Raw genomic sequence first — 57,174 nt, 5'->3', positions numbered from 1 at the left:
TTTTGTCGTTGATCAGGGCCTGGGCGCGGGCGGCGTCAAACTTGTCGCCGGCGACAAGCGCTTTCATTTCAGCGCGCGGGTCTTTGGTCTGGCCGATCAGGGCAGCACGTTGCTCGAACATCTTGTCCCCAACGACGGCCAGCAGTTTTTTCTGATCGGCGTTCAGGTCGAGTTTGCCGCCCACTTTGTCGACCATCTTGTCCCGCTGGGTGGCGTATTGCTCGGCGCTCATGTTCGCACCGAAATCATGCGGGCGATGGCCGCAGGCGGCTAGGCCACCGACCAGCACCAGGGCGGTCACAGCACCGATGAGCGTACGTTTGGCATGGCTGCGAAGGAAGAAGTTGGTCATCACGGTCTTTCTGAACCCTGTCGGGTAGTTGGAATATGACCGTGATGGTGCCGCCGCAGCCCTGACACAGGGTGTCAAGGCGGTTGCGGTTTGTTTCGGTTTATTTCAGGGAGCGCGCTACTTCTTTCCACCACCGCTAGTCCCACCATGGCTACTGCCATGGCCGGAGCCCGAAGCGTTCCGGCTGCTGTGCGCGCTGTCATCGTGCTTGGAGTCATGCTCGGGCCTGCCCACATGGTGTTCGGCGTGACCATTGTGGGAAGTCCCAGCCTTGGATTTGTCCGTTTTGCTGGCACTGACCACCGCACCCAGCTTGATGCCTAAGCTACGTGCAATCTCGCCCCAGCCGCTCCCGGATTGGCGTTGGGTCAACACCCCGGCCAGGCTGGTAGTGGAAGTGGATGAGGTCACCACCCCGCCATTCAAGGCCGCACTTAGCTGCGCGGGCGTGGGATTGGTAATACCCTGCTGGGCCAGAGATGCCTTGGCGAGCGACAGGGCAATGTTCACCTCGCCACTGCCAAGCTTTCCGGTGACGGGCGTAAAGCTGGTGAATGCAGTAGTGCCCGAGCCTGTCAGTGTCACCGTGCTGCCTGTTTGCAAGCTGGTAATCAACGCCGTGGCATTGGCCTTGGAGCCGGCCCAAGCACTGTATTCGGCAAGCAGCCTCGTATTTTCTGTGGAGGATTTAGTGGCGGTATTTGTGGACGCGGTTTGCGCGTGCACGCCGACCAAGGGGGCCATCACAGCCCAAGCGGTCACTCCTGCCAACAAGACGGCGCGCGTTGCTTTGAACTTGGAGACCATGAGAAACCTTCTTTCTTCGACAACATTTGTATCTCCAGTGTAGGCCTGTACCTGCTGACCTTGGGTCACCATGTTGTTACCCATTGTCAGCAGGATGCACGTCGTCAGCGAGAGAGCACTGCCTCCAACGCCTTGCCGGTGTGCGTACCCAGCTTGACCACGTCCTCCGGCGTGGTGGCGGCCACCACGCGGCCACCGCCGTTGCCGCCCTCAGGCCCAAGGTCCAGCACCCAGTCGGCTTCGGCGATCACATCAAGGTCATGCTCAATCACCACCACGCTGTGGCCGCCGTTGACCAGGCGGTGCAGTACATGGATGAGCTTTTCCACATCAGCCATGTGGAGGCCAACAGTAGGCTCGTCCAGCACGTAGAGCGTGTGCGGCACTTTGTTGCCGCGCTTGCCCACGTCGTCGCGCACCTTGCTGAGTTCGGTGACCAGCTTGATGCGCTGTGCCTCGCCGCCACTCAATGTGGGTGACGGCTGTCCCAGCGTGAGGTAGCCCAGGCCCACGTCTTTGAGCAGCTGCAGAGGGTGGGCAATGACTGGCATGGCCGCGAAGAAATCGACCGCTTCGTCCACTTCCATCTGCAGCACGTCGCCGATGTTTTTGCCGCGCCAGGTGACTGCCAGCGTTTCCGGGTTGAAGCGCGCACCCTTGCAGGTTTCGCACACCACTTTGACATCCGGCAGGAAGCTCATGCCGATGGTGCGCATGCCCTGCCCTTCGCAGCTCGGGCAGCGACCTTCGCCGGTGTTGAAGCTGAAGCGGTTGGCCGCATAGCCGCGCGCCTTGGCTTCCAGCGTGTCGGCAAACAGTTTGCGGATGGTGTCCCAGAAGCCGATATAGGTGGCCGGGCAGGAGCGTGGTGTTTTGCCGATGGGCGTTTGGTCCACTTCGAGCACGCGGTCTATGGACTCATAGCCGGTCACGCCTTCGCAGCCGAGCCAGTCGATTTTTTCACCGGCCTCCAAGGCATCGCGACCGGCTTTGGTGCTGCGCTTTTGCACGGCGGTTTGCACGTTGGCCAGCAACACGTCACGCGCCAGGGTGGATTTACCGGAACCGCTAACGCCGGTGATGGCCACCAGGCGTTTGAGTGGCACATGGGCGGTCACACCTTGCAGGTTGTGCATGGTGGCGTTGTGGACTGTGAGCCAGTCGATTTTTGGTTTGTACGTTGCGGCTGTAGTTGCTGAACCCGCCATTGGTAGCCCGGCACCGGGCTCCTCAACCACTCGCTTTGCGAGCTCCAAATCGTCACCCGCTGCCGGGCTACCCGCGGCTGCGACGGACATTTGGGCGGTACGACGGTCGGCTAATGCGGCGTATTCGGCGGCAACTTTGGTGCGTTCTGCTAGCTCCGTATTGGCGGCTGCGCTGTCGAGGATGCGCGCCGCCTCCACAGCGGCTTTCTGTGCTTTGGCACTGAGTTTTTTGGCTGGCTTACCCGCACTCGCGGTGGAGGTGCTTGCGCCGGAAGCCGATTTCGAGCTCGCATCGCGAGCGTATGAGGCGCCCGGCGTAAGCGCCTCCGCCGCGTCCAGCGCCAATGTCTCCGCAAACGACACCATGCCACGACGCAACGCCAAGGGGTGCTTCATCGCATGCAACAAATACCGCCCTGTCTGCGACTCAGGCGCCTTCTGCACATCCGCAATGGAGCCCTGCGCCACCAAGCGACCACCGCGTTTACCCGCGCTCGGCCCGATGTCGATGATGTGGTCCGCATGGCGGATGGTGTCTTCGTCGTGTTCCACCACGACCAGCGTGTTGCCCTTGTCGCTTAAAGACTGCAAGGCACCCAACAGGATTTTGTTGTCGCGTGCGTGCAAGCCAATGGTTGGCTCATCCAGCACGTAGCAAACACCTTGCAGGTTGCTACCCAGCTGCGCTGCGAGGCGGATGCGCTGTGCCTCACCGCCACTCAGTGTGGGCGCACCGCGATCCAGCGTGAGGTAGCCTAAGCCCACCTCTTCCAAGAACTCGAGGCGGCTGCGAATCTCCGGCACCAGATCGCGGGCGATATCGCCCTCGCGGGTCGTCATGCCGCCGGCCACTTGCAGGGTCTGCACCCACTGGCGCACATCGGTCACGCTGAGACGTGCAATGTCGGTGATGCCCACACCCGCAAATTTGACATTGCGCGCCGTGGCATTCAGGCGCGTGCCGTTGCAAGTGGAGCAGGCTTTGTCGTGCAGGTCTTCGATGTCGGCCTCGGCAAAGGTCTGCTCGCGGCCCTTGTTGTCATCGTCCTTGACCGAGTCGTCAAACACCTTGCGCTGCTCTTTGGTGAGCGCCACGCCGGTGCCTACGCAGTCCGGGCACCAGCCGTGTTTGCTGTTGTACGAGAACAAGCGCGGGTCCAGCTCGGCATACGAGGTCGCGCACACCGGGCAAGCGCGCTTGGTAGAAAACACCTGCACCTTGCCTACGCCTGCAGCCGACTCACCGGCAGCCATCACCTCCCGCAAGCTGCCAATGTCGCTCAGCACATAGACCACGCCCTTGCCGTGGGTGAGCGCGTCCGCCAGCGCGGTGCGCAGCGCGGACTCGTTGGCAGGGGTCACGTCCAGGCTGGCCACGGGCAGCTCAATGTTGTGTTCCTTGAAACGGTCAATCCGCGGGAAACCGCTGGTGGGCAAAAAGTTGCCGTCCACCCGCAGGTGCGTGAAACCCTTGGGTCGCGCCCAGTCGGCCAACTCGGTGTACACGCCCTTGCGCCCCTGCACCAGTGGTGCCAACAGGCCGATGTGCTGGCCGCGGTAGTTCTTGAGCAACTGGGCCGCAATGCTGTCTGCGGACTGCGGCTCCACGGCCGCACCGTCTTTGAAGCAATGCTGAGTGCCCAGCTTCACATAAAGCAAGCGCAGGAAGTGCCACACCTCGGTAGTGGTACCTACCGTGGATTTGCGCCCGCCGCGCGAGAGCCGCTGCTCAATCGCCACCGTGGGTGGAATGCCATACACCGCATCCACCTCAGGGCGACCTGCAGGTTGCACGATGGAACGTGCATAGGCATTCAAAGATTCGAGGTAACGCCGCTGCCCTTCGTTGAACAGGATGTCGAACGCCAGCGTCGATTTACCGGACCCGGACACGCCAGTGACCACGCTGAACTTGCCGCGCGGAATATCCACCGACAAAGACTTGAGGTTGTGCTCCTTCGCATTGACGATACGAATGGATTTCGACGTGTCGACCACGCCCGCCCCGGAGGCGGATGGGCTCGCGCCGGAAGCCGATTTCGAGCTCGCAGCGCGAGCGTATGAGGCGCCCGGCGTGAGCCCGTCCGCCGCAGCAACAGAAGTAAACGTAGCCGAAGACTCCGCCACCTCATGCACCACTCCCATCGAAGCCGCGTATTCCCGCAACGCCTTACCCGTGTGCGATGTGGCATGCAACAACAGGTCTTCCGGCGTGCCATACGCTACCACCTGGCCGCCCGCATCCCCGCCCTCGGGGCCGAGATCAATCAACCAGTCCGAGGCGCGAATCACATCCAGGTTGTGCTCAATCACCACCAGGGAATGCCCGGCGTCCAGCAACTTGCGCAAGGCGCGCATGAGCTTGGCAATGTCTTCAAAGTGCAGGCCGGTGGTCGGCTCGTCCAGCATGAAGAGCGAGCCCTTGCGCGCAAGGAACTGCTTGCTGGAGCTAGCGCTTTTGGCCGCTTCGGCCAGAAAGCCTGCGAGCTTGAGTCGTTGCGCCTCACCACCCGACAGCGTGGGCACAGGCTGGCCCAGCTTCACATATTCCAACCCCACATCCACAATGGGTTGCAGCACGCGGATGACTTCGCGGTCGGCGCTGAACAAGTCCGCGGCTTCGCTCACGGTGAGCCCCAGCACATCGGCCACATTGACATTACGGCCCTTGCGCTCAATCGTCACTTCCAGAATCTCGGGGCGGTAACGCTTGCCATCGCAATCCGGGCAACGCAAGTACACGTCGCTCAGGAACTGCATTTCAACGTGCTCAAAGCCCGAGCCGCCGCAGGTGGGGCAGCGGCCATCGCCGCTGTTGAAGCTGAACTTGGCGGCGGTATAGCTGCGCTCCTTGGACAAGGCAGCGCCCGCAAACAACTCGCGGATCGCGTCCCACGCGCCCACATAGCTCACCGGGTTGGAGCGTGCCGTTTTACCAATGGGCGACTGGTCCACAAACACCATGTCGCTGAGCTGCTCCGCACCCAGCAGGCTGGTGTGGGCGCCTGGTGTTTCGGTGGCTTTGCCGAAGTGGCGCAACAAAGCGGGAGCCAGCACGTCTTGAATCAGCGTGGATTTGCCGGAACCGGAGACCCCGGTGACGCACACGAGGCGCTGCAGCGGAATCTCCACCGACACATTTTTGAGGTTGTGCTCGGTGACACCTTCCAGAATCAGGCGCGGGTGGTTGGGTGCGACCATGCGCTTGAAGCCCATGCCCACCTGCTTGCGGCCGCCCAGGTAAGCGCCGGTCATGGTGTCTGCGCCCTTCAGCGCTTCGGTGGTGCCGTCAAACACGATCTGGCCGCCCTTTTCACCCGGGCCGGGGCCCATGTCGATCATGCGGTCTGCCGCCAGCATCACTGCAGGGTCATGCTCCACCACCACCAGCGTGTTGCCGGCATCGCGCAGGCGCTGCATGGCCACGATGATGCGGTTCATGTCTCGCGGGTGCAGTCCGATGCTGGGTTCATCCAACACGAATAGGGTGTTCACCAGCGAGGTGCCCAGCGCGGTGGTGAGGTTGATGCGCTGCACCTCGCCTCCACTCAGTGTGCGGCTCTGGCGGTCCAGCGTGAGGTAGCCGATGCCCACGTCGCACAGGTATTTGAGGCGGGTACCGACCTCTTCGAACAAGAGCTTGAGGGTTTTGTGCTCGGCCTCTGAGGCTGTGGGTGTATTGGAGGTTTGCTCCGAGGAGACCGCCCCACTGAAGATGCCCAGATCGGATTGCAGCGCATCAAAAAATCGCTTGAGCCGGTCCAGCGGCATCAACATAAAGTCGTGCAAGGACAAACCAGGCAGAGCCTCGAGTTGCTCACGCGACCACTTCACACCCTTGGGCATGAACCGCTTGGCCGGGTCCAGCGCCATGTCGGCTTGCTCTTTGGTGCCAATGCGCCAGAGCAGGCTCTCGGTTTTCAGGCGGGATCCATTGCAAGTCGGGCAGGTGGTGTAGCTGCGGTATTTGGACAAGAGCACCCGGATGTGCATCTTGTAGGCCTTGGTCTCCAGGTATTCAAAGAACCGGTCCACACCGAACCAGTGCTGGTTCCACTTGCCGTTCCAATTGGGCGAGCCCTTGAGCACCCAGTTTTTTTGCTCTTGCGTCAGCTTGTACCAAGGCGTGTCGCGCGGTATGCCGCTGGCTTCGGCGTGGCGCATCAGGTCGTCCTGGCACTCTTGCCATGCGGGCGTTTGCATCGGTTTGACCGCACCAGCACGCAGGGTGAGTTTGTCGTTAGGAATGACCAAGCCATAGTCCACCCCCACCACCCGCCCGAAGCCGCGGCATGCGTCGCAGGCGCCCACCGCTGAGTTGAAGCTGAACATCGACGCAATCGGGTCGGTATAGCGAATATCGCTTTGCGGACAATGCAGACCAGTCGAGAAGCGCCAGATTTCAGGGGCTGTATTTGCTATGATTTTAGGAGCAGCTTGCACACTATCCACCTGGGCTACAGACTCTTTTAATACATAAGCATTCAAACGCCCGCTGCCGCGCTTTAGTGAGGTCTCAATGGCTTCCAGCACACGCGCTTTTTCCACCCCATCGATGCGGAAGCGGTCTGCCACCACATCCAGCACTTTGCGCACGCCATTGACGGTCGACACCTCGCGCTCCGCCTGCACCCGCGTGAAGCCGCTGGCACTCAGCCACTGGGTTACTTCGTCAGGGGTGGCGTTGCCCGGTAGCTCTACAGGAAAGGTCAGCACCAGGCGCGGGTTGCCCTCGGCAGCAGCGCGCTGCAGTAGCGTGGTGTAAATCGTCTCGGGGGTGTCGTGCTGGACCGGCTGCGCAGTGTCTTTGTCAAACAGGCTGCCCGCGCGGGAAAACAAGAGCTTGAGGTGGTCGTTGAGCTCCGTCATCGTGCCCACGGTCGACCGGCTCGAGCGCACCGGGTTGGTCTGGTCAATCGCAATCGCAGGGGGCACACCCTCCACCTTGTCGACGGCCGGCTTGTCCATGCGGTCCAGAAACTGGCGCGCATAGGCGCTGAAGGTTTCCACGTAGCGGCGCTGGCCCTCGGCGTACAGCGTGTCAAACACCAGGCTGGATTTCCCCGACCCGCTGGGCCCGGTGACCACGGTCAGTTCACCTGTGCGGATGTCCAGATCAAGGTTCTTGAGATTGTGCTGTCGCGCTCCGCGAATGCGGATGGTGCCCTGGGTCATGATGAATGCTCTCTAGGTGGGGAGAGACATTCTAGGGAGCTTTCCCCGCCCTACGGGGGGCCTGTGGCTTTACCCTTTCAGGGCACGCTCCAGCTCGCGGCAGGCCTTTACACCCGCGGCGTTCTGGATCTTGGGCAGCAGGGCCAACAAGTCATCAAAACCGGCCGCCGATTCGACCGACAGGTTGAGCATGAAACCCCGCAGGCCCAGACTGGCAGTGATCTGGGTGGCAATGGGTTTGGCATCGCTGTAGCGCTCCTGCGGCGTCCGGTTACTCACGGGCACGACCGCCAGGGCCGCGTCTTCTGCCTGCTCTATCAATGGGGCAGAGGCAGCCACCGGCAAAGCCGTTGCTGGCGTCGCCTGAGTAGGCGCCAAAAAGCCTTGCGCCACCATGTAATCAATATCACCAGCCACCAGGCCCATGCCTGCAGTGGCCTGCAAGACTTGATCAGCCGTTTTTTGACCATCAAACAGAATGAAAGCAGATCGCTGCCGCGCAGAAAAAAGCGGCGACCTTTCTTTAAAAGCGGCTTGTCCAACGTCTGTTTTTGTGAATTTCATAGATCGGAATTCTAGGACTCCGCCCTTGAATTCCCATAAAAAAGGGGCCCACAGGCCCCCTCGTTTTCCCTAGCCAGGCGAAATTTACTTCGCTTCGCTTGCGGCAGGTGCTGCCGCAGAGGCCGCAGGTGCGGGAGCCTCGGAGTGCATCGCGTCTGCACCGTGCTTCTCGCCACCCATGTCGATGTCACCGCCGGTGCTGATCATGTACAGCCCTAGACCGGCAAACAATGCAAAACCTACCGCTAATTTCCACATACCATTTCTTTCAAAAAAAAAGCCCTCCGGAGCGGAGAGCTTGGAAATTGCCCCGGCTTCTCCCGCCGGGGCGCTCACTCACTACTTGAAGCCGATCAGTCGTCTGCGTAGATATCGACGTCTTTGGTTTCTTTCACAAACAATAAGCCAATGACGAAGGTCGCAGAGGCGATGATGATCGGATACCACAAACCGTTGTACATGTTACCGGTCTGGGCCACGATCGCAAAGGCGGTCGTAGGCATCAGGCCACCGAACCAGCCGTTACCGATGTGGTAAGGCAAGCTCATGGAGGTGTAACGGATACGGGTCGGGAACATTTCGACCAGCATCGCGGCAATGGGGCCGTACACCATGGTGACCAAAATCACCAGGTAGGTAAGGATCATCACGACCTTGACCTTGTCGAACTTGGCCATGTCAGCCTTGGCGGGGTAGCCAGCGGCCTTCAAAGCAGCAGCCAGGTTGGAGCTCAACAGAGTAGCACCAGCGGTCTTTTCGTTGCTCAGGTCAGCGACAGACTTCTTGGCAGCAGCCACCGCTTTTTCATCCGCTGGGCTAGCAGCAGACAACTCAGCCAGTTTGGCTTCGGCTTTGGCCTTGGCGGCAGCGACGTCTTCAGCGCTGTACTTGACGTTCACCACAGTCTCGCCCACCTTGATGATGGCAGGTGTACCGGCGGGAGCCACTACGTTTTCATACGACACAGAGGCGCTGGCCAAACGTTGCTTGGCAATGTCGCAAGTCGTTGTGAACTTTTTGGTACCTGTGGGGTTGAACTGGAAAGAACATTCCGCAGGGTCAGCAGTCACGGTCACTTGCGCATTGGCTTGTGCCTTGGCGAGGTCAGGGTTGGCCGCTTCGGTCAACATCTTGAACACGGGGAAGTACGACAGAGCACCCAACAAGCAACCTGCCAGGATGATCTTCTTGCGGCCGATCTTGTCAGACAAGGAACCGAACACAATGAAGAACGGGGTCGCAATGATCAAAGAGATCGCCACCATGATGTTGGCAGTCGGGCCGTCCACCTTCAGCGCTTGTGTCAAGAAGAACAGCGCATAGAACTGGCCTGTGTACCAGACCACGGCCTGACCCATGACCAAGCCGATCAGGGCCAAGATCACGATCTTCAGGTTTTTCCACTGGCCGAACGACTCAGAGAGAGGAGCCTTGGAGGTCTTGCCTTCAGACTTCATTTTCTGGAAGGCAGGCGACTCGTTCATGCTCAAACGGATGTAGACCGAAATACCGAGCATGATCACGGACACCAGGAACGGAACGCGCCAGCCCCAGTCTGCAAAGGCTTCTTCGCCGATGGCAGTGCGGGTACCCAAGATCACCATCAACGACAGGAACAGGCCCAGAGTCGCAGTGGTTTGGATCCAAGCGGTGTATTCACCACGCTTGCCGTGGGGTGCGTGCTCAGCAACGTAAGTCGCTGCGCCACCGTACTCACCACCCAAGGCCAGACCTTGCAGCAAGCGCAAGATGATCAGGATGACGGGAGCGGCTACACCGATGGCGGCGTAGTTAGGCAGCAAGCCCACGATGAAGGTGGACAAGCCCATGATCAGGATGGTCACCAGGAAGGTGTACTTGCGGCCGATCATGTCGCCCAAACGGCCGAATACCAGCGCGCCGAAAGGACGCACGATAAAGCCGGCGGCAAACGCCAACAGCGCAAAGATGAAAGCGGAGCCCTCGTCCAGTCCGCTGAAGAACTGTTTGGCAATGATGGCTGCCAAAGAACCGTACAGGTAAAAGTCGTACCACTCGAAAACGGTACCGAGCGACGAAGCGAAGATAACTTTCTTCTCTTCTGCCGACATCGGACGTGCGGCTGCGTTTGCCATGTTTGTCTCCAATCGTTATGTCCAGCCCCCGACATGAAGGCTTGGGCGTATTCTTGGAGTGCCCACTGACCCTGCTCTGACGCGAAACCAACGCTGGCTTGCGCCAAACTGACGCCCCTCTGACAGAATAGGGTTAAACCCTGCGGGGGCTTTTCACATCACGGCATATTGACGGGCTTCAAGGGTATACCCGCGAGGGGCTTGCTGACGAAATTACGGCCCGTGAAGTGTTCAGCGAGCCTTCAGGCTCCGCGAGCAGGCCCGTGCCTACAATTCCGACGCCCCGAACCATAAAGAGACCCACAAGGGCTCGACAGGAGACACAAACCATGAACCCGACAACCATGCAAGCCGTGGCCGCAGGCCTGTTTGCGCTGGCATTGATCCACACTTTTTCGACCAAGTTTTTTGAACACTTGGCCCACACACGCCCCGCCCATGCCGGGGTGTGGCATTTGTTGGCGGAGGTGGAAATTGTGTTTGGCGTGTGGGCGATGATTTTCATGACCCTGATGGGCATCATGGAAGGCTTTGCTGCGGCGATGCAGTACCTCGACAGCCGCAACTTCACCGAACCCCTGTTTGTGTTTGCCATCATGGTGGTGGCCGCCAGCAAACCCGTGTTGCAAGTGTCCTCGGCCGCGGTGCAGGCCATTGTGCGGATTCTCCCGATGAACCGGACCATGGCGTTTTTCTTCACAGCACTGGGCATCGTGCCTTTGCTGGGCTCCTTCATCACGGAGCCTGCGGCCATGACCCTGGCAGCGCTCTTGATGAAAGACACCGTCTTTGCCAAAGCCTCTCGGCGCCTGCAATACGCTGCACTCGGGGTGCTGTTTGTCAACATCTCCATCGGCGGCACCCTGACCCACTTTGCCGCCCCGCCGGTACTGATGGTCGCGGCCAAGTGGAACCTGGACATCGTGTACATGCTCACCCACGTGGGTTGGAAAGCAGCCATCGCGGTGTTTATCAACGCGGGGGTTCTCACCTTCCTGTATGCCAAAGAACTCAAGACCATGCCCTACTCCACCCAGTCCCCCTACACCGGGGTACCGGGATGGATGGTGAGCTTGCACCTGGCATTCCTGGTAGTGATTGTGATTTTTGCCCACCACCCTGCGGCCTTCATTGCCGTGTTTTTGCTGTTCATGGGCGTGGTGGCGGCCTACCCGGCTTACCAGCAAGAGCGCTTGATTTTGCGTGAGGGCTTGCTTGTGGCCTTCTTCCTCGGCGGCCTGGTGGTCCTGGGTGGTATGCAGCAATGGTGGCTGCAACCTTTGCTGCTGAGCATGAACGAGACCACGGTGTATTTCGGCGCGACGGCCCTGACGGCCATCACCGACAACGCGGCACTGACCTATCTCGGCTCACTCGTCGAGGGGCTGACCCCGGAATTCAAATACGCGTTGCTCACCGGCGCAGTAACCGGCGGTGGCTTGACCATCATTGCCAACGCACCCAACCCTGCAGGCGCCTCGATATTGAAATCCACCTTCAACGAAGGTGCCATCTCGCCCCTGGGCTTGCTGATGGGGGCGCTCCCCCCGACGATCGTCGCGATTTTGTGCTTCCGCCTGTTCCCGTATTGAAACAGGCCGCGCCGCACTACCCCCGCAAGGGGATGGCAGACGGGATGGCATTTACGCCATCCCAAGCTGCCGATGTGAACCAGCTATCACCCTCGAGGTAAGCGCGCAGCATCGGCAGGGCGTCCAGCCCCCAGAACACCCGCCCGTCCACCTCAAAACTCGGCACACCAAAAACCCGCGCGGCAATTGCGTCGTCGCTGTGCTGTTTGAGTTGGGCTTTCACACTCTCGTCCGCAGGCGCGCGGGCGGGGGCCAAAGCATCGGTCAGCGCCTGCAAGCGTGCAGGGTCTGCCGCATCAGCGCCGCCCTGCCAAACGTGTTTGAACAAGGTTTCGCACACATACCGGTTGGGCAAACCGTCATGCCCGGTGGCGATCGCCAAACGCAGCAGGCCCAAGGGGTTGAACGGGTGCTGGGCCGGAAAGTCGAGCGCCACACCCTGCTGCCGGGCCAGCCATTGCACATGCCGGTAAATCCACTCGCGCTTGGGCGGCACTTCGGCAGGCCCCAAAACGGCGTTGTGCTTCAGCAAGCCACCCAAAAACACCGGCTTGTAGTGCACGCTGTAGCTGAGCCCCATCAAGGCGCGCGGCAATTCCTCAAACGCCAAAAAGGCGTAAGGTGAAATGAAGTCCAGGTAAAACGTGATTTGCTTCATGAAGAGCCTCAGGCAAAGGCGGTGGGGTGGGTTTGCTGCAAGCGCTCGGTGATCTGCACCCACATGGCTTTTTTGGCGGCATCGTCGCTGCGGCCCCATTCACGGATGTCTTCAATCGTCCGGAAACACCCTTCACACAAACCGCTGCCCGTGTCCATGCGACACACATTCACACAAGGGCTTGGAATGTTTTCGGCCATAGCGCTCACCGATAGTGCGCGAGCAGCTAGCATTTTGATAGCATTTTCACGCGCTAGGGCATCGAGCACATTTTCTTCTTCCGGCGCTTCCACCACATCGGCCACGGGCGCGCCGGTCAGCGCCACCAGATCTTGCGGCTGCAACTGAAACACCCCGTGCGGGTGCCCCGCTGCCGCCCACACCTGCTCGAAGCGGAACAGCTCACGGTCGATCAGGGTGACACCCGGCATGGCGTGCGCCACAGGACTCACGCCGCCGATCGAAAAGCCTGTGCGCTCTTTGACGAAGGCCGCGTTGGCGCGCGCCAGCGGGCCCACCAAAGCGGCCACCTTGGCCTCATCGACCCGGCGATCGCCGGAGGTCACCACCAAAACGGCGGCGTCGTCTTCCACCCGCTTGAAGATGATGCTCTTGGCAATTTGCCCCACGGCAACGCCCAAGGCATCGGCCGCCTGCTGCGCGGTGCGGGCCGCACCATCGAGCATGAGCGGTCCATGGGGGTGGTTTTTGTCTTGTAATGCAGCCGCTACGCGCTGCACGCCTTCGGGTAATTCAGTCAATTCAGCTCCACACATGTTGTTGTTCAGCCCAAGCGCTTGGCCAGCAGGGCGTTGGCGGCGCGCGAATGTGGTTTGCGCCCCAAAAAGTCGCTGATGAACTGGCCTGCGTCGATCAGCTTGTCCAGGTCAATTCCGGTTTCAATGCCCATGCCGTGCAGCATGTACACCACGTCCTCAGAAGCCACATTGCCGGTCGCACCCTTGGCATAAGGGCAGCCCCCCAAGCCGGCGACCGAGGTGTCAAAGTGCCAGATACCCAACTCCAAAGTCGCCAAGGTATTGGCCAAAGCCATGCCATAGGTGTCGTGGAAATGGCCGGATACCTCGTCCACGCTGTAGTACTGCAAGGTGGCATCCAGGGCGCGCTGCACTTTGAGCGGGGTACCCACACCGATAGTGTCAGCCACGCCCACGTGCTCCACCCCGATGTCGCGCATCAGCCGGGCGACCAGGGCTACCCGCTCCGGGGCAATTTCGCCCTCGTAAGGGCAGCCTACCGCACACGAGATCGCGCCGCGCACCGCGATGCCTGCCGCTTTAGCGGCCTGCGCCACCGGGCGGAAGCGCTCAATGCTTTCCTCAATGGAGCAGTTGATGTTCTTTTGGCTGAACGCCTCGCTGGCAGCACCAAAAACCACGATCTCATCCGGGCGGCTGGAGACCGCAGCTTCATAGCCCTTCATATTGGGCGTGAGCACCGAATAGCGCACACCGGCCTGGCGCTGCACGCCCGCCATGACCTCCGCGTTGTCGCCCATTTGTGGCACCCATTTCGGGGACACAAAGCTGGTGACCTCAATCTCTTTCAGCCCGGCCGCCTGCAGGCGGTGCACCAATTCGACCTTGATGGCCGCCGGAACCGGTTGCTTTTCGTTTTGCAGGCCGTCACGCGGGCCTACATCAATGATCTTGACGCGGGAAGGTGTGTTCATAGCTCGTATTAAACCGCGAACCGCATGGCCCTCTGCGGGTGCATTGGTATATTCACAGACTCCCCCGAACCACCCCACCAGACTCCCAAGGCGCTCCTTTTGCTAAGCATCACCCAAGCCGGCCTGAAACGGGGCAACACCCTGGTTTTTGACGACCTGACCCTGAACCTGCACGAACCACGCATCGGCCTTATCGGCGACAACGGTGCGGGTAAAAGCAGCTTGTTCCGCTTGGCCTGCGGTTTGGAAGCCCCCCATACCGGCAGCGTCTCGGTGCAAGGGCTGCCGGCCTACCGCATCAATGCGCAGCGCCCCAACCTGGTGGGCATGATGTTTCAGAACCCGGACGACCAGATTGTTTTCCCCACCGTCCAGGAAGAACTCGCGCTGGGCTTGACAGCCACCGGCTTGCCCCGGCGCGAAGCCATCGCCCAAGCCCGCGCTTTTTTAGCGACACGCGGTTTGCCGGACTGGGCCGAGCGCGCCATCAGCAGCCTCAGCCAGGGGCAGCGGCAGCATGTGTGCTGGTTGGCCATTCTGCTGACCCAGCCCGCGCTGATCTTGCTAGACGAGCCTTTTGCCAGCCTGGACCTGCCCAGCCAGGCCTTGCTGCACAGCGATCTGGCCCGGGTCAGGCAACAAGTTATCGTGTCCACCCATGTGCTGGAACACCTGCAAGACTTTGACCGGGTGATCTGGCTCGAGCAGGGCCGGGTCCGGGCAGACGGCCACCCGGTAACGGTGTGCGCCGACTACCGGGCCGATGTCGCCGCGCGCATTGCAGCCCGCACCGCCAAGGTCACCTGAGCCATGGGCAGCCTGTACAGCGAACACCGCACCTGGCTGCACGCCGTGCCCGCCGGCTGGAAACTGGGGCTACTGGTGCTGCTCAGTACCGGGGTGTTCTGGCTAAGCACACCTGTCGCCCTCAGTCTGGCCTGCGCCGCATCGGTCGCCCTGTTTGTGTCGCTGGGTGCTGCCATGCGCCCAGCCGGACGGCTGCTCAAAGCCTTGGGGATTGCGGCTGCGCTGGTGCTGCTGTTTCACGCCGTTTTGCAACAGCCGCTGGTGGGCCTGGTGAGTGTGCTGCGCATGGTGGCCGCCTCTTTGCTCAGTATTGCGCTCACGCTCACCACCCGCAGCGGCGACTTGCAGGCCGTGCTGGAGCGCCTGCTCACGCCCCTGGCGCCTTTGGGCGTGCGTGCAGACCGCTTTGCCTTGCAGCTCGCGCTGATGCTGCGGTTTGTGGAACATTTCTTCGTGGTGTGGAAGCGTCTGGACGACGCGTACCGCCTGCGCACCGGCAAGGGCGGGGGCATCAAGCTGCTGGCGCCACTCACCATCCAGATGCTGCAAACCGCGCGCCGCGTGGCCGATACACTCGACGTCCGGCTGGGTGAGTAGCCCGGCACTTTTTGTGAGACCCCTACAGAATGCAACGCAACCAATCATTCGCCCTCGTCGCCCTCTTTGCCGCCCTGATGGCGGTCCTGGGCCTGATCCCGAAAATTGACCTCCCGCTGGGCGTTCCCATCACTCTGCAAACCCTGGGCGTGATGTTGGCGGGCTGCTTGCTGGGGCCCCGTCGTGCCTTTCAGGCGCTCTTTTTGTTCATGGTGGCGGTGGCTATCGGCCTGCCCTTGTTGTCAGGCGGACGGGGTGGCTTCGGTGTCTTCATGACACCGGCGGCCGGCTACCTGGTGGCATGGCCCATCGGTGCCTTCGTGACCGGTTTGGTCATGTACACCCTGCCCTCGGGCTCCCCACGCCAGATCGCGCTGAGCGCCTTTGTGGCGTCGGCCTTGGGCGGCCTGCTGGTGATCCACGCCAGCGGCGTGGTCGGGCTGATGGGCATTGCTGGCATGAGCCTGACCCAGGCCCTGATCGGCACCAGCGCCTTTGTGCCGGGTGACCTGATCAAGTGCGTCCTGACCGCCGTGGTGTGCCACACCGTGGCACGCGGGCTGCCTGACTGGCAATTCGGCAAACGCAATACCTGATGTCCACTACCGCCCCGGAGCTGGTGCACAGCCGGCTGGCCCGCTGGGCCACTGAGCGGGGTGCACACCCGGCCATCCGCAGCGAGGCGGGTGATATCAGTTTTGCGGAATTTGCAGCCCGGGTCGATGCCCACGCGGCAGCTCTGCGCACTGCAGGCGCTCCGGCCACGGTGCTGCAAGACGCCAGCCTTCCCTTGTTAGAGCGCTTGGTGGCTTTCATGGGCACGGTCGCCAGTGGCCGCTGCGCCGCGGTGAGCGACCCCGCGTGGCCCCCCGCTGTGTTGCAGGCGGTGCGCGAGCGCTTGCCTGTCACACCGCACGACAACAGCGCACCCACCCCTTGGAGCCCCTTCTACACCGGCTTTACTTCCGGCAGCACCGGCCTGCCCAAAGGCTTTAGACGCCACCACCAGTCATGGACTGAGAGTTTTGACGTCTGCCTGCGCACCTTCGGCCCGGCAGCGGGCGGCTGCATTCTGGCACCGGGGCGCGACTCCCACTCGCTGTTTTTGTTCGGCATGCTGCTCGGGCTGTGGACCGGTGGCGGTGTGGTGGTGCAAGAGCAGTTTTCCGCAGCCGCCGCACTGGCTACTTTGCGCTCGGGGCAGACACCGTGCCTCGTGGCCGTGCCCAGCCAGTTGCTCCTGATGCTGGAGTGGGCACAGCACCGCCAGCTCCCGCCGGTGCCTGACGTTCAGCTGATTTTGATCAGTGGCGCGCGCTGGCCCCGCGGGCACACACCAGCCCTGCAAGCCTTGTTTCCGCAGGCCCGGATTATTGAGTTTTATGGGGCCTCGGAAACCAGTTTCATTGCCTGGACCGAATCCCACGCCGACCTGCCGGACAACCTGGTGGGCCAGCCTTTTGACACGGTCGAGCTGGACGTGCGCGGAGCCACCCCAGACAGCCCGGACGGATTGATTTACGTGTGCAGCCCGATGCTGTTCATGGACTATGTGGCCACTGACGCCGATCACACCGCCGCTCTGCGCGATGGCGATTGGGTGTGTGTGCGCGACCTCGGCCACATTGACCCCCAGGGCCGCCTCCGGGTGGCAGGCCGCGAGAGCCGCATGCTGGTCACCATGGCCAAAAAGCTGTTCCCCGAAGAGCTGGAGACGGTGCTCGAATCGCACCCCGCCATCGCCCGCGCCTCGGTGCATGGCCTGCCGGATGCACAGCGGGGCGCCCAAGTGGTCGCCATCGTGCAATTTGCGGCACTTACAGCAGGCATGGCGCACCCTAGCCTGCAAGAAGTGCAGGCCTGGTGCCGGGCGCGGCTGGAAGCCTTCAAGGTCCCCCGCCGCTTGTGGGCGCACGCCGATTGGGCCTTTACCGCGAGCGGCAAAACCGACCATCTCGCCCTCGGGCGTTTGCTGGAAACGGCCCCCCACCACCCTGACAGCTCACCATGCCTGACCACCATCCTCTGATCGCCGGGTGGGCGCGCAGCGCCGTCGCGCCGCATGGCGGGGCGTTCAGAGCGCTCGCAGCCCATGACATTGGCGCCCCTGTGCTACAAGCGCTGCTGCAGCGCGCAGGCTTGGCAGCAGCCGATGTGGATGCGGTCATCCTTGGCAACGCCTTGGGTGCAGGCGGTAACCCCGCTCGCATGGTGGCGCTGGCAGCCGGCCTGCCGGACCGTTGTGCGGCGCTCACTATCGACACCCAGTGCTGCGCTGGACTGGATGCCATTGCCCTTGCCGCCGGAATGCTGGCCAGCGGTCAGGCCGAGGTCGTAGTGGCAGGTGGGGTCGAGGCATGGAGCCGCGCCCCGATCCGGCAACACCGCCCGCTTGATCCGGGCGAGACTCCGATAGCCTATGAACGCCCCGCGTTTGCCCCGGACCCGGCCCGTGACCCCGATCTGCTGCAGGCTGCTGCGGACTATGCCGAGGCCCACCGCATCGCCCGCAGCACCCAAGATAGCTACGCGGTGCAAAGCCACGCCCGCGCAGTGCACCACCAGACGGCCTTGGCTGCAGAAATTGTTCCGGTGGCCGGATTGACCCACGACACCTACCCTCGCCTAGTCAGCGCCCGCGCAGCACAGCGCCTGCCGGTGCAAGCGCGTGGCACAGGTAGCCTTGCGGAAACCGACTGTGCGGTGAGCACCCTTGCGATTTCCACCCGTGCCGATGGAGCTGCCATGGTGCTCTTGATGACGGCGGCGGCAGCTGCCCGTTTGCAGGTTACGCCACCCGCGCAGTGGCGCGCCTCGACCTCAGTAGGCCTGGACCCAGCCATGCCTTTGCTGGCTGCAGAAGCGGCCACCCGCAAAGCGCTGCAGCGCGGTGGCCTGCCGCAGGCACAAGACTGCGCGGTGGTGGAGCTGCATGATGCGTTTGCGGTGCAAGGCCTGGCTTATTGCAGCGCACTGGGCTTGGAGCCGGACGCCATCAACCGCTTGGGCGGAGGTATTGCAAGAGGCCACCCCATCGGCGCCTCCGGCGCCATCGCCCTGGTGCGAGTGCTGGCCGATTTGGAGCGCCTCGGGCAGGCAGGCGCCCACGGGCTGGCATCAGTGGCGGGCGCTGGCGGCATCGGGGCCGCGACGCTGGTGCAGTGGCGGGGCTAAGCCCGGCCGCTTGAACCTGCCACATCTGCCAAGCGCTCTAGCCGACTACCTTGAAATAGCTGTCCAACTCGGCACGCACGGTGCGGGTGCTGTTGACGGCTTGGGCAGGGTCGGCATAGCCCAAAGCTACACCACACACCACTTGGCTCTCGGCACCCAGCCCCAAGTGGCTGCGCACCAGGGTGGGGTAGGAGGCCAGTGCCCCGATGGCGCAACTGGCAAGGCCGCGGGATTGGGCTGCCAGCAACAAGCCGTAAAGCGTCATGCCCAAGTCCATAAAGCAGCCACTGCCCATGCCCCGCTCGATGGTGACTACCAGCGCCACTGGCGCATCAAAGAAGCGGAAGTTGCGCTCAAACTGCTGGTCGCGCCCGGCCCGGTCCTCGCGGGCAATGCCAATGCTGTCGTACAGCGCACGGGCCGCGGCCACCTGCCGGCGGCGCAAATGGCCAGGCATAGGGTCAGGAAAGTAGCTGTAGTCCTCGGCCTCGGCCTGGCCTTCACGATAAGCGGCAGACATGGCTTGCGACAAGGCTTCGCGCACCGCACCGCGCACCTGGACAAAGCTGCCCGGCTGCAAGTTGGCACCGCTAGGGGCCAAGCGCGCGCTCACCAGCAGCTCATGCAACAAAGCGTCTGACACCGGCTGGTCGGTAAAGCCGCGCACGGAGGTGCGCGCCTGCGCCAAGACTGAGAACGGGTCGGATTTTGTATCGGTCATGCGGCTTAGTAGCCCCGCCCCGCATCCACCAGCCCCGCCACCGTCTTCCCGCTTTGCAGCGCAGCAATCTTGCGGGCGATCTGGGCGATGCTCTCGGAGCGCAGGGTGCGGGCCGAGGTGTGTGGAGTCACGGTGATTTTGGGATGGTTCCAAAAGGCATGCCCCTGCGGCAAGGGCTCCACCCGGAACACATCGAGCGTGGCACCGGCAAGGTGGCCACTGTCGATGGCGGCGAGCAAATCAGCATCGACCACATGGGCGCCGCGTGCCACGTTGATCAGATAGCCGCCGGAGCGGATATGGGCCAGTGTGCGGGCATTGAGAATGCTATCGGTCTCAGAGGTCAGGGGCAGCAGGCACACCACGATGCGGCTGGCTGCCAGAAAGTCTTGCAGCTGCGCCTCGCCGTGAAAGCACTGCACGCCGTCCAGCATTTTGGGTGAACGGCTCCAGCCATTCACCAGAAAATCGAACTGCGCCACCGCCTTGGCCACCCGCTCGCCCAACACCCCCAGCCCCAGAATGCCGACGGGATAGTCGATGCGGCTGCGCGGCTTGCGGAACGACCATTTGCCGCTCCCCATGTCGGCCTCGTAGCCATCAAACTCACGGAAGTGGCGGATCACCGCGTGGCACACGTATTCCGCCATTTGCACCGACATACCGGCGTCGTCCAAGCGGATCACCGGCACGCCGGCTGGCAGCTTGAGCTTCATCAGGGCATCGACACCGGCACCGGTGTTGAAGATGGCTTTCAAGCTCGGTTGCTCGTCCAGCAATTGCTGCGGGGGCTTCCAGACCACTGCATAGTCTGCCGCCGGCGCACCCGGCTGCCAGAGGGTGACCTCGGCGCCGGGAACGGCGGCTTGCAGCCCGGGAATCCAGCTGGCCTCGTCGAAATCGGCCGAGTAATAGGTAATGCGCACAGGTGTTGTCATGCCCGCATTTTCACCGGAGTGCGGGCTACTTTCGCTCAGGCAGGTACCACCATGCGCAGCAGCTCGCTGCCCTCGGTCACCTGGTCGCCCGGTGCAAACAAAAGTTCGCCTACCGTGCCATCGGCCGGCGCGGCAATCGTGTGCTCCATCTTCATGGCTTCCATGACGGCGAGGGCCTGACCCTTTTTGACGACATCGCCGGCCTTTACCGCAAACGACACCACTTTGCCGGGCATAGGCGCGGTCAGGCGGCCGCCTTCAGACTGGGCGTCGCCAGCATGGGCCAGCGTGTCAATCGCTATGATTTGTGTAGCACCTCGCGCAGTGAATACATGGGCTACAACCCCATTTGCATACACATTTACCAGGCTTCGCTGCTCACCGACGCGCACATCCAGTGCATCGCCTTGGGCGGCCCACTGCAGCGGATACGTCTGCCCGCCCACCGTCAGCTCCAGCGCGCCACCGCGCACCGAGCGCAACAGGGCGGTGTGCGGCTCGCCGGCGTATTCGAGGGCAAAGCTGCGCACTTGGGCACCGTGCGATTTCCAGCCATCGCGCTGGGCCCAGGGGTCTTGCCAGCCATGGGCGTCGGGCTGCGCGGCTTGGCGTTCTCCCGCCTGCAAAGTGTGGGCAATCAAGGCCGCCGCGGCCATCGGCAAGCCCACTTTGTCTTGGTGGAACAAGGCGTCTGCTTCGCGCGGAATCAGCGCCGTGTCCAGCTTGGCCGCAGCAAACGAGGAACTGGTGGTCACATGCCGCAAGAACTGCACATTCGTCGCCAGCCCCACGATATGGGTCTGCGCCAATGCAGCGTCCAGCCGGGCCAGCGCCTCCTCGCGGGTGGCGCCATGCACGATCAGCTTGGCGACCATGGAGTCGTAAAACGGGCTGATGGCATCGCCCTCGCGCACGCCGGAATCCACCCGCACGCCGCGCTCTGCGCGCACAAAGGTCACATGGGGAGGGAGGCCGTACACCTGCAAGCTGCCGGTGGCCGGCAAGAAGTTGTTGTCGGGGTTCTCGGCGCAAATTCGGGCTTCGATGGCGTGGCCGTGGATTTGCAACTCGTCTTGGCGCAAAGGCAAAGGCTCACCACTGGCCACGCGCAGTTGCCACTCCACCAGGTCCAACCCGGTGATGGCCTCGGTGACCGGGTGCTCCACCTGCAGGCGGGTGTTCATTTCCATGAAATAGAACTTCATGGCTTCGGGGTGCTCGTAGCCGCCGGGCTGCTCAACAATGAACTCCACCGTGCCGGCGCCCACATAGCTCACGGCGCGGGCGGCTTCCACGGCGGCCTGGCCCATCTGGGCGCGCAGTGCGGGCGTCATGCCCGGCGCGGGCGCTTCTTCCAGCACCTTCTGGTGGCGGCGCTGCACCGAGCAGTCGCGCTCGAACAGGTACACATAGTTGCCCTGGGTGTCGCCAAACACCTGAATCTCGATATGGCGCGGGCGCTGCACGTATTTTTCAATCAGCACCGCGTCATCGCCAAAACTGTTGATGGCCTCGCGCTTGCACGATGCCAGCGCGTCGGCAAAGTCTTCTGCCTTGTCGACCGCGCGCATGCCCTTACCGCCACCGCCTGCGCTGGCCTTGATGAGCACCGGGTAACCGATGCGGTCTGCCTCGCGCTGCAACAGGGCCGGGTCTTGGTCTGCAGCGTGGTAGCCGGGCACCAGCGGTACGCCGGCTTTTTCCATCAGCTGCTTGGATTCGGCTTTCAGGCCCATGGCCTGAATGGCGCTGGCCGGGGGCCCGATGAACACCAAGCCGGCGGCGGCACAGGCGTTGGCGAACTCTTCGTTTTCACTCAGGAAACCGTAGCCGGGGTGGATGGCTTGGGCGCCGGTGGCCTTGGCCGCCTCGATGATTTTTTCCCAACGCAAATAGCTGTCTTTGGGCGCACTGCCCCCGATGTACACCGCTTCGTCACACGCCGCGACATGTTTGGCGTGTGCATCGGCATCAGAATAGACCGCTACGGTTTTGATAGCTAGTCGCGCAGCAGTGGCGGCCACCCGGCAGGCAATTTCGCCACGATTGGCAATGAGGATTTTGGTGAACATAAACTTTCCTTGCCTTACATGCGGAACACGCCGAACTGGGTGTCGGGTATGGGTGCGTTCAACGACGCGCTGAGCCCCAGCGCCAGCACGCGGCGGGTATCGGCGGGGTCGATGATGCCGTCGTCCCACAGGCGGGCGGTGGCGAAATAGGGGTGGCCCTGCTCTTCATATTGCTGGCGGATGGGGGCTTTGAAGGCTTCCTCTTCGTCCGCGCTCCAGCTGCCGCCTTTGCCTTCAATGCCGTCCCGCTTGACGGTGGCGAGCACGCTGGCCGCCTGCTCGCCACCCATGACCGAGATGCGCGCGTTGGGCCACATCCACAAAAAGCGGGGGCTGTAGGCGCGACCGCACATGCCGTAATTGCCAGCGCCAAAGCTGCCGCCAATGATGATGGTGAACTTAGGGACAGCGGCTGTGGCCACCGCGGTCACCATCTTGGCGCCGTTGCGGGCAATGCCTTCGTTCTCGTATTTGCGGCCGACCATGAAACCGGTGATGTTCTGCAAAAACACCAGCGGGATCTTGCGCTGGCAGCACAGCTCAATAAAGTGCGCGCCCTTGAGCGCTGACTCGCTGAACAGAATGCCGTTGTTGGCAATGATGCCTACCGGCATGCCTTCCACATGGGCAAAGCCGCAGACCAGCGTGGTGCCGTAGCGGGGCTTGAACTCATGCAGCTCCGAACCATCGACGATGCGGGCGATGATTTCGCGCACATCAAAGGGTTTGCGGGTATCGGTGGGGATGACTCCGTACAACTCTTCCGCTACAAATTTAGGAGCTACCGGCGCACGCAATTCGGCGGCCGGAGCCTTTTTCTTATTCAAATGCGCAATCGCCTCGCGCGCGAGTGACAGCGCGTGTAGATCATTCTGCGCCAGATGATCGGCCACGCCGGAGAGGCGGGTGTGCACATCGCCACCGCCCAGGTCTTCTGCAGTCACCACCTCGCCCGTCGCGGCCTTCACCAGGGGCGGGCCACCCAGGAAAATGGTGCCCTGGTTTTTAACGATGATGGTCTCGTCGCTCATGGCGGGCACATAGGCGCCACCGGCGGTACAGCTACCCATGACCACCGCAATTTGCGCAATGCCCTGCGCGCTCATGTTGGCCTGGTTAAAGAAAATACGGCCAAAGTGGTCACGATCCGGGAACACTTCGTCCTGGTTGGGCAAATTGGCGCCGCCGGAGTCCACCAGGTAAATGCACGGCAGGTTGTTTTGCGCGGCCACTTCCTGGGCGCGCAGGTGCTTCTTGACGGTGAGCGGGTAATAAGTGCCACCCTTCACCGTGGCGTCGTTGCAGACGATCATGCAGTCCACCCCGCTCACCCGGCCGATACCGGCAATCACCCCGGCGCAGGGCGCGCTGTCGGTGCCATCGCGGTCGGGGTACATGGCCAGTGCAGCTAGTGGGGAGAGCTCCAGAAAGGGGGTGCCGGGGTCCAACAACATGCCCACGCGGTCGCGCGGGAGCAACTTGCCGCGGGCGGTGTGCTTGGCGCGGGCGGCGTCGCCACCGCCGAGCGCGGCCTTGTCAATCTTGGCATTCAGGTCAGCCACCAGGGCGCGCATGGCGGCTGCGTTGGCCACAAAGTCGGCAGAGCGCGGGTTGAGTTTGGATTCCAGCATCGTCATGGGGTGCATCCGGTCAGTGTTGTTCGGTCAAGTGGCATTGTGCGGCGGGAGCCCGGGCGAGCTCCACCGCAAAGGTTGCAAATTGCGCCACAAGAGGCACATTTTTTGGCACACTCATTTGATGCCCGCACCTACCCCTGTTGCCGCCACCCCCATGGCTTTTGCCAGAGCCATGGTGCACGCCTATGCACGCTACGGCAAGGACCCGTCAAAGGCACTTGCACAGGCGCAGATTGCGCCAGATGCCCTGCAAGCAACAGATGCCCGCATCACCGCCTGGCAGATGGAGCGCCTGTCCGGGGCAGCCATGCGCGAGCTGGACGACGAAGCCTTGGGCTGGTTCAGCCGAAGGTTGCCCTGGGGCAGCTACGGCATGCTGGTGCGCGCCTCTATCAGCGCCCCCACCCTGCACGTAGCCTTAAGCCGCTGGTGCCGCCACCACGGCCTGATTGCCCCGGACATCACGCTCACGCTGAGCACCGCAGGCGATATCGCCAGCATCACGCTGACCGAGAACGCTACCCCACCGAACCAAGGGCATGGGGCTTTTGCGCAGGTCAAGGAGGAGCCCGCAACGCGGGCGGGGGACACGGAGCAAAAGCACCATGCCATTGGTTTGGCACTCCAAATCCGGGAGTTCTGCATGGTCTCGGTGTTGCGCAACGTATTGGGCGTGGCCTGCTGGCTGATCGACTCGCGCATTGCCTTGAAAGGTGCGAGCTTTCCGTTCGCAGCCCCCGCCCACCAGGACGCTTACGCTGTGTTGTTTGGCGGGCCCACCCGATTCGGAGAAGCGCAAGCGGCCATCCACTTCGACGCGCGCTACCTCCGCCTGCCGCTGCGGAGGGACGAAAAAGCCTTGCAGCAGATGCTGCAAAACGCCTTGCCCCTGACCGTGCTGCAGTACCGGCGCGACCGCTTGCTGGGGCAGCAGGTGCGGCAACTGCTGAGCAACCATCCGCAAGACACCCACAGCGCAGAAGCGCTGGCCGGTTTGCTGAACGTGTCGCCCCGCACCCTGCACCGCCAGCTCAAGGAAGAAGGCACGACGCTACAAACCCTCAAAGACGACGTGCGCCACCACAAGGCCACCGAACTGCTCTTGCGCAGCCAACGGCCCATCAAGCAGGTGGCAGAGGCGGCGGGTTTTCAGAACGAGAAAAGCTTTATCCGCGCCTTCAAGGGCTGGACCGGGCAGACGCCAGCCGAATTCCGCCGCGTCGGGGGTGCCCGCGCCTGATGCGCTCCGGCGCTGCCCGACAGGCAGCGCCAGCTAGGGGGCGCGGTTCTTCTGCAAGGTTTGCAAGAGCGCCTTGAACTCAGGCGACTCCCTCAGCGTGGCCCGGCCGGCTGCGATGAGCTGGGTCACATCCTCGCCCGGGATGGTGAGGGCGGTCGGGATCTGCAGCAGCTTGGTACGCTGGGGCAAGTCTTGGTCGTCCGGGGCGTCGCGCAGGTTGACCTGCACCACATGCACTTCTGCATCATTGGCGAACACATCTTTGCCGCCCGGAAAGCGTTGGGCCAGCTCGCCCTTCCACTGGCGCGTGACATCGGCAAGAAACTCCTGGGTTTCTTTGGTCGCCCGGGCTCCGGCACCAAAGACCAGTGTGTCGAGCACCTCGGCGGCGCCGGGCAAACGATCACTTTGGTCGATGTTGGTGGAGGGGTCCCGTTCGGAGTTCACCGACACCAGCACCAGCTTGCGCACCACGCCCGCTGCAATGCCGGCGCGCTGCAGTACCGGGCGCAAGCCGCCCTCGGCGAGCGCACTGTCCAGGAAGCGGCGCACGCCCAGGTTGTCAGACAGGCCGCCATCCAGCAAGTGGATGTAGGGGCGGTTGTTGCTGTCCAAGTAGCTGCGGGCCTGCTCGCGGTAGAGGCGGGTGCGGTAGTCTTCCCATGCGTCGCCCACCACCTCGGGCGGCTCGCACTGGCCCGCGAAATTGCGCAGGGTCACAGGGCTGAGTAACAAAGGCACCGACGACGAAGCAGCCACCGCAAACGACACCGGCACCGATTGCAGGTTGGAGCAGATCAGGTCGAACTGCGCCTTGGAAAACTCAAAACCGGTGCCCAAAGACATATCGGTCGCCGTGATCAGCAAATCGGGGTGGCCTTTGCGGCTTGCCAAATCGCCGAAAGTGGCCCCGCCGTAAAGGCTGTCCAAGCGCTCTGCCAGCAGGTGCGAGCGGCCAAACCACGGCGATGACAAGGCCACCAGGTTGCCGGGCCGCAGCGCATAGCTCAACAGGTTCTCCTGAAAGTCCTGCCGCAGGTATTCGCGCTCGAAACGCGGCAGGCGCGCAGAGCCGTGGGTCGCAAAGTAAGCCGCCACGATGCTGCCGCCCGACACGCCCCCCACCAGGTCCACCTTGTCCAGCAGGTTGGTGTCGCGGCCGGCCCATTCAAATCGATTGGCCTGCAGCTCCAGGAGCACCCCGTAGCCGAACGCCGCCGCCCGGGCACCCCCACCGGAAAAAAGCACTGCCATCAGGATGGTGGGATCGCGGTCATCGTCCGCGCTGCGCTGCGGGTCTGGCGCCACCGTGGATACGGGCTCATTGATCCAGGGTTTTTGCGTGGAGCACCCGGCCACTGCCAGCGCGACGCAGCACACGAGCCAACGAAGCATCATCGGTCTGTGCCCTCCGCACCGTCCACCACCCCCAGCAGCGCGGGCAATGCCTGCATGGAGTCAAACACCTCTGCGGCGCCCGCCGCTAGCAGCGCCTGACCCTCGCCTTGTGGCGCATAGCCGAACACCATGGCACCCGCCGCCACACCGGCCGTAACACCGGTGACCGTGTCTTCCACTACGGCGCAGCGCGTGGGGTCTGCGCCCAGCGCGGCGGCCGCAGCCAGGTACACGTCAGGGTGGGGCTTGGAGCGCGGCAAGTCGTGCCCGCTGAACACCCGCCCTTCGAAGTACGGCAACAAGCCCGTCTTGCCCATTTGCATCAGAACCTTGGGCAAATCTGCGCCAGATGCGCAGGCTATTCTGCCGGCGTAGGCTTCGTGAATGCGGGCAATTGCTTCGGGTGCGTGGGGGATGGGCTGCGCATGCTCCATAAGCGCGGCATTGCGGCGCGCGCGGAACGACGCCATCCACTCGGGCGTGAGCGGCTTGCCGGTTTCCGCTTCAATGCGGGCACGCTCGTCCATCACGGCTTTGCCCACAAACACGGCCATGCACTCCTCGAGGCTCATGGCCCAGCCCTGCTCGGCCAGCATGTCGCGCAACACGCCGTTGGTAATCAGCTCGCTGTCCACCAGCACGCCATCGCAGTCAAACAAAACGGCTTCAAATTTCATTGTTGGTCTCCATCCACATACAACCAGGCTCCGGCCTCCCGCACAAAGCGGCTGCGCTCGTGCAAGCGCACTGCCGCGCCGCTGGCCGGCTTTTGGCGAGCGACGAATTCGACCTCGGCATGGGTGGCGTCTTGCACGGTGTGGCTGCGCACGTCCAAGCCCAACCATTTGACGCCGGGGTCGAACTCAATGCGCGCAGGCCGATTACTGGCGTGCCAGGTTTTGAGAAGGTACGCCTCGCGCTCCAACACAAAGGCGCAGTAGCGGCTGCGCATCAGACTTTCGGCATCGGGGGCGGGGGACTCGCTCTCCAGCCAACGGCCACAACATTGGCCGTAGGGGAGCGTTTTTTTCTGGTGTTGCCGGCCACAGGGGCAAGCTTCTGTCATCACAAAGAGCTTCATGCCCTCCATCATGCCTTGGCTTTAGATGACATCAGCCCTTGGCTTGGCGGCGCGCCTTTTGCGCTTCCAGGGTTTCTGTGGGCGCGCCTGCCTTCACCCATTCGCCCCAGCCGCCATCGATGTGGGCCACATTGCTCATGCCCATGTCCTGCAAGGCTTTGGCAGCCAACGCACTGCGCCAGCCCGCACCGCAAAACAAGATGAACTCTTTGGACTCGTCGGCAAACAAGGGCTTGTGGTACGGCGACTCGGGATCCACCCAGAACTCCAGCATGCCGCGCGGCGCATGAAAGGCGCCCACCACAGTGCCGTCGTTCAGCTCACGGATATCGCGGATATCCACGATTTGCACAGCCGGGTCTTGCAGGCGGGCTTGCACCTCGGCCACGCTGTAGGTGGTGACCTGCGCCATGGCTTCGTCGACCAGTGCGCGGGATCCTTTGGTAATGGGCATGGGAGTCTCCTTCAGGGTCAGGCGTCAAATACCACGCCATCTTGCAACGTTGCCGCGCCGGAGCGCACCAGGTCGTGCACCAGTTGCCGAGTGGCCTCTTCCAAAGTGGCGCCAGCAAAGTGCTTCTCAAAGGTGTGGTTGAAATAGCTGGTGTTGCGGGCCCATTCGATGAGCGCGGGCAGGGGCAAGTGGCGGGCTTCGAGCAGCTTGAACTTGAGCAACACCTTGGCTGCGTACTGCAGGTGCTTGGCCGGGTTTTGCACAAAGCCATTGAGGCGCTGGCGGGCGTAGGCAATGGCCTGTGGGGCATCTGTGAACGGGGCGCCATGGCCGGGAATGACGGTGGCCGGGTTCAACCGCTCGATCACATCCAGCGTGGCGGCGACTTCGTCGAACGCGTCATCGCCATCGAGTTCGGGGAACACCACGCCAAAGCCTTTTTCCCACAGGGCGTCTGCCGACACCAAGGTGCGGCTTCGCGGCTCAAACAGGATGACCGAATGCGGGTCGTGCCCCGGTGCTGCATGTACCTGCCACCGCAGGTCGCCCAACAGCATCTCGGTGCCCGGTTGCAACGTGGCATTCAAATGGAAGCGCGGGCACTGCTGGCCGGTGGGTGTGTAGCTCAGGGCATGGGCGTCCCACACGCGCACATAGTCGGCGTGGCCCGGTGGAATGTAGGTTTGCAGCGCGGGGTAGCGCGCCTGCAGCGCGGCGTTGCCCCCGCAGTGGTCGCTGTGCAAATGGGTGTTGAGCAGCAGGTCCAGTGGCTGGCCTTGCAACGCCGAGTCCACCAGCGCGAGCGTCTGATCAACATGGGTGCAGTAGCCGCTATCGATGAGCGCGGTGCCGCCCTCACCCTGGATCAGGATGTTGTTGCTGGACAGCCAGCCCCGCTCAAAGACGGTGACGCCGGCAGGCAGTTCGTGCGCCATGGAACTCAAGCCAGTGCGCGCTGAATGATGATCTTCTGCACGTCGCTGGTGCCTTCATAAATCTGGCACACACGCACGTCGCGGTAAATGCGCTCCACAGGAAAGTCGCTTACATAGCCGTAACCGCCCAGGGTTTGGATGGCGGCGCTGCACACCTTCTCCGCCATTTCGCTGGCAAAGAGTTTGGCCATGGCGGCTTCTTTCAGGCAGGGGCGGCCGGCATCGCGCAAAGCAGCGGCATGCCAGATAAGTTGCCGCGCCGCTTCCAGCTGGGTGGCGCAGTCCGCCAAACGGAAGCCGACGGCCTGGTGGTTGAAGATGGGCTGGCCGAAGCTCTGGCGGTCTTTGGCATAGGCAATCGCCACATCGAGTGCGCTGCGGGCCATACCCACGCTTTGCGCGGCAATGCCGATGCGCCCGCCCTCCAGCCCGCCGAGGGCGATGCCATAGCCCTCGCCTTCTTTGCCGATCAGGTTCTCTGCGGGAATGCGGCAGTTGTCGAAGTTGATCTGGGCGGTATCGCTGCTGTGTTGGCCGAGCTTGTCCTCCAGCCGCGCGACCACATAGCCCGGCGCATTGGTGGGCACCAGGAAGGCGCTCATGCCCTTCTTGCCGGCCGCCTTGTCGGTCACCGCGATGACGATGGCCACATCGCCGTTCTTACCACTGGTGATGAACTGTTTGACGCCGTTGATGACGTATTCATCGCCCTCTTTAACCGCCGTGGTGCGCAGGCTGGAGGCATCGCTGCCCACATGCGGCTCAGTCAGACAAAAGGCGCCTAGCATCTGGCCTTGGGCCAGGGGCTCCAGCCACTGCTTTTTTTGCTGCGCGTTGCCGAACTTCATCAGGATGGCGTTGACCGGGCAGTTAGTGACGCTGATCACCGTGCTGGTGCCGCCGTCGCCCGCGGCAATTTCTTCCAACACCAAAGCCAGGGTCACGTAGTCCAGCCCCGCGCCGCCTAACTCTTCAGGCACGCAAATGCCGTAGGCGCCCAGCGCGGCCAGGCCTTGGTGCGCCGCTTTGGGGAAGGTGTGCTCTTTGTCCCACTTGGCGGCGTTGGGCCAGAGCTCGGCTTGGGCAAAGTCGCGCACGGCGTCACGGATCATTTCCTGGTCTTGGGTCAGCAGCATGGGGATGTCTCTCGGGTCGTTGTGTTGGTGTTGGACTTACCAGCTGGAAAACGGCGTTCCATCCCAGCGCAGGTAGGGCACGTCGCGGCTGGAAAATCCGGTGCTTCGGGTGGTGCGCGCGGCCACGGTTGCGCGAATGGCGGCCACACTCTCTTCAGGCAGCAAGGGGGCATCGGGCGTGCCCATATCGGTTCGCACCCAGCCGGGGTGGATCAGCAGAAACTGCGCATTCGGGTAGTCGGGCTGCGCTGCCACTACGGCCATGTTCAATGCGGCCTTGCTCACGTGATACACCCAGGCGCGGCTGCTCTCGACGCCGCCAATTTGCCCGAAGTCGCTGGTGATAAACACAAACTGGCCCCGCGCCTCCTCGACCCAGGGTGCCACCTGCGGCAAGGCCTGCATGGCGCCCAGCACATTGGCGTGCATCATCGCGTCAAACGCTTGCTGCGTGGGGGGCGACTTGGCATCGTCCGCGCTGAAGACACCGGCCACGTAATAGGCCCGGTCGATCTTTTCACCGTCCAGCTGCCAGCTCAGGCCGCTGACGCTGGCCGGGTTGGTCACATCCAGTTTCATGGCCTGCGCACCCAGGTCGCGCAGCCGCTCCAGCCCCGCCGCATCGCGCGCGGTGGCAATGACGCGCTCGCCCGCCTCCAGGTACTGGCGCACCAGCTCCAGGCCAATGCCGCGTGAGGCGCCCACAATCAAAATGGTCTTCATGGTGGTGGTGCCCCGCGTTCAGGCCAGATAGCCCGCGTATTCAAAATAGCCCGACCACGCGGGATCGAAGCTGGCCTTGATCTCAGCATCCGCGGCTTCGGGTCGCGCCAACAGGGGGGCCAGCGTCTGGCGCGCCAAGGCCTCGTCGACCACGTAGTAGAGCGCTTGCCGGCGGCCTTCTTTGCTCAGGGTCAGCACCATCAGGCCTTGGTGCATTTGCTGCAGCAGCATGCCGGCCTGGTCTTGCAGGGCTTGGGCCCGAGCTTGGGCGCCCTCGTCTGCCGCCGGCAGGTCCAGGGTCCATGCGGTGGCCAGGTCGGCGCGCATGGCAACGGCATCTGCACTCAGGTTCACCGCCACAAAGCCGGCTTCTTGCGCGTCAGAGGTGTCCTCGGTGGCGGTGTCGTCGTCACCCCAGGCAAAGTCGTCGAGCTCGATCTCATTGCCGGAATCATCGACCGCGCAATTGAACTGGAGCTCCATGCCTTCCCAATGCGCCTCGCCGGTCGGGAAAATGCCGGTGCGGCCCAAGGTCTCCACCCAATAGGTGTCGAACACCTGTGCGAGTGCGCTCAAGGGCGTCCAGGAGACCGGGGCATCAGACGCCGGGGTCACAAAGTCGATGGCCCCGACCTTGACCGCAAAATCGTACTCACCCAACACATGGTCGAGCATGATGAAGGCCATGTGCCGGGCCTGCTCCGCCAGGGCCTCGGACACCTCGGGCTTGAAATGGAGCTCGAGGGCCACACGGCCGTCGTCTTGCTCCAAGGCGACCATTACCTCCGAGGTCGAGAGCTCCAGCCCGTCCATCTGGATCGAAAAATCGGGTTCCGGGCTGCGTGCCCTGAAGGCAGTCACCCCGAAATGTGCCAACGCCGGCGCAGCACCCGCGATCTGGGACAACAAGGGGAAAAACTCAATGTGGCCATGGGCGGTCAGCACCAACTCCAGCCGGGTGGCATCGGGGGCGCCCAGCACCTCCAGCGTCACACCGTGCAGGTATGGGCTGGCGAGTGCGTTGATTTGCTCCACACGCTCGGCCGGCGGGAGTTGAAAGAACGCGGCTTCCTGGACTGCGAATTCGCGCCAGAAGCTGGCGATCTCGGGGGTGGGCTGCATGGATATCCTGAAAATAGTGAAGGTCGCTAGTATTTCAGAAGCTGGGTCCGCAGCCCGCCCGGTTTACAGCAGCTCCAGGGCGACCGCAGTCGCCTCACCGCCACCAATACACAAGGTGGCTACGCCCTTTGTAAGGCCCCGGGCTTTCAACGCGTGAATCAGCGTGACCATGATGCGCGCGCCGGATGCGCCGATCGGGTGACCCAGCGCGCAGGCGCCGCCGTTGACGTTCACCTTGTCGTGCGGAATGTTCAGCTCAGCCATCAAAGCCATGGGAACCACGGCAAACGCTTCGTTGATTTCCCACAGGTCCACGTCTTCCACCTTCCAGCCGGCTTTGGCCAGCACCTTCTGGGTGGCGCCCACCGGCGCCGTGGCAAACCAGTTGGGCTCCTGGGCATGGGTGGTGTGGGCCACGATTTTGGCCAGCGGCTTGCAACCGAGGTCTTTGGCGGTGCCCTCGCGCATCAGCACCATGGCGGCTGCGCCGTCGTTGATGGAACTGCTGCTGGCGGCGGTGATGGTGCCGTCTTTTTTGAAGGCCGCTTTGAGGGTAGGAATCTTGTCCAGCTTGATCTTACCGGGGCCTTCGTCGATGCTGACCTGCACTTCGCCGGCGCGGGTTTTGACCGTTACCGGGGTGATTTCCGCCTCAAACGCTCCTGATTTGATAGCTGCTTGCGCACGCTGCACGCTGGCCGTGGCGAAATTGTCTTGTTGTTCGCGGGTAAAGCTGTATTTGGCAGCGCAGTCTTCACCGAAGGTGCCCATGGAGCGGCCGGCCTCGTAGGCGTCTTCCAGGCCGTCGAGCATCATGTGGTCCATCACGCGGTCGTGGCCGATACGGATGCCGCTGCGGCCCTTGAGCAGCAGGTGGGGCGCGTTGGTCATGCTCTCCATGCCACCCGCCACCAGCACATCGTGGCTGCCGGCCAGCAGCATGTCGTGGGCGAACATGGCCGCGCGCATGCCGGAGCCGCACATCTTGCTCAGGGTCACCGCACCGGCGCTCTTGGGCAGGCCGCCCTTGAAAGCCGCCTGGCGCGCAGGTGCCTGGCCCTGGCCGGCCATCAGGCAGTTGCCGAAGATAACTTCGGTCACCAACTCGGGGCTGATACCGGCGCGCTCCACAGCAGCTTGAATAGCGGCACCACCCAAGTCGTGGGCGGCAAGAGAAGCGAAGTCGCCCTGAAAGCCACCCATGGGGGTGCGGGCAGCGCTGACGATCACAACGGTTTCTGGCATGGTCTTCCTCGGGGTCAGGTGGATGGCACAACGCCAACCCTAGATTGACGTTTACGTAAACGTCAATTGTGGCAGAAAATCTTTACCGCAGCTTCACCCCGGGCTCACACGTCTTCATGCGGGGCGTGCACCATGACGGCATGACCCATGATGCCCGCTTATCACCCGCCACCCCGGCCGCTGCGCCCCACTCTGTGCCCACATTGCCACGCCGGCACCACCGCCTCACGCGGCTGGCCGCACTGCTGTGCGCAAGCGCCTGTGTGTGGGTCGGCGCCCAGGCACAAACAGCGCCTGCACCGCTCGCGCCAGCTGCCCCGACCAGCGTCATCCGTAATTTGGGCACCCCGGACTTTGCCCAGATCGTGCAGCGCTACGGCCCGGCGGTCGTCAACATCAGCACCAGCGGTACCCGGCTGGTCACCGCCGATGGCAAAGACGGGGCGGGCAACACCAAAGGCGCCGACAACGACGACCCGACCCAGCTGTTTTTGCGCAGATTCCAAGAGCAATTCGGTGCCAGCGGCGCGAGCATGCAGATTCCGGTGAATGCCAAAGGCTCGGGCTTCATCGTGAGCGCTGACGGGCTGGTGTTGACCAACGCCCATGTGATTGCCCATGCCAGCGAGGTCACCGTGAAGCTGACCGACCGGCGCGAATTCAAGGCCAAAGTCCTGGGCAGCGATGCCAAGACCGATGTGGCCGTGCTCAAAATTGAAGCGGCAGGCCTTCCGGTGGTTGCCATCGGCCAACCCGCCAACCTCAGCGTGGGCGAATGGGTGCTGGCGATTGGCTCGCCCTTCGGCCTGGACAACACGGTCACCACCGGCGTGGTGAGCGCCAAGGGTCGCACCTTGCCCGACGACTACACCGTGCCCTTTATTCAGACCGATGCAGCCGTCAACCCCGGCAACTCGGGCGGGCCGCTGTTCAACGCCGCAGGCGAGGTGGTGGGCATTAACTCGCAGATCTACACCCGCAGCGGCGGCTACCAGGGCTTGAGCTTTGCCATCCCGATCGACCTTGCGCAATCGGTGGCGCGGCAGATTGTGGCCACGGGCCACGCCTCGCACGGGGTGCTGGGCGTCTCAGTACAAGAGGTCACGCAAGCGCTGGCCGATGCCTTCAAGCTGCCGCGCCCCATGGGCGCCCTGATTTCAGACGTCCGCCCGGACAGTGCCGCCGCCAAGGCCGGCCTGCAGTTCGGCGATGTGATCGTGGCGGTAGATGGCCACCCCATCCAATCCGGCAGCGACCTGCCGCTGTGGATCGCCATGGCGGTGCCCGGCCAGCAAGTGGTGGTGGATGCCCTGCGCGGAGGCCGTGCGGTGCAGGCCCGCGCCACGATGGACGACCCCGCCCAGCGCACTGCCGCCCCCGCCAAAGGCCAGCCGCAAGTGCCCTTGATTCCCCAACTCGGCGTAGCGGTACGACCCTTGTTACCGGTAGAGCTGCGCGCGGCGGACGCCCGTCACGGCCTGATGATTGAAGCCGTCCAACCCGATGCCGGGAAGGCTGGCCTCACCCCCGGCGACATCCTGCTCGCTATCAACGAAGTGCCGGTGACCTCGGTAGAGCAAGCCCGCGCGCTCCTAGCCCAGGCCCAAGGTTTGGTCGCCCTGCTGGTGCAACATGAGGGCGAGAAAAACTACCTCGCGGTCACGCTCAAGCCGGCGGGTTAGTCGCCCAGCCGGACAACAAAGCAGCGCAAGCCGCCTCCGGGTCGCCTGCCTTCGTGATCGCCGAAATCACCGCGGCACTGGCTGCACCTGTGGCAGCCACCTTTGCCACATTGCCGGCATCAATGCCCGCAATACCCACCACCGGCAAAGGCAACACACCGGACCAGTAACGCAGGTTGTCCAAGCCTTGGGGGATCCACGGCATGTCTTTGCTTTGCGTGGCAAAGATGGGGCCACAGGCGATATAGCTGGGCCGCAGCGCCCACGCGCGGGCGACTTCCCAGTAGCTGTGGGTGCTCAGGCCGATGCGCACTCCGGCGTTTCTCAGAGCCTGCAAGTCCACCTGTGCCAAGTCTTCCTGACCCAGATGCACGCCATAAGCGCCATGCTGCAGGGCGAGTTGCCAATGGTCGTTGATGAAGAGTTGGGTGCCGGGTGTGGCGCTGGCCACCGCCACCGACGCCTGGATGTGCGCCGCAAGCGTCGGGTCGGCAGGGTCTTTGATGCGAAGTTGCACGGTGCGGATGCCAGCTGCCACCACCCGCTCGACCCATGCGGCGCTGTCCACCACCGCGTACACACCCAGCGCCGGATGACTGAGCGCTGCGAAATGCGGTGCTGCGTTATCTACCGCCGGGGCGGTAGCACCGGGCAGTGTGAACGCGGGCAAGTTGGCGATGTGCTGCGCAAAGTCCGGCTGCGGGTTCACCGGGCCGGCGCCCTGCCCTGCCGGATACGCGTGGCGAAGCGCATGGGTGGTGGCCATTTTGGCCAAGACCACTGCGTCGGCCACACAGTAGCCACTGGCCAAGGCGGCCGCGGCGGTAGAGGCAAAGGTACAGCCGGTGCCGTGATGGTGGGCGGTGCTCACCCGAGGCAAGCTGAGCCAGCCCGTGGCTTGCGGGCTTTGCAACCAATCACAGGCCAGGCCATCCGCCTGCACCTCATCCCCGCCGGTGATGACCACAGAAAAACAGTCCTGCACTACCGTTGCATCAGACGGCGCCCACTCCCGCGTGCCCATACGCCAGCGGGCTTGCAGAGCTTGCGCCAGCGCAGGCGCAGCCGCGGCCTGCAAGGGGTGGCTCGGCTCGCCGGCGTGGAGCAAGCGCAAGGCCTCGGCGCGATTGGGCGTAATCAAGGTGGCGCGGGGCAATAGCTGGCGGCAATAGGCGTCGAGTAAGGCGTCGTCAACAAAGTGGGTTCCCGTGGTGGAGCCCAACACAGGGTCTACCACCAGGGCGACCGCATGGCCTTCGGCACGCAGCCGGTCCACCCACCGGCAGACCACGCGCAGGTTGTCCACACTGCCGAGCAAGCCGGTCTTGATGGCCTGCGGCAGCATGTCTTGGGCAAGTGCGGCCAGTTGCGCGTCCAGCAGATCGGCGCTGACCGGCTCCACCCGGGTGACCGCCACTGAGTTTTGCGCAGTGATGGCGGCCACAGCCGTGCAGCCGTGCACGCCGAATGCCTGCAAAGCTTTCAGGTCCGCCTGCAAGCCGGCGCCGGCGCCGGAGTCGGAGCCGGCAATGCTCCAGACCACGGGGTGTTGGCCGGCAGGTGCGCGGGCGAATTCAGTACTAAAAGTGCTTCTAGCCCTCATAGGCATTGCGCGAGTAGCTTCATTTTTCATAGCAATCTCACAACAAAATGGGGTGACCCGCGACCGGGGTAGATGCCACCGCCATGTCCTGGCGGGGCATGACGCCGGCTTCATAAGCGAGGCGGCCGGATTCGATACCGAGCTTGAACGCGCGGGCCATGCGCACCGGGTCTACCGCATGGGCCACAGCACTGTTGAGCAGCACCGCATCCAGCCCCAGTTCCATGGCCTGCACCGCATCTGCCGGCGAGCCGATGCCGGCATCGACGATGAGTGGCACGCCGAGCAGGCGGGCCCGCAGGGTGCGCAGCGCGCCGGGGTTGACCAGCCCCTGCCCCGAGCCTATGGGCGCGCCCCAGGGCATGAGGATGCTGCAGCCGGCATCCAGCAGGCGCTGGCAGCTCACCAGGTCGTCCATGCAATACGGGAACACTTCAAAGCCGTCTTTCACCAGCTGGGTGGCGGCGGTCAGCAGCTCGAAGGGGTCAGGCTGGAGGGTGTGGGCGTCGCCCACGACTTCGAGTTTGATCCACGGTGTCTCAAACAGCTCGCGGGCCATGTGCGCCAGGGTGATGGCTTCGCGGGCGGTGTGGCAGCCCGCGGTGTTGGGGAGCAGGTGGGCGCCTGTGGCTTTGATGAGGGCGAAGAAGTCGCCGGCCTCTCCCCCGTGGGCGAGTTGGCGGCGCAGGCCCATGGTGACGACTTGAGCGCCTGAGGCTTGGATGGCGTCCTGCAGTATTTGGGGGGAGGGGTAGGCTGCGGTGCCCAGGAAGAAGCGGCTGGTCAATGTGCGGCCGCCTATGTGCCATTCGCTTGCTTCTTCGAGGCGACTTGGCTGCAGCGTGCTCTGCTCCGTGTCCCCCGCCCGCTGCGCGGGCTCCTCCTTAACCTGCGCAGAACACACTGCCGCCAAGTCTCTGGGTGTGGCGGTTGAACGCTCGCGACCATCCAACTTTTGCTCGGCAGTACTTTGCTCAGCCGCTTCGTCTATTGTGTGTGTAGTCATGGGTCAACCGCCTTCGATGGGTTGAAAGGTGAGGATGGTGTCGCCCTCTGCCAGCGGCTGCTGGGCGCGCTGGCTGCGGGGTACGAAGTTGCCGTTGACGGCGGTGGCTAGCGCTGCCGGGAGCACTCCGCGGGCGTCTACCCAGGCTTGTAGGGTTCTAGCGCTTGTGGATTCCGGGGTGCCATTCACCGTGATGGTGATGGTCGTTGGCTCGGTGTCTGTGGTGGTCATAGCTTGAGCTCTTGCAATGCCTGCTCCACCAGTGCCGGGGCGATGAGCCAGCCGTGGCGGAAGAGTCCGTTGATTTCGGTGGTGCCTGCGCTGTGGCGGATGGTCGGCAGGTTGTCGGGCAACGCGGGGCGCAGGTTGGTCTCTGTTTGAATCAGACGCGCCTCGGCGAGTGCGGGCATCACGCTATGTGCAGCACTTAGCAGCTCCAGCGTGCTGCGCAGGGACACGGGCGAGCGGTCTTCGCTTTCGATCTCGCTCGCACCCACCACGATCACATCCCCGGGGCGGGGCACCATATAAATCGAGTGGCGCGGATGCAGCAGGCGCACCGGTCGGTGGAGTGGCACGCCGGGGGCGTGCAACCAGAACACCTCGCCACGCACACCACGCACAGGCATTGCAGGCTTGGCGCCCACGCCGCGTACGTCGAAGACGTGGTCGAAGCGATGTTGTGCTTCGCTGGCATGGATCGCGCCTGCATCCACCGCCGTGACGGTGCTGCCCCAATGCCACTGCACACCTTGCACCGTGGCTTGTGCGGCCAGCGCCTGCAGGGCCTGCACGGGGTGTATCTGCCCCTCACTGGGCAGCAACCAAGCCAGCGCCGGTCCCCGAATGGAGGGCTCCAGCGCGTGCAGCGAATCCGGCGTCAAAGACTGCGGTTGGTACGGCGCATCGGCCTTGGCCTGCAAGAGCCCGACCACACGCTGGGCCGCGCCCGCATCGCTGCGGTGCGCCAGCAGCAGGCTGCCCTGCATGTGCAAGGCCACCGGCTCGGAGAGCGCCTGCACGATCTGCGGCCAGAGCTGGCAAGAGCGCACGCCCAGCGCAAACACTTCGCTGCCGGCGCGCTCCAGCTCGGCCACCGGGCTCAGCATGCCAGCCGCCGTCCAGCCCGCAGCCTGCGAGCCGGACTCCGCACGCGGGCCGGGGCCCAACGCCGGGTCAAACACCTGCACGTCGTGGCCCGCGCGGCTGAGCGTGAACGCCAGCAGCCGGCCGAGCACTCCCGCGCCGGCAATGCCTATGCGCAGCGCCATGGTCAGGCCTTGGTGTCGTCGGTGGCAGTCTGTACTGGGTTGATGGGGATGTAGATCTCCCCGCCCACCTTTTTGAACTCGCCCGACATCACGTCCATGCCCGATTGCAGGGCCTGCTCCTCGCTCACGCCCAGGTTCTTGGCGTAGTCACGCACCTCCTGGGTGATCTTCATGCTGCAGAACTTGGGGCCGCACATCGAGCAGAAATGCGCCACCTTGGCACCTTCGGCAGGCAGGGTTTCGTCGTGGAACTGCTTGGCGGTGTCGGGGTCCAGCGAGAGGTTGAATTGGTCCATCCAGCGGAACTCGAAGCGCGCTTTGGACAATGCATCGTCCCGCGCCCGCACACCCGGGTGACCCTTGGCCACATCGGCCACGTGGGCGGCAATCTTGTAGGTGATGATGCCGGTCTTCACGTCTTCGCGGTCGGGCAAACCCAGGTGCTCCTTGGGCGTGACGTAGCAGAGCATCGCGGTGCCGAACCAGCCAATCATGGCGGCACCGATGCCACTGGTGATGTGGTCGTAGCCCGGCGCAATGTCGGTCGTCAGCGGCCCGAGGGTGTAGAACGGGGCTTCGCCGCAGTGCTTGAGCTGCTCGGTCATGTTGGCCTGCACCATGTGCATGGGCACGTGGCCGGGGCCTTCAATCATGACCTGCACGTCTTGCTGCCAGGCCTTGTGCGTCAGTTCACCCAGGGTGTGCAACTCAGCGAATTGGGCTTCGTCATTCGCATCGGCACCAGAGCCCGGACGCAGGCCATCGCCCAGCGAGTAGCTCACGTCATACGCGCGCATGATCTCCGTCATCTCATCGAAGTGCGTGTACAGAAAGTTCTCTTTGTGGTGGGCAATACACCACTTGGCCATGATGGAGCCACCGCGGGAGACGATGCCGGTCACCCGGTTGGCGGTCAGGTGGATGAAGGGCAGGCGCACGCCGGCATGCACCGTGAAGTAGTCCACGCCCTGCTCGGCTTGCTCGATCAATGTGTCGCGGAAGATCGCCCAGGTCAGGTCTTCGGCAATGCCGCCCGCCTTTTCCAGCGCCTGATAAATCGGCACGGTACCGATGGGCACCGGGCTGTTGCGCACGATCCAGTCGCGCGTGGTGTGGATGTTTTTGCCGGTGGACAAGTCCATCACAGTGTCGGCACCCCAGCGAATGGACCAGACCAGTTTTTCCACTTCCTCTTCGATGCTGGACGTGACCGCCGAGTTGCCGATGTTGGCGTTGATCTTCACCAGGAAGTTGCGCCCAATGGCCATGGGCTCCAGCTCGGTGTGGTTGATGTTGGCGGGAATGATGGCGCGGCCGCGGGCCACTTCATCCCGCACGAACTCGGGCGTCACAATCTTCGGGATGCTGGCACCGAAGCTGTTGCCGGCCAAACGCTTCTCGCGGTCTGCGTTGCTCAGGTATTGCGCTTGCCACTCCAGGTTCTGGTTCTCACGCAGGGCGACATATTCCATCTCGGGGGTGACGATGCCCTTGCGGGCGTAGTGCATCTGGGTGACGTTGGCGCCACTTTTGGCCCGACGCGGCTGGCGCTGCAAGCCTGCTGCTTGGGCGCGCAAGGCGGCCAGTGCATCGGTCTCGCCGTTCTTCAGGCCATCGTCCAGCGCAAAGGGCTTGCGGCCTTCGTACAACTCGGTGTCACCACGACCGGCAATCCACTGCTCACGCACCAGCGGCAAGCCGGAGCGCACATCGATGTGGGCACGCGGGTCGGTGTAGGGGCCGGAGGTGTCATACACCGTGATGGCCTCGCCATTGCTCTGCATGATTTCGCGCAGAGGCACCTGAATGTCAGGGCGGCTGCCTTGCAGATAACGTTTGGTGGAAGCGGGAAGCGGTTCGCGCGTGAGGCGGATGAACTGGGCAAGCTTGTCGGGTGCGTTCACTGGGAAATCTCCGGGTTAACGCCCGAAGAAAGAGAAAAACACGCCCCCGAAAACTTGGAATGAGCCACGGCCCGCACGGCACACGGCCGGGGGCACTGCTCTGCACTTCTTACGCTGGTATGAACCAGATCAAGTTCACGGGTTTGGTATCCATCTCAGCGCAACCACTGCGCACCCCGGGCAACGCGGAGTGTACGTCAAAGTAAAAACTCACGGGCGAGTGAAGCGTTTGTCTTTCTCATACGGGTACACATCGTGCACATACCCCGCCGCAATCCGCTCCTTTTGCATTTGCCAAAAGCCGGGGTCCAGCAGGTTGGCGTGGTATTGCATGAACACGTCGCGCACCAGCGGATTGCCCAGCAGAAAAGGTGCAAAAGTTTCCGGGAACACATCACGCGGGCCCACGGCGTACCAAATCTCGCCGGACATTTCTTCTTCCTCGTTGCGCGGCTCGGGCACTTTGCGGAAGTTGCAATCGGTGAGGTATTCGATTTCGTCGTAGTCGTAAAAAACGACCTTGTTATTACGGGTGATACCGAAGTTCTTCCAGAGCATGTCGCCGGGGAAGATGTTGGCGGCCACCATGTCTTTGATTGCGTAGCCGTAGTCGATCACCGAGCGCTCAATCTGGTGGCGTGCCCGCAGGGCCGCGGGGCTTTGGTTGCTGCGATCCGCACCGCCCGCATCAAACGCCTCTTGCAGGTACATATTGAGCGGGATCATGCGGCGCTCGATGTAGACATGCTTGAGGATGACCTCGGTGCGGCCATCGCCATCGCGGTCGCTGATCTCCAATTGGCTGGGCGCAAACTGCTGCAGCTCGGCGATCAGCTCATCGCTAAAGCGGTCGTGCGGGAAAGCGACATCGCCATAGTCCAACGTATCGGCCATGCGACCCACGCGGTCGTGCAGCTTGACCAGCTGGTACTTCGCCCTGACCTGCTCACGCGTGGTTTCCTTCTGATGCGGAAAGTAGTCTTTGATGACCTTGAACACATAGGGGTAGCTGGGCAGGTCAAACACCAGCATCACCATGCCCTTGATGCCGGCGGCGATACGAAACTTGTCGCTGCTGTGCTGCAGATGGTGCAGAAAGTCGCGGTAGAACAGCGTCTTTCCCTGCTTGGCCAGCCCCAGTGCGTTGTAGATTTCGTTGCGGGGTTTGCGCGGCATCATGCTGCGCAAAAACTGCACATAGGCGCTCGGGATCTCCATGTCCACCATGAAATACGCCCGCGCAAAACTGAAAAGACGCAGCAGGTCATCCTCCCCGAACAGCGCCGCATCGATACGCAGCTGGCCGTCTTTGCTGTGCAGCACCGGCAGGGCAAAGCCGGCCTCGGTGTAGCCGTTGATCAGCTTGCCGATGATGTAGCCGCCCTTATTGCGGAAGAACAGGCTGGAGAGCACCTGCACCTGAAAATTGGCGAGCAGCTTGGCCTCGCCCAACTGCCGGGTCATCACCGCCAACACGCTGCGGGCATCGCGCTCCAGGTCTTCAAACGGGACCCGCAGGTCGAAGTCCTGCACCATGCGCACCAGCTGCGCCTGCACGTCGTCCAGGGTAGGGTAGTAGCAGCGGTAGGTGGGCTGGTAGCGGGCGCCCGGCGCATCGAGGTTCTCGATGTACTCGGTACTGACCGCTGGCCGCACAAAAATGAAATCGTTCTGGAAGTAACTGCGGTGCAGGATCTTGGTGGTCACCGAGTTGAAGAAGGTCTCGGCCAGTTCCGGCTGATGGTGATTCACCAACAGGCCGATGTAGTGCAGCTTGATCTGCTGCCACACCTCGGCGCCCTGCTCGCCGGCCTTGAACTCGCGCTCCAGCCGGCGCGAGCACTCTTGCACCCGCAAGCCGTAAAACTCGATGCGCTCGCGCTGGGCGCGCTGCTGGCCATGCCAATCGCGGGTTTCAAACCGGTGCTTGGCACGCGCACTCTCGGTGCGGAAGAGTTGGTAGTGGCGGTTAAAGCCGTCGAGCAGCGCCCGCGCAATGTCGTAGGCAACCGAGGAATCAAGCCGGGTAGGAAACATGCGCGAGTTTCACTATATTTTTGATAGCTGCCCGCGCATATTCCATGAGCGCTACAGGTCGTTTTTATGCTTAACGAGGATGGCGGGGCATGAGCCGCACGCCGGAAATCGCTTCCCGGTACAGCGCATCGAGGTTGTCTTCGCGGCCCACGGTCATGTGCAGGTCTTGCACCAGGCCGTCGTGTACGCCGTACACCCAGCCATGCAGCGTCACTTCCTGCCCTGCGGCCCAGGCGTCTTGCAGCACAGTGCTTTGCGCGACGTTGATCACCTGTTCGATCACATTGAGCTCGCACAAGGCGGCGGCTTTGCCGTGGTCGGGGATGGCGTCCAGGATATCGCGGTGGCGGTCCCGCACGTCTTGAATATGGCGCAGCCAGTTGTCGGCCAGGCCGATACGGGCACCTTCGAGCGCCGCTTGCACGCCAGAGCAGCCGTAGTGACCCACGACCATCACATGCTTGACCTTGAGTCGCTCTACCGCAAACTGAATGGTGGACAGCGCATTCAGATCCGAATGCACCACCACGTTGGCGACGTTACGGTGCACAAAAATTTCGCCCGGTGCCAAACCGATGATTTCGTTGGCGGGCACCCGGCTGTCGGAGCAGCCGATCCACATGTACTTGGGTTTTTGCTGGTTGGCCAGCCCGGTGAAAAAGCCCGGACGGGTGCGCTCCATCTCCGCGGCCCATGCGCGATTGCGGGAGAAAAGGTCGTTGAGTTTGTCTGTCATAGCCCTGATTATTTCTTAAGAGAGATGCGCACATTCCAATCGAGGAGTGCGTACCGGGCACGTTCCTGCAAATCGTCTTGTGCATTGAACTCGCAGCTCTGCGGTGGTCGGGCCGCGGTGCATACAAACGACTTGGGGTTGCCGAGCTGCCACATGCCTTGGGCATTGCGCGCCTCGCCGGTGAAGAAAAGGCCGCGCGGCGCGTTCATCGGGTCGGGTTGTGCCGGCACGTCTTTGAGCAGGTTGCGCCCGGCGTTGATGTAGTTGCCCTCAATACCGGCCAGCGGAAAAAGGGTGTTGAACATGTCCCGGTGGCTGGCTGGCTGGGTCAGCTGCTGGCCACAGCGCAGCTGCGGGCCCCAGATCACAAACGGCACCTGCCGCATCAAGTAGCGGCGGCTGGGCTCAGCGTACACGCCGAAGGAGCGCACATTGTGGTCACCGGTGGCGGCAATCAGGGTGGTGTCTTTCAGCGGGCCGCTTTGCACCTGCTGCACGAAAGCGCCCAACAAATCGTGCGCATAGCGGTAGGTGTGGAGATTGGGCACCAGAGTGGCTTCGCTGGTTTCGCCCTTCCACTGGGACATGTCCAAGGGCACCTTTTGATAATCGGCTGGCAGGTCGTACGGCGGGTGGTTGGTCGCGGTGAGCACAAACACAAACAGGGGCCGGTCTTTGGGCTGGGCGGCCATCCGCTTTTCAAGGTAGCGGTAAACATAGCTATCCCACACGCCCCAGAGCCCGATAGTTGCATCCGGGTAATCGGCCTTGAGGTTGTTGGCGTCAATGACTTCGTCAAAACCCTGCACCTTGAGCACCCGGTTCAGGTCGCGCCAGCCAGAGCGGGCTGAGGTGACAAACAAGGTGTCATACCCGGCCTGCTTGGCTACCTGCGCCACGCCCCAAGGCAGGGGCTTGCGACCAGCATCGCCCATGGTGAGCGGCGTGATCGGGCTCGAAAACAATATAGCCTCCAGCGACGGGTGGGTGCCCGGCTGTGCCGACTCGAAGTTGCTGAAATGGCAGGCCTTGTCCAGGGTGGGGGCCATGCGGCCCAGCACGTCAAACGTGGGGCTTTGGTAGAGCATGGGTTCTGCGCTCCACGACTCCATCAAGAAGAACACCAGGTTCTTTTTGGGGGTGCCGGCGGGTAGCGGCTCGTGGCGATAGAGGGCGTCACGCACCTCGGCCTCGGTGGCATGGGGCAGGCCCAGCACCTGGGCTGCGGCCTGTGGCGAGTCGAAGCCCAGAGCCTTCAGGCCCACCAGCGGGTCTGACAGGTTTTGCGATTGTCGTCGGTTATCCCACGCGTATTTGAGCGCGATGACGCCGTTGGGCACCATGTCGTTCAGAAACTGGGAGGTCGTCACCGTCAAATGCTGGCGCTGCAATGCCATCTGGCGAAGGGTGCCCTTGCCCGCAAACAGCAAGGCGAACAAGGCCACCACCACCGCCAACATGCGCAAAGTGACAGCGCGCTTTTGCAGCACCGTATCGGGCTCCACCCAGTCCACAACCCGCCGGTGAATCACCAGCCCCAGCAGCGCAGTAGCCGCGACTGCCAAGAGGGTCCCGACCACGGGGAAATCGTGCCAGATGGTCTGCAACACCGCAGCCGTGTCATCCTCAAACAAACCGAAGATGACCGAATCGATCGGGGTTTTGTAGAACCCGAAATAGTGCAGGTTGATAAACCCGAGAAACACAAAAAGGCAAACCAGCCCGGTTACCAGCCGCCGGTACACCGGGCCCGACACCCAGGGGAGCACCAGCAATAGCAAGAAGCCGGCAATCGCGCTGACCTTGAGGTCGAAGCGGAAGCCCTGCACCGCCACGGTGGCAAGGTCGCTGCTACTGGCCTGGTAGCCTTGCGGCCAAAAATACGCCAACTGCCCCCACCGGATCACACTCAGCGCCACGACGAGCGGCACGATGAGCACCCATGCGCGCATCAGGCCGCGCAGGATGCCGTGGAGTGTGGATGTCAGGGTACGAGCAATGGCATGTTTCATAGCCCCTACATTGTCTCAGCGAACAGCTCCCGTCCGATGAGCATGCGGCGGATCTCGCTGGTACCGGCTCCGATTTCATACAACTTGGCATCGCGCCACAAGCGCCCCAGCGGGTACTCGTTGATGTAGCCGTTGCCACCGAAAATCTGCACGCCCTCGCCTGCCATCCAGGTGGCCTTTTCGGCCGTCCACAAAATGACGGAAGCGCAATCTTTGCGGACCTGGCGGACATGCTCGACGCCGAGCAAGTCCAGATTCTTGGCCACGGTGTAGGCGAAGGCCCGGCCGGCTTGCAGCACGGTGTACATGTCGGCTACCTTGCCCTGAATAAGCTGGAACTCGCCGATGCTCTGGCCGAACTGCTTGCGGTCGTGGATGTAAGGAATCACGTTGTCCATCACCGCCTGCATGATGCCCAGCGGTCCGCCGGAGAGCACTGCACGCTCGTAGTCCAAGCCGCTCATCAGCACCTTGGCGCCGCCATTGACCTGCCCCAGCACGTTGGCCAGCGGCACTTCCACGTTGTTGAACACCAGCTCGCCAGTGTGGCTGCCACGCATGCCGAGTTTGTCCAGCTTCTGGGCAATGCTGAAGCCGGGCATGGACTTTTCGATCAGGAACGCGGTGACGCCGCGTGCGCCCAGCTCGGGTTCGCTCTTGGCGTAGACAACCAAGGTATCAGCATCTGGGCCGTTGGTGATCCACATCTTGTTGCCGTTGAGCAGGTAGTAGCCGCCCTTGTCTTCGGCCTTGAGCTTCATGCTCAGCACATCGCTACCGGCGCCGGGCTCGCTCATGGCCAGTGCACCCACGTGCTCGCCGGTGATGAGTTTGGGCAGGTACTTGGCGCGCTGCTCGGGCGTGCCGTTGCGCTTGATCTGGTTCACACACAAGTTACTGTGCGCGCCATAGCTCAGGCCCACCGAGGCGCTGGCGCGGCTGATTTCTTCCATGGCCACCATGTGGGCTAGGTAGCCCATGTTGGCGCCGCCGTATTCCTCGCCCACGGTGATGCCGAGCACCCCCAGGTCGCCCATCTTGCGCCACAGGTCCATGGGGAACTGGTCGCTGCGGTCGATCTCGGCGGCGCGGGGGGCGATTTCGGCTTGGGCGAACTCGCGCACCGCGTCGCGCAGGGCGTCAATGTCTTCGCCGAGTTGGTAGTTGAGTCCGGGCAGATTGCTCATGGGTGTCTCCTCGTTGTAGTGGGGTTATGAGTCAGCGCGATGACGCGCGGCACAGCGGTCAGGCCTGTGCGATTTTTTTGCCAGTCGCTTTGCCTGGCACTTTGGCAGCCGGTTTGTGGGCCGGTTTCACAGGCGCTTTGTTGCTTGCCTTGGAGGCCGGCTTGCCGGAGGCCTTGTCGGCGTGGGCCTCGCTTTTGGCCAGCAGCGCCTTGGCCTCACGCTGGTGAACTTTGATCTCGTCGAGGTTGGCCTGCAGGTCTGCCATTTGCTCTTCGACCTGTTTGCGGTGGGCGGCCAACACGTCCAGAAACTTTTGCAACTGCGCGCCGGTGTCGCGCGGGCTGTCATACATCTCGATGATGTCTTTGGCCTCGGTCAGACTCAGGCCCAGGCGCTTGGCCCGCAGGGTGAGCTTGAGGCGGGTACGGTCCCGCCCGCTGTACACCCGGTTGCGCCCGCCGGGGCCCGTACGCTCGGGCTGCAAAAGCCCCAAGTCCTCGTAGAAGCGGATAGCGCGGGTGGTCAGGTCGAACTCTTTGGCCAGGTCGCTAATGCTGAAGGTGGTGCTCATGGTGCGGTAGGGCTACGGCCGGGCCGTAGAAAGTTGACGTTTACGTAAACGTCAATTATGAATCAAAAGATTCCATACCGGAAAGCCGCAAGCCCGCAGGGGCGGCTCAGGGCCTTACCACTTGGGTATTGCCGGGTCCTTGAGGCTGTGGCGCAACTCGGCGTAATCGGGCACCACGGTGCGCACGGTGTCCCAAAACCGGGGGCTGTGGTCCATCACCCGCAAATGGCTCAGCTCGTGGGCCACCACGTAGTCGATGACCGGCAGCCTGAAATGAATCAAGCGCCAATTCAGCCGGATGGAACCATCGCTTTTGGCACTGCCCCACCGGGTGCCCGCATTGCTCAGGCTCAGCTTCTTCCACTGCACTTGCAACTGCGGCGCAAAGTGCTCCAGACGCTGCAGAAACAAGGCCTTGGCCTCGCGCATCAGCCAGGCCTGCACCGCATCGCGGATTTGTGCCGCTGTGGCCGTTTGCGGCAGAGCAACCCGCAGGATGCGCACACCCGCGTCGTCTGCCTGCGCATCCAGCGCAGCGCCTTTGGCGGTGAACGCATGTGCAGAATCCAGCGCAATGCGCACCGGCGCACCGAGGTAGGGAAACTCGGCGCCCTGCGCCCATTCAATTTGCGCTTCTTGCTGGCGGGTGGTGCGTTCGCGGGTTTCGCGCAGTTTGCGCATGATCCACTCGGCCTTTTCTTGCAAAGCAGCGTCTACTTCATACAACGGCGTCCAGCGGGGTGCCCGCACCGCCAAGCCATCCGGCCCGACAGAGAAACCGATGGTTCGGCGCTTACCCCGGGCAAAGGCGTAGCGCACCACTGCACCGTCCAGCTTCACTTCGCGACTGGCCTGCGGGTGGCTGTAGTGGACGGCCTGAATAGCCTGGGCAATCGGCTGACCGGGCTCAAAGGGCCCCCGCTCTACAGGGGTTGCCCCCGTCACTACGCCGGCCACCGGATCAGGGACGGCGATGGGCGAGTGTCGTTTTGCTACTCTTTTAGGAGCTATAGGCGCAGTATTTACCTGAGCGGGAGCCTCAAAAGGCTCAAAAAGATCGAGCGTAAAGCGCAGCAGCGGATGCATGGCGCGGACCGGCCTCAGTCTTTGACGGGATAAGCCTCGGGGTCCAGGCGGCGCATTTCAGCCTCGATCCAGGTTTGTACTTCCTGCATCAAGTCTTTGGGGTCACGGCCTTCGCTGGGGATAGGTTTGCCAATCGACACTTCCACCACCCCGGGGGTTTTGATGAAGGCTTTGCGGGGCCAGCATTTGGCACTGGTCACGGCCACCGGAATCACCGGCGCGCCGGTCGCCACGGCGAGGCGTGTGCCGCCCAATTTATAATTACCGGTCTGGCCACGGGGAATGCGCGTGCCCTCGGGGAACATGATGACCCAGATGCCTTGCGCCAACAGGCGTTTGCCCTGTTCGACCACTTTGGCAAACGACTCGGTCCGTTGGCTGCGGTCTATGTGGATCATGTCCAAGCGCCCCATGGCCCATCCAAAAAACGGCACATAAAGCAGTTCTTTTTTGAACACATAGGCCAGCGGATGCGGCATCAAGGTGGGCATCAAAAACGTCTCAAACGTCGACTGGTGCTTGACCAGCAAAATGGCCGGCGCGGTGTCGCCCGTGGGCAGGTTTTCCCAGCCGATCACGCGGGTGCGGATACCCAGCAGCACGCGGGCACCATCAATCGCCCAGCCCAGCCAACGCACCGCCATCCACCACAGCGGCTTGCCACGCACCCGGATCGAGGCGACCAGCATGATGATGCCCCAGGGGATCACGGTCACCAACATCCACAGCATGTGCAGGCACGACCGCAGCACGGCCATCAGCCAGTTGGGCTTTTTGTGCGTGGGAATAGATACAACGGGGGGCATGCCGCTCATGTTCGGGTTACCAGGTAATCGGCAAAAGCCATCAGATCGTCATGGACGCGGGTGCCCGGCGGGTAGTTGTCGGGCAGTGGCCGACCGCGCAGCGCGGCGGCTTTGCCGGTCAGCACCAGGTGGGGCTCGCAGCCGACCGCAGCACCGGCGATCAGGTCGCGGGCCGAATCGCCCACGCCGGGTACACCGTGCAAGTCGACACCAAACCGTTCACCGATCTGCTCAAACAAGCCCGGCTCTGGTTTGCGGCAACGACAGTTGTCGTCGGGTGCATGGGGGCAGTAAAAAATGGCATCCACTTTGCCACCCACTGCCGCCAGCATGGTGTGCATTTTGGCGTGCATGGCGTTGAGCGACACCACATCAAACAAGCCACGCCCCAGGCCGCTTTGGTTGGTCGCCACCACCACACGCCAACCCGCATGGTTGAGTTTGGCGATGGCTTCCAAAGCGCCCGGTAAGGGGCGCCACTCGTGAGAGCTCTTCACAAACTCCGCACTGTCTTCGTTGATGGTGCCGTCGCGGTCGAGAATGCAGAGTTTCATACAGCGCTTTCGGTCAGGCCGCGAGCTTGGACAGGTCGGCCACGCGGTTCATCGCCACGTGCAGGCTCTTGAGCAGGCCCAAGCGGTTCAGGCGCAGGTCGAGCTGCTCTGCGTTGACCATGACATCTTCAAAGAAGGCGTCGACCGGCACGCGCAAAGCTGCCAAAGACTGCAACGAGGCGGTGTAGTCGCCGGCTTGCCACTGGCTTTGGGCCTGGGGCAGCACGGTTTGCATGGCTGCGAACAGCGCCTTTTCGGCCGCTTCTTGCAACAGCACTTCGCTCACGTGTGCGTCCACATCGTCGGTCTTTTTGAGGATGTTGCTGATGCGCTTGTTGGCGGCGGCCAACGCAGCGCTCTCGGGCAAGGCCGCAAAGGCGCGCACCGCGGTCAGGCGCTTGGCGACATCACCCAGACGCTGGGGCTTGAGGGCCAGCACCGCATCGACCTCTTGGGCACTGTAGCCCTGCTCACGCAGGGAGCCGGCCAAGCGGTCGAACATGAAGTCCACGAGTGCTGCAGAGGCATCGGTAATCAGGCTGCCAAATGCTGGCACCGCGCTTTGGACTAGCGCAGACACATCTAGCGGCAAGTCTTTTTCGACCAACATGCGGATCACACCCAGCGCGTGACGGCGCAGGGCAAACGGGTCTTTGTCGCCAGTGGGCAGATTGCCGATGCCGAACATGCCGACCAGGGTTTCCAGCTTGTCCGCCAGCGCGACCACCACACCCGCGGTGTTGCGGGGCAGCGCGTCACCCGCAAAGCGGGGCTTGTAATGGTCTTCGATCGCATGGGCGACGGTCTCACCCAAGCCATCGTTCAGGGCGTAGTAACCGCCCATGATGCCTTGCAGCTCGGGGAATTCGCCCACCATGTCGGTAACCAGGTCCGTCTTGGCCAACTGCGCGGCCTGGTCGGCTTGTGCCACCAGCGTTGCATCGCCCAGTTGGGCTGCGATGGCCTTGGCAATTGCGCGCACGCGCTCCACGCGCTCGCCTTGGGTGCCGAGCTTGTTGTGATACACGACCTTGCCCAAGCCTTCCACGCGGGAAGCAAGCGTCTTTTTGCGGTCTTGGTCGAAGAAAAACTTGGCATCGGCCAAACGGGGGCGCACCACCCGCTCGTTGCCGCCAATCACCAAGCTGGCGTCATCAGGGTTGATGTTGCTAACCACCAAGAACTTGTTGGTGAGCTTGCCGGCTGCGTCCAGCAGCGGGAAGTACTTCTGGTTGGCCTTCATGGTCAGAATCAGGCACTCTTGCGGGACGTCGAGGAATTGGGCCTCGAATTCGCAAATCAGCACATGGGGGCGCTCCACCAGGGCGGTCACCTCGTCCAGCAAGGCAGCATCTTCGATGGGTTTGCAGTCTCCACCCACCTTGGCTGCAGCAGCGTCCAGCTGGCGGACGATGTCCGCGCGGCGCTCTGCAAAGCTGGCAATCACCGCGCCATCTTTGGCCAAAGTAGCGGCATAGGCGTCGGCATCGGCAATCACCACGGGCGACACTGCAGCTTCAAAGCGATGGCCTTCGGTGTGATTGCCGGCGTGCAGGCCGAGGGCTTGGACTGGCACGACATCGCTGCCATGCAAAGCCACCAAGCCGTGTGCTGGGCGCACAAAACTCACGCTGGTCCAGCCGGGCAGCTCGCAGCCGCTTTGCAGCTGGTAGCTCATGACCTTGGGGATAGGCAGCTTGGCAATGCTCTCCAGCAGGGCCTTTTGCAGGCCGTCCACCAAGGTGACTCCGGTGACCATGCTGTCGTAGAACAAGGCTTCTGCCTTGCCGTCCACGGCGCGCTTCAGGGTAGAGACCGCGCTGGCATCGGCGCCCAAGGCTTGCAGCTTTTTGAGCAAGGCGGGGGTGGCGTTGCCGGATGCATCTAGGCCCACGGCCACAGGCATCAGCTTTTGCGAAACGGCTTTGTCTGCCGCTTGGGCCGCCACTGCAGCCACATGCACAGCCAAACGACGCGGCGATGCAAAGTGAGTCACTGCGGCATCCGCGGCCACCAGGCCTTGAGTCTTGAGGGAGTCTGCCAGCACCGTGGCAAAGGCTTCGCCCAACTTCTTCAGCGCCTTAGGGGGCAGCTCTTCTACAAACAGTTCGACCAGGAGGTTTTTTGTTGTCATGTCTTAGTTTCTCCGTGCGCTTACGCGGCCTTCTTGGGCATCTGTTCAATCCACTCGCGCGGCGCCATCGGGAAGCCCAAACGCTCCCGGCTCTCGTAGTAAGACTGCGCCACGCTGCGCGCCAGATTGCGGATGCGACCGATATACGCTGCGCGCTCAGTCACGCTGATAGCGCCCCGTGCGTCCAGCAGGTTGAAACTGTGCGCGGCCTTGAGCACTTGCTCATAGGCAGGCAGGGCCAGTTGCTGTTCGATCAGGTATTTGGCTTGCTTCTCGTGCGCATTGAACGCGGTGAACAAAAAGTCGGCGTCGCTGTGCTCGAAGTTGTAGGTGGACTGCTCGACTTCGTTCTGGTGGTAGACGTCGCCGTACTTCAGCGTGTCGGTCCACTGCAAGTTGTAGACGTTGTCGACGCCTTGCAGATACATGGCCAAGCGCTCCAGGCCGTATGTGATCTCGCCCGTAGCGGGCTTGCAATCAATGCCGCCCACTTGTTGGAAATAAGTGAACTGGGTGACTTCCATGCCGTTGAGCCAGACCTCCCACCCCAGGCCCCATGCGCCCAGTGTGGGGTTTTCCCAGTCGTCTTCCACAAAGCGGATGTCGTTCTTTTTCAGATCGAACCCCAAAGCCTCTAGGGAGCCGAGGTAGAGCTCCAGAATATTGGCTGGTGCAGGCTTCAACACCACCTGGTATTGGTAGTAGTGCTGCAAGCGGTTGGGATTCTCACCATAGCGACCGTCTTTCGGCCGGCGGCTGGGTTGCACATAGGCAGCCTTCCATGGCTCAGGGCCGATGGCGCGCAAGAAGGTGGCCGTGTGTGAGGTGCCGGCACCGACTTCCATGTCATAGGGCTGCAAGAGCGCGCAACCCTGGCGATCCCAGTAGTCCTGGAGGCGAAGAATAATTTGCTGAAAAGTGAGCATGGTGTGAGAGCTATCTCCGGCAAGAGCCGGTGCAGGGCAGGCGGTCAAGTAAACCACGCATTTTACGGGGTGACCGCAGGAGCGAGGGTGGTATCAGGAAGGGGGATGGGAGTCGCGTTGCCGCCACAAGACGGCCAGTACAGCCAGCGCTATCAGCCACAGGGGCCACAGGCCGTATCTAGAGGCCCACCACGCAAATGGGGTGATTCCGCTTCGGCCCTGAACCTCACCTCGCAGCACTCCGCGGGTCTGGGGTGGCAGCAGGTCTTGGACAACGCCCTCGTGGCTCAATATGGCGGTCGCGCCGGTATTGGTGGCCCGCACAAACGGGCGCTGAAACTCGAGAGCGCGCGCTCGTGAAATGTGGAGGTGCTGGTCCAGCGCCACGCTGCGATTGAACCAACCGAGGTTACTCACATTGGCAAACACCGTGGGCGCAAGCCCGGCATCGGTAAACCGGGTCGCCAGCTCTTCGCCATACAAGTCTTCGTAGCAAATGTTCGGGGCGACCCGTTCGCCTTTCACGGCCAGAGAGGGCTGCCCGAGCGGGCCACGGTTGAAATCACCGAGCGGAATGTTCATCAGCCGGGTAAACCACTTGAATAGCGGCGGAATGAACTCCCCGAAAGGGACCAAATGGTGTTTGTCGTATTGCCAGCCGGTTTGACCGGCTGCGAGAGCGACCACCGAATTGGTGTAGCCCGCCTGATAGCTCCCTAGCGGTATACCGACTAATGCTGCTTGCGCCGAGGTCTCGAACCTGCTGCTTAAGCTGGCCCAGTAACCCTCGGGAAGCTGTTGGGGCAAAAGTGGAATGGCGGTCTCTGGCGCGACGACTAAATCGCCCTCGGCTTGCAGCAAGGCGTCGCGGTACCACTGCAACGCGAGTGGCACGCCACTGCCGGTTTCGAACTTTTCGTCCTGGGGAATATTCCCTTGCAAGAGAGTGACCTGCAGAGTGCCAGTAGGCGTCGTCCACTGGTTGGCGCCAGCAGGCAGCAGCGTGGGCGCCATCAGTAACACGCTGACCCACACCGCAGGTGCGATCTGACGACGCGCCACGGCGACAGCCAGCGAAGCGGCCCAAGCGGCTGCCAAGGCGCTGACGCCGTAGCTTCCAATCCAAGGCAAAAAGAAGGCCAGCGGGCCGTCGATATGCGCGTACCCGATAGCGCCCCAGCCAAAACCCGTGAGCCAAGTGCCGCGAGCCATTTCGGCCATGAGCCAAAGGGCCGCAAAACCCACAATAGCGCCCCAGTGAGTGCCCAGCGCCCACTGGCGCCAAGCCCACACTGCACCTGCGTAGTAAGCGGCTAACGCCCCCGCCAACGCAACCACCGCGATAGCGGCCAGCAGCGATGGCAAGCCACCATAGGTGTGCATCGCCACATACAACCACCAGAACGTGGTGCTGAGCCAAACGGTAGCGAACCACCATGCGTAGTGGGCAGCCGCTTTGGGACTTCGCGCCTGTGCCCCTGCGAAAACTAGCAGCGCAAGAGCAATGGGCTGCATCCACCAAAAGAGCTGCCCCTTGGAGAAAAAAGCATCAAAAGGCCAGCTAGCGCTGATAGATTGTGCGACTGCCGCTATACAAAGGATAGCAAACATCACCCAAGGAGGCGCAGGCAGTCGGTCCTGACCTCGGCGGACGACCATCATCAGTCAGTGATGCCTGGTGCTGGAGTATGTGAAACCTTGAACCACTTCACCGCGCCACCCTTGGTGTGCAGCACCGTAAAGTCGAGTCCACACAAGCTGTAGCGCTCTCCGCGCTTGGGCACATGGCCCATTTCATGGGCAATCAGGCCGCCAATCGTGTCAAAGTCGTCCTCAGGGTCTTCGCCCCGCATGGTGAGGGAGAACGCCTCGTTGATGCGTTCGAGGGTTGTGTCACCACTTACCCGGTAAGTCTGGTCGGCCAGCGCAAAGATGTCGCCCTCGTCTTCGGCAATATCGAATTCATCCTCAATTTCCCCGACGATTTGTTCCAGCACGTCTTCAATCGTGATGAGTCCAGCGACTCGGCCGAACTCATCGATCACGATGGCCAAGTGGTTGCGGTTGCCCCTGAAGTCGCGCAAGAGGTCATTCAATCCTTTGGACTCTGGAACGAAAACGGCCGGACGCAAGAGGGCGCGGATATTGAGCTCGGGCGCGCGCTGCAGCTTGAGCAGGTCTTTGGCCATCAAGATGCCAATGATGTTCTCGCGCTCACCGTCGTAAACAGGAAAGCGCGAGTGCGCGGTGTCTATGACCTTGTGCATTAGCTCATCCGTCGTTGCCTGGATGTCCAGCAGGTCCATGCGGGTCGCGGGGACCATCACATCACCCGCAGACATGTCTGCCATCCGGATAACGCCTTCCAGCATGACCCGCGATTCTGCGCCGATGATGTTGTTGTCTTCGGCCTCAGCCAGTGTCTCAATCAATTCCGCGGTGGAATCGGGCCCGGGATGAAGGAACTCGGCAAGTTTCTGGAGGAAGGTGCGCTTGTCCTCTCGTTCGAGATGGCGCGCTGGATGCGGATCAGACACTAGGGATTGCCCATGTCGGGCGGTGGTTTCGAAGCCTCAAGGATAGCGGATCTGAGGAGTTGCCTTCCAAGTGTCCCACTTAAGCACTAAGGCGAACATATTTTTGCAGCGGCGATAGCCCGACTGCGGACGCTCTGAAAGCCCTTCAGCATTTCCACCCAGATACGGCTTTGGGCCACGAGGCTGTAATGCAACCCCGCCCAATACTCTCCTGCCAACTCACGCAGTCGTGACTCCAAATCAGGACGGGGCAATTTTAGATACGCCTCTGATTCTGAGCCGTGCCGGTGAACGGTCGCACCCCGCTTGCGGGCTATAGCCAACATTGCGGCGTTTTCAGCGAGCGCTTGTATCTGAAGCACCTCGACACCCTCATTGCGAGCGTGCAAAGCGGCTCTCTCGTAGAGCCTGCCGCCAATTCCATGGCCGCGTAGTGACGGGGCTACTGAGACACCGAAATCGCCTACTGGGGGCCCATTAGTGGATTTACAGATAGCCAAGTGGGCCATCGCAACAATGTGCAGTCGGCGATTAAAGACCCCAAATACAGCATCATTGATAAAGTCCAAGCGATCAACATACGCAGCAATCTGTTGGTCGGTCGCGACGTAGCCAAACCGTAGGAAACGATCCGCGGTCTCCAGCGCTAACAGATGCTTCCTTAAGCGCTCGCGGTGATTGGGGCCTAGCGCCCGTATGCTGACCGCTATGCCTGTATCTTTTGCTGCACGCACAACATCCTGGCTTCCAGCCTTAAGTGAGCTTTTGTCGTTATTCGTTGGGCGGTCCATGGCCGCGAATATAAGGGTTTTCCCTTGGCTTGCGTAGAGGAAGGGCTTTAAACCCCCTCCGATGTGTTTCTTAGCGAACAAGCCTTCCTAAGATCTCGAGCATGAAGAACCACAAAGGCGCCGATCAGATACACCGGGCATTTCATGAGATCGCGCTCCTTCGGAGCGCTAACGAATCTCACCCATCACGCAGTGTGACTTTACGTGCGGTCAGAGCCTATCAGAGCAAGCGTTTCCAAGAGACTTACCACGATCTACTCGCTAGCGTGGCGTATGGTCCTGCATGCAATTTCTTTCTCACGGAGATCTATGGAGACCAAGACTTCTCACAACGTGACCGAGAGTTTGAACGCATTGCCAAGTCTATCGAGCGGATGTTTCCGAGGAATATCCTCGAGGTGGCCATAGACCTCGCTGAACTTCACGCGCTGACTGAGCTTTTGGACACAAAAATGGCCGAAGCAGTCGAATCATTGGGCAATAGGCCACGCCAAGTACCGTTGGAGAACGCGACCTATGCGGTAGCGTGGCTTGTGAGCGGACTTTCAGCACAAAGAACGCAACAACTAAAAATGGTCTTGGATCTGGGCAGAAGGCTGGAACGCATAACAACCATGCGTGGGATTCGAATGACGCTTAGGGCGATGCGCCTACCCGCCCGCGCAGCCAATCTGTCTGCGCTTCAAGGCTTCCTCGAAAAGGGCTTTGAGACGTTCAGTGAACTTGCTCAGCTGAAAGGCCGTAGCGATATCTTTCTTAGGACGATCGAGGAACGAGAAGAGGCGTGGATAAGACACCTAAATGCAACCGATTGAAACGCCATACAACGAAACACCATACAACGATAGGCAAAGTACGGACGAAAAAAACCCCACCTACTCAGGTGGG

49 protein-coding genes and 1 riboswitch (1 of these 50 only partly in view) are annotated in these 57,174 nt (G+C 62.3%); of the genes, 9 read left to right on the top strand and 40 right to left on the bottom strand.

Annotated elements, in window-relative coordinates; translation table 11 throughout:
• From RAE21_RS00245 to RAE21_RS00220, 6 genes are all read right to left on the bottom strand, one after another.
• Window positions 1-352, bottom strand: the 5' portion of a protein-coding gene (locus tag RAE21_RS00245; protein ID WP_313879602.1) for a Spy/CpxP family protein refolding chaperone. The gene continues 134 nt to the left of window position 1, outside the view; the window shows 352 of its 486 coding nt (coding positions 1-352); its start codon is at window positions 350-352; its stop codon lies off the left edge, out of view.
• A gap of 117 nt (window positions 353-469) precedes the next feature.
• Entirely contained in the window at window positions 470-1,159 is a 690-nt protein-coding gene (locus RAE21_RS00240) for a hypothetical protein (protein WP_313879601.1), read from the bottom strand.
• A 104-nt stretch (window positions 1,160-1,263) separates the two neighbouring features.
• Complete coding sequence (gene uvrA, locus RAE21_RS00235; protein ID WP_313879600.1) at window positions 1,264-7,542, bottom strand: excinuclease ABC subunit UvrA; 6,279 nt, start codon at window positions 7,540-7,542, stop codon at window positions 1,264-1,266.
• A 69-nt stretch (window positions 7,543-7,611) separates the two neighbouring features.
• On the bottom strand, window positions 7,612-8,106 hold the full coding sequence (locus tag RAE21_RS00230) for a hypothetical protein (RefSeq protein WP_313879599.1): 495 nt from the start codon (window positions 8,104-8,106) through the stop codon (window positions 7,612-7,614).
• A gap of 84 nt (window positions 8,107-8,190) precedes the next feature.
• On the bottom strand, window positions 8,191-8,364 hold the full coding sequence (locus RAE21_RS00225; RefSeq protein WP_313874100.1) for a hypothetical protein: 174 nt from the start codon (window positions 8,362-8,364) through the stop codon (window positions 8,191-8,193).
• 95 nt (window positions 8,365-8,459) lie between these two features.
• Window positions 8,460-10,220, bottom strand: coding sequence for an MFS transporter (locus RAE21_RS00220; protein WP_313879598.1), 1,761 nt, complete (start codon window positions 10,218-10,220; stop codon window positions 8,460-8,462).
• A gap of 329 nt (window positions 10,221-10,549) precedes the next feature.
• Here RAE21_RS00220 and RAE21_RS00215 point away from each other — a divergent pair, with 329 nt between their 5' ends.
• Complete coding sequence (locus RAE21_RS00215; RefSeq protein WP_313879597.1) at window positions 10,550-11,812, top strand: putative Na+/H+ antiporter; 1,263 nt, start codon at window positions 10,550-10,552, stop codon at window positions 11,810-11,812.
• A 16-nt stretch (window positions 11,813-11,828) separates the two neighbouring features.
• Here RAE21_RS00215 and RAE21_RS00210 read toward each other — a convergent pair whose 3' ends face one another.
• From RAE21_RS00210 to RAE21_RS00200, 3 genes are read right to left on the bottom strand one after another with little or no spacing between them, the layout of a single operon-like run.
• Window positions 11,829-12,470, bottom strand: a complete 642-nt coding sequence (locus tag RAE21_RS00210) for a 2-hydroxychromene-2-carboxylate isomerase (RefSeq protein WP_313879596.1) — start codon at window positions 12,468-12,470, stop codon at window positions 11,829-11,831.
• An 8-nt stretch (window positions 12,471-12,478) separates the two neighbouring features.
• Window positions 12,479-13,231, bottom strand: coding sequence for a YbaK/EbsC family protein (locus tag RAE21_RS00205; RefSeq protein ID WP_313879595.1), 753 nt, complete (start codon window positions 13,229-13,231; stop codon window positions 12,479-12,481).
• 23 nt (window positions 13,232-13,254) lie between these two features.
• Window positions 13,255-14,163: a hydroxymethylglutaryl-CoA lyase gene (locus tag RAE21_RS00200; protein ID WP_313879594.1), complete on the bottom strand. Its 909-nt coding sequence runs from the start codon at window positions 14,161-14,163 to the stop codon at window positions 13,255-13,257.
• A 24-nt stretch (window positions 14,164-14,187) separates the two neighbouring features.
• Here RAE21_RS00200 and RAE21_RS00195 point away from each other — a divergent pair, with 24 nt between their 5' ends.
• From RAE21_RS00195 to RAE21_RS00175, 5 genes are read left to right on the top strand one after another with little or no spacing between them, the layout of a single operon-like run.
• The gene (locus RAE21_RS00195; protein ID WP_428983948.1) at window positions 14,188-14,970 is read left to right on the top strand and encodes an energy-coupling factor ABC transporter ATP-binding protein; all 783 of its coding nucleotides are present in this window, start codon (window positions 14,188-14,190) and stop codon (window positions 14,968-14,970) included.
• Between the two features lie 3 nt (window positions 14,971-14,973).
• The gene (locus RAE21_RS00190; RefSeq protein WP_313879592.1) at window positions 14,974-15,567 is read left to right on the top strand and encodes an energy-coupling factor transporter transmembrane component T family protein; all 594 of its coding nucleotides are present in this window, start codon (window positions 14,974-14,976) and stop codon (window positions 15,565-15,567) included.
• Window positions 15,568-15,596: 29 nt separating this feature from the next.
• Window positions 15,597-16,163, top strand: coding sequence for a biotin transporter BioY (locus RAE21_RS00185; protein ID WP_313879591.1), 567 nt, complete (start codon window positions 15,597-15,599; stop codon window positions 16,161-16,163).
• Window positions 16,163-17,596: an AMP-binding protein gene (locus tag RAE21_RS00180; protein WP_313879590.1), complete on the top strand. Its 1,434-nt coding sequence runs from the start codon at window positions 16,163-16,165 to the stop codon at window positions 17,594-17,596. The genes RAE21_RS00185 and RAE21_RS00180 overlap by 1 nt, the downstream gene beginning before the upstream one ends.
• Entirely contained in the window at window positions 17,575-18,741 is a 1,167-nt protein-coding gene (locus tag RAE21_RS00175; RefSeq protein ID WP_313879589.1) for a thiolase family protein, read from the top strand. Before RAE21_RS00180 ends, RAE21_RS00175 begins: the two co-directional genes overlap by 22 nt.
• Window positions 18,742-18,778: 37 nt before the next feature.
• Here the strand turns inward: RAE21_RS00175 and RAE21_RS00170 are convergent, their stop codons facing one another.
• From RAE21_RS00170 to RAE21_RS00155, 4 genes are read right to left on the bottom strand one after another with little or no spacing between them, the layout of a single operon-like run.
• A complete protein-coding gene (locus RAE21_RS00170; protein WP_313879588.1) occupies window positions 18,779-19,462 on the bottom strand; it encodes a nitroreductase in 684 nt (227 codons plus the stop codon).
• Window positions 19,463-19,467: 5 nt separating this feature from the next.
• Window positions 19,468-20,388 carry a 2-hydroxyacid dehydrogenase gene (locus RAE21_RS00165; protein WP_428984047.1) on the bottom strand — a complete coding sequence of 307 codons (921 nt, stop codon included), beginning with the start codon at window positions 20,386-20,388 and terminating at the stop codon, window positions 19,468-19,470.
• A gap of 47 nt (window positions 20,389-20,435) precedes the next feature.
• The gene (locus RAE21_RS00160; protein ID WP_313879586.1) at window positions 20,436-22,472 is read right to left on the bottom strand and encodes an acetyl/propionyl/methylcrotonyl-CoA carboxylase subunit alpha; all 2,037 of its coding nucleotides are present in this window, start codon (window positions 22,470-22,472) and stop codon (window positions 20,436-20,438) included.
• A 14-nt stretch (window positions 22,473-22,486) separates the two neighbouring features.
• Entirely contained in the window at window positions 22,487-24,109 is a 1,623-nt protein-coding gene (locus tag RAE21_RS00155) for a carboxyl transferase domain-containing protein (RefSeq protein ID WP_313879585.1), read from the bottom strand.
• Between the two features lie 121 nt (window positions 24,110-24,230).
• On the opposite strand from RAE21_RS00155, the gene RAE21_RS00150 reads away from it, so the two are divergent.
• The gene (locus RAE21_RS00150) at window positions 24,231-25,349 is read left to right on the top strand and encodes an AraC family transcriptional regulator (protein WP_313879584.1); all 1,119 of its coding nucleotides are present in this window, start codon (window positions 24,231-24,233) and stop codon (window positions 25,347-25,349) included.
• A gap of 33 nt (window positions 25,350-25,382) precedes the next feature.
• On the opposite strand, the gene RAE21_RS00145 is transcribed toward RAE21_RS00150, so the two are convergent.
• From RAE21_RS00145 to RAE21_RS00105, 9 genes are all read right to left on the bottom strand, one after another.
• The gene (locus RAE21_RS00145; RefSeq protein ID WP_313879583.1) at window positions 25,383-26,747 is read right to left on the bottom strand and encodes a patatin-like phospholipase family protein; all 1,365 of its coding nucleotides are present in this window, start codon (window positions 26,745-26,747) and stop codon (window positions 25,383-25,385) included.
• Entirely contained in the window at window positions 26,744-27,424 is a 681-nt protein-coding gene (locus tag RAE21_RS00140; RefSeq protein ID WP_313879582.1) for an HAD family hydrolase, read from the bottom strand. The genes RAE21_RS00145 and RAE21_RS00140 overlap by 4 nt, the downstream gene beginning before the upstream one ends.
• The gene (locus tag RAE21_RS00135; protein WP_313879581.1) at window positions 27,421-27,840 is read right to left on the bottom strand and encodes a YchJ family protein; all 420 of its coding nucleotides are present in this window, start codon (window positions 27,838-27,840) and stop codon (window positions 27,421-27,423) included. Before RAE21_RS00135 ends, RAE21_RS00140 begins: the two co-directional genes overlap by 4 nt.
• A 19-nt stretch (window positions 27,841-27,859) precedes the next feature.
• A complete protein-coding gene (locus RAE21_RS00130) occupies window positions 27,860-28,282 on the bottom strand; it encodes a rhodanese-like domain-containing protein (protein ID WP_313874118.1) in 423 nt (140 codons plus the stop codon).
• Window positions 28,283-28,299: 17 nt separating this feature from the next.
• Complete coding sequence (locus tag RAE21_RS00125) at window positions 28,300-29,217, bottom strand: MBL fold metallo-hydrolase (protein WP_313879580.1); 918 nt, start codon at window positions 29,215-29,217, stop codon at window positions 28,300-28,302.
• A 5-nt stretch (window positions 29,218-29,222) separates the two neighbouring features.
• Window positions 29,223-30,353: an acyl-CoA dehydrogenase family protein gene (locus RAE21_RS00120; protein WP_313879579.1), complete on the bottom strand. Its 1,131-nt coding sequence runs from the start codon at window positions 30,351-30,353 to the stop codon at window positions 29,223-29,225.
• A 36-nt stretch (window positions 30,354-30,389) separates the two neighbouring features.
• A complete protein-coding gene (locus RAE21_RS00115; RefSeq protein WP_313879578.1) occupies window positions 30,390-31,076 on the bottom strand; it encodes an SDR family oxidoreductase in 687 nt (228 codons plus the stop codon).
• An 18-nt stretch (window positions 31,077-31,094) separates the two neighbouring features.
• Entirely contained in the window at window positions 31,095-32,198 is a 1,104-nt protein-coding gene (locus tag RAE21_RS00110) for a DUF695 domain-containing protein (RefSeq protein ID WP_313879577.1), read from the bottom strand.
• Window positions 32,199-32,261: 63 nt separating this feature from the next.
• A complete protein-coding gene (locus RAE21_RS00105) occupies window positions 32,262-33,443 on the bottom strand; it encodes an acetyl-CoA C-acyltransferase (RefSeq protein WP_313879576.1) in 1,182 nt (393 codons plus the stop codon).
• A gap of 68 nt (window positions 33,444-33,511) precedes the next feature.
• Here RAE21_RS00105 and RAE21_RS00100 point away from each other — a divergent pair, with 68 nt between their 5' ends.
• Window positions 33,512-35,125 (top strand): Do family serine endopeptidase, encoded by a 1,614-nt coding sequence (locus tag RAE21_RS00100; RefSeq protein ID WP_313879575.1) that lies wholly within the window; start codon window positions 33,512-33,514, stop codon window positions 35,123-35,125.
• Here the strand turns inward: RAE21_RS00100 and RAE21_RS00095 are convergent.
• The 18 genes from RAE21_RS00095 to RAE21_RS00010 form a co-directional block, all read right to left on the bottom strand.
• Window positions 35,109-36,728, bottom strand: coding sequence for a bifunctional hydroxymethylpyrimidine kinase/phosphomethylpyrimidine kinase (locus RAE21_RS00095; RefSeq protein WP_313879574.1), 1,620 nt, complete (start codon window positions 36,726-36,728; stop codon window positions 35,109-35,111). The two genes, RAE21_RS00100 and RAE21_RS00095, sit on opposite strands and share 17 nt — an antisense overlap.
• A gap of 37 nt (window positions 36,729-36,765) precedes the next feature.
• Window positions 36,766-37,734: a thiazole synthase gene (locus RAE21_RS00090; protein WP_313879573.1), complete on the bottom strand. Its 969-nt coding sequence runs from the start codon at window positions 37,732-37,734 to the stop codon at window positions 36,766-36,768.
• Window positions 37,735-37,737: 3 nt separating this feature from the next.
• On the bottom strand, window positions 37,738-37,965 hold the full coding sequence (gene thiS, locus RAE21_RS00085) for a sulfur carrier protein ThiS (protein ID WP_313879572.1): 228 nt from the start codon (window positions 37,963-37,965) through the stop codon (window positions 37,738-37,740).
• Window positions 37,962-39,005, bottom strand: coding sequence for an FAD-dependent oxidoreductase (locus tag RAE21_RS00080; RefSeq protein WP_313879571.1), 1,044 nt, complete (start codon window positions 39,003-39,005; stop codon window positions 37,962-37,964). Before RAE21_RS00080 ends, thiS begins: the two co-directional genes overlap by 4 nt.
• Before the next feature lie 2 nt (window positions 39,006-39,007).
• A complete protein-coding gene (gene thiC, locus RAE21_RS00075) occupies window positions 39,008-40,909 on the bottom strand; it encodes a phosphomethylpyrimidine synthase ThiC (protein ID WP_313879570.1) in 1,902 nt (633 codons plus the stop codon).
• Window positions 40,910-40,997: 88 nt separating this feature from the next.
• Window positions 40,998-41,098: riboswitch (TPP riboswitch) on the bottom strand.
• Between the two features lie 21 nt (window positions 41,099-41,119).
• Window positions 41,120-42,946 (bottom strand): bifunctional isocitrate dehydrogenase kinase/phosphatase, encoded by a 1,827-nt coding sequence (gene aceK / locus RAE21_RS00070; RefSeq protein WP_313879569.1) that lies wholly within the window; start codon window positions 42,944-42,946, stop codon window positions 41,120-41,122.
• A 70-nt stretch (window positions 42,947-43,016) separates the two neighbouring features.
• Complete coding sequence (gene can / locus RAE21_RS00065; protein ID WP_313874134.1) at window positions 43,017-43,682, bottom strand: carbonate dehydratase; 666 nt, start codon at window positions 43,680-43,682, stop codon at window positions 43,017-43,019.
• 8 nt (window positions 43,683-43,690) lie between these two features.
• Window positions 43,691-45,694 carry an LTA synthase family protein gene (locus tag RAE21_RS00060; RefSeq protein ID WP_313879568.1) on the bottom strand — a complete coding sequence of 668 codons (2,004 nt, stop codon included), beginning with the start codon at window positions 45,692-45,694 and terminating at the stop codon, window positions 43,691-43,693.
• Between the two features lie 5 nt (window positions 45,695-45,699).
• Window positions 45,700-46,881 carry an isovaleryl-CoA dehydrogenase gene (locus tag RAE21_RS00055; protein WP_313879567.1) on the bottom strand — a complete coding sequence of 394 codons (1,182 nt, stop codon included), beginning with the start codon at window positions 46,879-46,881 and terminating at the stop codon, window positions 45,700-45,702.
• Between the two features lie 58 nt (window positions 46,882-46,939).
• The gene (locus tag RAE21_RS00050) at window positions 46,940-47,452 is read right to left on the bottom strand and encodes a MerR family transcriptional regulator (protein ID WP_313879566.1); all 513 of its coding nucleotides are present in this window, start codon (window positions 47,450-47,452) and stop codon (window positions 46,940-46,942) included.
• 114 nt (window positions 47,453-47,566) lie between these two features.
• Window positions 47,567-48,538, bottom strand: a complete 972-nt coding sequence (locus tag RAE21_RS00045; protein WP_313879565.1) for a M48 family metallopeptidase — start codon at window positions 48,536-48,538, stop codon at window positions 47,567-47,569.
• Between the two features lie 14 nt (window positions 48,539-48,552).
• Window positions 48,553-49,296 (bottom strand): lysophospholipid acyltransferase family protein, encoded by a 744-nt coding sequence (locus RAE21_RS00040; protein WP_313882617.1) that lies wholly within the window; start codon window positions 49,294-49,296, stop codon window positions 48,553-48,555.
• Window positions 49,297-49,349: 53 nt separating this feature from the next.
• Window positions 49,350-49,898 carry a D-glycero-beta-D-manno-heptose 1,7-bisphosphate 7-phosphatase gene (gene gmhB / locus RAE21_RS00035; protein ID WP_313874139.1) on the bottom strand — a complete coding sequence of 183 codons (549 nt, stop codon included), beginning with the start codon at window positions 49,896-49,898 and terminating at the stop codon, window positions 49,350-49,352.
• Between the two features lie 13 nt (window positions 49,899-49,911).
• A complete protein-coding gene (gene glyS, locus RAE21_RS00030) occupies window positions 49,912-52,032 on the bottom strand; it encodes a glycine--tRNA ligase subunit beta (RefSeq protein WP_313879564.1) in 2,121 nt (706 codons plus the stop codon).
• A gap of 20 nt (window positions 52,033-52,052) precedes the next feature.
• Window positions 52,053-52,958 carry a glycine--tRNA ligase subunit alpha gene (gene glyQ, locus RAE21_RS00025; RefSeq protein WP_296509318.1) on the bottom strand — a complete coding sequence of 302 codons (906 nt, stop codon included), beginning with the start codon at window positions 52,956-52,958 and terminating at the stop codon, window positions 52,053-52,055.
• Window positions 52,959-53,051: 93 nt separating this feature from the next.
• Complete coding sequence (lnt, locus tag RAE21_RS00020; protein ID WP_313879563.1) at window positions 53,052-54,473, bottom strand: apolipoprotein N-acyltransferase; 1,422 nt, start codon at window positions 54,471-54,473, stop codon at window positions 53,052-53,054.
• A 146-nt stretch (window positions 54,474-54,619) separates the two neighbouring features.
• On the bottom strand, window positions 54,620-55,495 hold the full coding sequence (locus tag RAE21_RS00015; RefSeq protein WP_313879562.1) for a CorC family transporter: 876 nt from the start codon (window positions 55,493-55,495) through the stop codon (window positions 54,620-54,622).
• Window positions 55,496-55,581: 86 nt separating this feature from the next.
• Window positions 55,582-56,286, bottom strand: a complete 705-nt coding sequence (locus RAE21_RS00010; RefSeq protein ID WP_313879561.1) for a GNAT family N-acetyltransferase — start codon at window positions 56,284-56,286, stop codon at window positions 55,582-55,584.
• Between the two features lie 101 nt (window positions 56,287-56,387).
• On the opposite strand from RAE21_RS00010, the gene RAE21_RS00005 reads away from it, so the two are divergent.
• A complete protein-coding gene (locus RAE21_RS00005) occupies window positions 56,388-57,101 on the top strand; it encodes a DUF8198 family protein (RefSeq protein ID WP_313879560.1) in 714 nt (237 codons plus the stop codon).
• Window positions 57,102-57,174 lie beyond the last annotated feature (73 nt).

Origin of the sequence: Rhodoferax potami (assembly GCF_032193765.1) — a bacterium.
Lineage (GTDB): Bacteria > Pseudomonadota > Gammaproteobacteria > Burkholderiales > Burkholderiaceae_C > Allorhodoferax > Allorhodoferax potami.
The sequence above is the reverse complement of the archived record's forward strand: the minus strand, read 5'-3'. Positions and strand labels throughout refer to the sequence as shown.

What these genes read in the sequence shown, in the direction of transcription:
- RAE21_RS00240 (WP_313879601.1), bottom strand. Translation starts at nt 1,159, where the DNA reads ATGGTCTCCAAGTTCAAAGCAACGCGCGCCGTCTTGTTGGCAGGAGTG.
- uvrA (WP_313879600.1), bottom strand. Translation starts at nt 7,542, where the DNA reads ATGACCCAGGGCACCATCCGCATTCGCGGAGCGCGACAGCACAATCTC.
- RAE21_RS00230 (WP_313879599.1), bottom strand. Translation starts at nt 8,106, where the DNA reads ATGAAATTCACAAAAACAGACGTTGGACAAGCCGCTTTTAAAGAAAGG.
- RAE21_RS00225 (WP_313874100.1), bottom strand. Translation starts at nt 8,364, where the DNA reads ATGTGGAAATTAGCGGTAGGTTTTGCATTGTTTGCCGGTCTAGGGCTG.
- RAE21_RS00220 (WP_313879598.1), bottom strand. Translation starts at nt 10,220, where the DNA reads ATGGCAAACGCAGCCGCACGTCCGATGTCGGCAGAAGAGAAGAAAGTT.
- RAE21_RS00215 (WP_313879597.1), top strand. Translation starts at nt 10,550, where the DNA reads ATGAACCCGACAACCATGCAAGCCGTGGCCGCAGGCCTGTTTGCGCTG.
- RAE21_RS00210 (WP_313879596.1), bottom strand. Translation starts at nt 12,470, where the DNA reads ATGAAGCAAATCACGTTTTACCTGGACTTCATTTCACCTTACGCCTTT.
- RAE21_RS00200 (WP_313879594.1), bottom strand. Translation starts at nt 14,163, where the DNA reads ATGAACACACCTTCCCGCGTCAAGATCATTGATGTAGGCCCGCGTGAC.
- RAE21_RS00195 (WP_428983948.1), top strand. Translation starts at nt 14,188, where the DNA reads ATGGCCCTCTGCGGGTGCATTGGTATATTCACAGACTCCCCCGAACCA.
- RAE21_RS00190 (WP_313879592.1), top strand. Translation starts at nt 14,974, where the DNA reads ATGGGCAGCCTGTACAGCGAACACCGCACCTGGCTGCACGCCGTGCCC.
- RAE21_RS00185 (WP_313879591.1), top strand. Translation starts at nt 15,597, where the DNA reads ATGCAACGCAACCAATCATTCGCCCTCGTCGCCCTCTTTGCCGCCCTG.
- RAE21_RS00180 (WP_313879590.1), top strand. Translation starts at nt 16,163, where the DNA reads ATGTCCACTACCGCCCCGGAGCTGGTGCACAGCCGGCTGGCCCGCTGG.
- RAE21_RS00175 (WP_313879589.1), top strand. Translation starts at nt 17,575, where the DNA reads ATGCCTGACCACCATCCTCTGATCGCCGGGTGGGCGCGCAGCGCCGTC.
- RAE21_RS00170 (WP_313879588.1), bottom strand. Translation starts at nt 19,462, where the DNA reads ATGACCGATACAAAATCCGACCCGTTCTCAGTCTTGGCGCAGGCGCGC.
- RAE21_RS00160 (WP_313879586.1), bottom strand. Translation starts at nt 22,472, where the DNA reads ATGTTCACCAAAATCCTCATTGCCAATCGTGGCGAAATTGCCTGCCGG.
- RAE21_RS00155 (WP_313879585.1), bottom strand. Translation starts at nt 24,109, where the DNA reads ATGACGATGCTGGAATCCAAACTCAACCCGCGCTCTGCCGACTTTGTG.
- RAE21_RS00150 (WP_313879584.1), top strand. Translation starts at nt 24,231, where the DNA reads ATGCCCGCACCTACCCCTGTTGCCGCCACCCCCATGGCTTTTGCCAGA.
- RAE21_RS00145 (WP_313879583.1), bottom strand. Translation starts at nt 26,747, where the DNA reads ATGATGCTTCGTTGGCTCGTGTGCTGCGTCGCGCTGGCAGTGGCCGGG.
- RAE21_RS00140 (WP_313879582.1), bottom strand. Translation starts at nt 27,424, where the DNA reads ATGAAATTTGAAGCCGTTTTGTTTGACTGCGATGGCGTGCTGGTGGAC.
- RAE21_RS00135 (WP_313879581.1), bottom strand. Translation starts at nt 27,840, where the DNA reads ATGATGGAGGGCATGAAGCTCTTTGTGATGACAGAAGCTTGCCCCTGT.
- RAE21_RS00130 (WP_313874118.1), bottom strand. Translation starts at nt 28,282, where the DNA reads ATGCCCATTACCAAAGGATCCCGCGCACTGGTCGACGAAGCCATGGCG.
- RAE21_RS00125 (WP_313879580.1), bottom strand. Translation starts at nt 29,217, where the DNA reads ATGGCGCACGAACTGCCTGCCGGCGTCACCGTCTTTGAGCGGGGCTGG.
- RAE21_RS00120 (WP_313879579.1), bottom strand. Translation starts at nt 30,353, where the DNA reads ATGCTGCTGACCCAAGACCAGGAAATGATCCGTGACGCCGTGCGCGAC.
- RAE21_RS00115 (WP_313879578.1), bottom strand. Translation starts at nt 31,076, where the DNA reads ATGAAGACCATTTTGATTGTGGGCGCCTCACGCGGCATTGGCCTGGAG.
- RAE21_RS00110 (WP_313879577.1), bottom strand. Translation starts at nt 32,198, where the DNA reads ATGCAGCCCACCCCCGAGATCGCCAGCTTCTGGCGCGAATTCGCAGTC.
- RAE21_RS00105 (WP_313879576.1), bottom strand. Translation starts at nt 33,443, where the DNA reads ATGCCAGAAACCGTTGTGATCGTCAGCGCTGCCCGCACCCCCATGGGT.
- RAE21_RS00095 (WP_313879574.1), bottom strand. Translation starts at nt 36,728, where the DNA reads ATGAGGGCTAGAAGCACTTTTAGTACTGAATTCGCCCGCGCACCTGCC.
- RAE21_RS00090 (WP_313879573.1), bottom strand. Translation starts at nt 37,734, where the DNA reads ATGACTACACACACAATAGACGAAGCGGCTGAGCAAAGTACTGCCGAG.
- thiS (WP_313879572.1), bottom strand. Translation starts at nt 37,965, where the DNA reads ATGACCACCACAGACACCGAGCCAACGACCATCACCATCACGGTGAAT.
- RAE21_RS00080 (WP_313879571.1), bottom strand. Translation starts at nt 39,005, where the DNA reads ATGGCGCTGCGCATAGGCATTGCCGGCGCGGGAGTGCTCGGCCGGCTG.
- aceK (WP_313879569.1), bottom strand. Translation starts at nt 42,946, where the DNA reads ATGTTTCCTACCCGGCTTGATTCCTCGGTTGCCTACGACATTGCGCGG.
- can (WP_313874134.1), bottom strand. Translation starts at nt 43,682, where the DNA reads ATGACAGACAAACTCAACGACCTTTTCTCCCGCAATCGCGCATGGGCC.
- RAE21_RS00060 (WP_313879568.1), bottom strand. Translation starts at nt 45,694, where the DNA reads ATGAAACATGCCATTGCTCGTACCCTGACATCCACACTCCACGGCATC.
- RAE21_RS00055 (WP_313879567.1), bottom strand. Translation starts at nt 46,881, where the DNA reads ATGAGCAATCTGCCCGGACTCAACTACCAACTCGGCGAAGACATTGAC.
- RAE21_RS00050 (WP_313879566.1), bottom strand. Translation starts at nt 47,452, where the DNA reads ATGAGCACCACCTTCAGCATTAGCGACCTGGCCAAAGAGTTCGACCTG.
- RAE21_RS00045 (WP_313879565.1), bottom strand. Translation starts at nt 48,538, where the DNA reads ATGCATCCGCTGCTGCGCTTTACGCTCGATCTTTTTGAGCCTTTTGAG.
- RAE21_RS00040 (WP_313882617.1), bottom strand. Translation starts at nt 49,296, where the DNA reads ATGGCCGTGCTGCGGTCGTGCCTGCACATGCTGTGGATGTTGGTGACC.
- gmhB (WP_313874139.1), bottom strand. Translation starts at nt 49,898, where the DNA reads ATGAAACTCTGCATTCTCGACCGCGACGGCACCATCAACGAAGACAGT.
- glyS (WP_313879564.1), bottom strand. Translation starts at nt 52,032, where the DNA reads ATGACAACAAAAAACCTCCTGGTCGAACTGTTTGTAGAAGAGCTGCCC.
- glyQ (WP_296509318.1), bottom strand. Translation starts at nt 52,958, where the DNA reads ATGCTCACTTTTCAGCAAATTATTCTTCGCCTCCAGGACTACTGGGAT.
- lnt (WP_313879563.1), bottom strand. Translation starts at nt 54,473, where the DNA reads ATGCAGCCCATTGCTCTTGCGCTGCTAGTTTTCGCAGGGGCACAGGCG.
- RAE21_RS00010 (WP_313879561.1), bottom strand. Translation starts at nt 56,286, where the DNA reads ATGGACCGCCCAACGAATAACGACAAAAGCTCACTTAAGGCTGGAAGC.
- RAE21_RS00005 (WP_313879560.1), top strand. Translation starts at nt 56,388, where the DNA reads ATGAAGAACCACAAAGGCGCCGATCAGATACACCGGGCATTTCATGAG.